This window comes from Cytobacillus sp. FSL W7-1323 (assembly GCF_038595015.1).
Classification (GTDB): domain Bacteria; phylum Bacillota; class Bacilli; order Bacillales; family Cytobacillaceae; genus Cytobacillus; species Cytobacillus kochii.
The window spans coordinates 922742-980412 of sequence record NZ_CP151998.1; the positions used below are offsets into that span (position 1 = coordinate 922742).

General features: G+C 36.8%; 64 protein-coding genes and 2 pseudogenes (1 of these 66 cut by a window edge). 51 read left to right on the forward strand and 15 right to left on the reverse strand.

What is annotated here, in order from left to right; translation table 11 throughout:
• The 7 genes in view from MKX67_RS04785 to MKX67_RS04815 are tightly spaced (at most 26 nt apart) and all read left to right on the forward strand, a layout consistent with a single transcriptional unit that may run on beyond the window.
• A protein-coding gene (locus MKX67_RS04785; RefSeq protein WP_307317299.1) for a hypothetical protein crosses the window boundary here: on the forward strand, positions 1 to 1021 show its 3' portion. It extends 248 nt beyond the left edge of the window; 1021 of the gene's 1269 nt are visible here — the last part of the coding sequence; its start codon lies beyond the left edge, outside the window; its stop codon occupies positions 1019 to 1021.
• 22 nt (positions 1022 to 1043) lie between these two features.
• Positions 1044 to 2648 carry an ABC transporter substrate-binding protein gene (locus tag MKX67_RS04790; RefSeq protein ID WP_307317297.1) on the forward strand — a complete coding sequence of 535 codons (1605 nt, stop codon included), beginning with the start codon at positions 1044 to 1046 and terminating at the stop codon, positions 2646 to 2648.
• A gap of 22 nt (positions 2649 to 2670) precedes the next feature.
• Entirely contained in the window at positions 2671 to 3639 is a 969-nt protein-coding gene (locus MKX67_RS04795) for an ABC transporter permease (RefSeq protein WP_342488942.1), read from the forward strand.
• A 6-nt stretch (positions 3640 to 3645) separates the two neighbouring features.
• Positions 3646 to 4539 carry an ABC transporter permease gene (locus MKX67_RS04800; RefSeq protein ID WP_322909930.1) on the forward strand — a complete coding sequence of 298 codons (894 nt, stop codon included), beginning with the start codon at positions 3646 to 3648 and terminating at the stop codon, positions 4537 to 4539.
• Positions 4540 to 4565: 26 nt separating this feature from the next.
• Positions 4566 to 5600: an ABC transporter ATP-binding protein gene (locus MKX67_RS04805; RefSeq protein WP_095370409.1), complete on the forward strand. Its 1035-nt coding sequence runs from the start codon at positions 4566 to 4568 to the stop codon at positions 5598 to 5600.
• Positions 5590 to 6423, forward strand: a complete 834-nt coding sequence (locus tag MKX67_RS04810) for an ATP-binding cassette domain-containing protein (RefSeq protein ID WP_095370408.1) — start codon at positions 5590 to 5592, stop codon at positions 6421 to 6423. Before MKX67_RS04805 ends, MKX67_RS04810 begins: the two co-directional genes overlap by 11 nt.
• A 16-nt stretch (positions 6424 to 6439) precedes the next feature.
• Positions 6440 to 7843, forward strand: coding sequence for an amidase (locus MKX67_RS04815; protein ID WP_342488946.1), 1404 nt, complete (start codon positions 6440 to 6442; stop codon positions 7841 to 7843).
• A 25-nt stretch (positions 7844 to 7868) separates the two neighbouring features.
• Here MKX67_RS04815 and MKX67_RS04820 read toward each other — a convergent pair whose 3' ends face one another.
• The gene (locus tag MKX67_RS04820) at positions 7869 to 8399 is read right to left on the reverse strand and encodes a topology modulation protein (RefSeq protein ID WP_095370406.1); all 531 of its coding nucleotides are present in this window, start codon (positions 8397 to 8399) and stop codon (positions 7869 to 7871) included.
• 100 nt (positions 8400 to 8499) lie between these two features.
• Between MKX67_RS04820 and MKX67_RS04825 the strand changes: the two genes are divergently transcribed.
• Positions 8500 to 8940: a cytidine deaminase gene (locus tag MKX67_RS04825; RefSeq protein ID WP_095370405.1), complete on the forward strand. Its 441-nt coding sequence runs from the start codon at positions 8500 to 8502 to the stop codon at positions 8938 to 8940.
• A 122-nt stretch (positions 8941 to 9062) separates the two neighbouring features.
• Here the strand turns inward: MKX67_RS04825 and MKX67_RS04830 are convergent, their stop codons facing one another.
• Positions 9063 to 9815, reverse strand: coding sequence for an SDR family NAD(P)-dependent oxidoreductase (locus MKX67_RS04830; RefSeq protein WP_095370404.1), 753 nt, complete (start codon positions 9813 to 9815; stop codon positions 9063 to 9065).
• Between the two features lie 160 nt (positions 9816 to 9975).
• Between MKX67_RS04830 and MKX67_RS04835 the strand changes: the two genes are divergently transcribed.
• The 4 genes from MKX67_RS04835 to MKX67_RS04850 all read left to right on the forward strand — a co-directional run bounded on the left by MKX67_RS04835 (position 9976) and on the right by MKX67_RS04850 (position 14439).
• Positions 9976 to 10557, forward strand: a complete 582-nt coding sequence (locus MKX67_RS04835) for a TetR-like C-terminal domain-containing protein (RefSeq protein ID WP_095370403.1) — start codon at positions 9976 to 9978, stop codon at positions 10555 to 10557.
• Positions 10558 to 11129: 572 nt separating this feature from the next.
• Complete coding sequence (locus MKX67_RS04840; protein ID WP_095370402.1) at positions 11130 to 12239, forward strand: muconate cycloisomerase family protein; 1110 nt, start codon at positions 11130 to 11132, stop codon at positions 12237 to 12239.
• Positions 12240 to 12305: 66 nt separating this feature from the next.
• Positions 12306 to 12635 carry a DUF3870 domain-containing protein gene (locus MKX67_RS04845; RefSeq protein ID WP_095370401.1) on the forward strand — a complete coding sequence of 110 codons (330 nt, stop codon included), beginning with the start codon at positions 12306 to 12308 and terminating at the stop codon, positions 12633 to 12635.
• Positions 12636 to 12789: 154 nt separating this feature from the next.
• Positions 12790 to 14439 carry an SLC13 family permease gene (locus tag MKX67_RS04850; protein WP_322909933.1) on the forward strand — a complete coding sequence of 550 codons (1650 nt, stop codon included), beginning with the start codon at positions 12790 to 12792 and terminating at the stop codon, positions 14437 to 14439.
• Between the two features lie 48 nt (positions 14440 to 14487).
• On the opposite strand, the gene MKX67_RS04855 is transcribed toward MKX67_RS04850, so the two are convergent.
• The 4 genes from MKX67_RS04855 to MKX67_RS04870 all read right to left on the reverse strand — a co-directional run bounded on the left by MKX67_RS04855 (position 14488) and on the right by MKX67_RS04870 (position 17442).
• The gene (locus tag MKX67_RS04855) at positions 14488 to 15126 is read right to left on the reverse strand and encodes an SdpI family protein (RefSeq protein WP_095370399.1); all 639 of its coding nucleotides are present in this window, start codon (positions 15124 to 15126) and stop codon (positions 14488 to 14490) included.
• Positions 15107 to 15391: an autorepressor SdpR family transcription factor gene (locus tag MKX67_RS04860; protein WP_095370398.1), complete on the reverse strand. Its 285-nt coding sequence runs from the start codon at positions 15389 to 15391 to the stop codon at positions 15107 to 15109. Before MKX67_RS04860 ends, MKX67_RS04855 begins: the two co-directional genes overlap by 20 nt.
• A gap of 389 nt (positions 15392 to 15780) precedes the next feature.
• A complete protein-coding gene (locus MKX67_RS04865) occupies positions 15781 to 16881 on the reverse strand; it encodes a CopD family protein (protein WP_095370397.1) in 1101 nt (366 codons plus the stop codon).
• Positions 16882 to 16884: 3 nt separating this feature from the next.
• Positions 16885 to 17442, reverse strand: coding sequence for a copper resistance protein CopC (locus MKX67_RS04870; RefSeq protein WP_095370396.1), 558 nt, complete (start codon positions 17440 to 17442; stop codon positions 16885 to 16887).
• A gap of 412 nt (positions 17443 to 17854) precedes the next feature.
• Here MKX67_RS04870 and MKX67_RS04875 point away from each other — a divergent pair, with 412 nt between their 5' ends.
• From MKX67_RS04875 to MKX67_RS04905, 7 genes are all read left to right on the forward strand, one after another.
• Positions 17855 to 18271: an NUDIX hydrolase gene (locus MKX67_RS04875; protein ID WP_095370395.1), complete on the forward strand. Its 417-nt coding sequence runs from the start codon at positions 17855 to 17857 to the stop codon at positions 18269 to 18271.
• 54 nt (positions 18272 to 18325) lie between these two features.
• The gene (locus tag MKX67_RS04880; RefSeq protein ID WP_157733777.1) at positions 18326 to 18784 is read left to right on the forward strand and encodes a DUF3888 domain-containing protein; all 459 of its coding nucleotides are present in this window, start codon (positions 18326 to 18328) and stop codon (positions 18782 to 18784) included.
• A 24-nt stretch (positions 18785 to 18808) separates the two neighbouring features.
• Entirely contained in the window at positions 18809 to 19159 is a 351-nt protein-coding gene (locus tag MKX67_RS04885; protein WP_095370393.1) for a hypothetical protein, read from the forward strand.
• A 226-nt stretch (positions 19160 to 19385) separates the two neighbouring features.
• Entirely contained in the window at positions 19386 to 20663 is a 1278-nt protein-coding gene (locus MKX67_RS04890; RefSeq protein WP_095370392.1) for a histidine--tRNA ligase, read from the forward strand.
• A gap of 354 nt (positions 20664 to 21017) precedes the next feature.
• On the forward strand, positions 21018 to 21878 hold the full coding sequence (locus MKX67_RS04895) for an Rgg/GadR/MutR family transcriptional regulator (protein WP_180317001.1): 861 nt from the start codon (positions 21018 to 21020) through the stop codon (positions 21876 to 21878).
• 209 nt (positions 21879 to 22087) lie between these two features.
• On the forward strand, positions 22088 to 22297 hold the full coding sequence (locus MKX67_RS04900; protein WP_095370390.1) for a hypothetical protein: 210 nt from the start codon (positions 22088 to 22090) through the stop codon (positions 22295 to 22297).
• A gap of 586 nt (positions 22298 to 22883) precedes the next feature.
• Positions 22884 to 23264, forward strand: coding sequence for an SLAP domain-containing protein (locus MKX67_RS04905; protein ID WP_095370388.1), 381 nt, complete (start codon positions 22884 to 22886; stop codon positions 23262 to 23264).
• 40 nt (positions 23265 to 23304) lie between these two features.
• Here MKX67_RS04905 and MKX67_RS04910 read toward each other — a convergent pair whose 3' ends face one another.
• Together MKX67_RS04910 and MKX67_RS04915 are read right to left on the reverse strand one after the other, a co-directional pair.
• A complete protein-coding gene (locus tag MKX67_RS04910) occupies positions 23305 to 24624 on the reverse strand; it encodes an alkaline phosphatase (RefSeq protein ID WP_095370387.1) in 1320 nt (439 codons plus the stop codon).
• A 300-nt stretch (positions 24625 to 24924) separates the two neighbouring features.
• Entirely contained in the window at positions 24925 to 25767 is an 843-nt protein-coding gene (locus MKX67_RS04915) for a hypothetical protein (protein ID WP_095370386.1), read from the reverse strand.
• A gap of 138 nt (positions 25768 to 25905) precedes the next feature.
• Between MKX67_RS04915 and MKX67_RS04920 the strand changes: the two genes are divergently transcribed.
• From MKX67_RS04920 to MKX67_RS04930, 3 genes are all read left to right on the forward strand, one after another.
• Positions 25906 to 26331, forward strand: a complete 426-nt coding sequence (locus MKX67_RS04920) for a VOC family protein (RefSeq protein ID WP_095370385.1) — start codon at positions 25906 to 25908, stop codon at positions 26329 to 26331.
• Entirely contained in the window at positions 26324 to 26803 is a 480-nt protein-coding gene (locus tag MKX67_RS04925; protein WP_095373525.1) for a GNAT family N-acetyltransferase, read from the forward strand. Before MKX67_RS04920 ends, MKX67_RS04925 begins: the two co-directional genes overlap by 8 nt.
• A gap of 104 nt (positions 26804 to 26907) precedes the next feature.
• A complete protein-coding gene (locus MKX67_RS04930; RefSeq protein WP_322909935.1) occupies positions 26908 to 27522 on the forward strand; it encodes a DedA family protein in 615 nt (204 codons plus the stop codon).
• 25 nt (positions 27523 to 27547) lie between these two features.
• Here the strand turns inward: MKX67_RS04930 and MKX67_RS04935 are convergent, their stop codons facing one another.
• A complete protein-coding gene (locus tag MKX67_RS04935; protein ID WP_322909936.1) occupies positions 27548 to 27937 on the reverse strand; it encodes a hypothetical protein in 390 nt (129 codons plus the stop codon).
• Positions 27938 to 28153: 216 nt separating this feature from the next.
• On the opposite strand from MKX67_RS04935, the gene MKX67_RS04940 reads away from it, so the two are divergent.
• From MKX67_RS04940 to MKX67_RS04995, 12 genes are all read left to right on the forward strand, one after another.
• Entirely contained in the window at positions 28154 to 28936 is a 783-nt protein-coding gene (locus MKX67_RS04940; RefSeq protein WP_307317243.1) for an ABC transporter ATP-binding protein, read from the forward strand.
• Positions 28936 to 30573: a hypothetical protein gene (locus tag MKX67_RS04945; RefSeq protein ID WP_307317241.1), complete on the forward strand. Its 1638-nt coding sequence runs from the start codon at positions 28936 to 28938 to the stop codon at positions 30571 to 30573. Before MKX67_RS04940 ends, MKX67_RS04945 begins: the two co-directional genes overlap by 1 nt.
• Before the next feature lie 142 nt (positions 30574 to 30715).
• The gene (locus MKX67_RS04950) at positions 30716 to 31093 is read left to right on the forward strand and encodes a GntR family transcriptional regulator (RefSeq protein WP_322909937.1); all 378 of its coding nucleotides are present in this window, start codon (positions 30716 to 30718) and stop codon (positions 31091 to 31093) included.
• On the forward strand, positions 31093 to 31962 hold the full coding sequence (locus MKX67_RS04955; RefSeq protein ID WP_307317239.1) for an ABC transporter ATP-binding protein: 870 nt from the start codon (positions 31093 to 31095) through the stop codon (positions 31960 to 31962). Before MKX67_RS04950 ends, MKX67_RS04955 begins: the two co-directional genes overlap by 1 nt.
• Entirely contained in the window at positions 31955 to 32560 is a 606-nt protein-coding gene (locus MKX67_RS04960) for an ABC-2 transporter permease (RefSeq protein ID WP_095370378.1), read from the forward strand. The genes MKX67_RS04955 and MKX67_RS04960 overlap by 8 nt, the downstream gene beginning before the upstream one ends.
• A gap of 22 nt (positions 32561 to 32582) precedes the next feature.
• Entirely contained in the window at positions 32583 to 33404 is an 822-nt protein-coding gene (locus MKX67_RS04965; RefSeq protein ID WP_322909938.1) for a spore photoproduct lyase family protein, read from the forward strand.
• A 47-nt stretch (positions 33405 to 33451) separates the two neighbouring features.
• On the forward strand, positions 33452 to 34042 hold the full coding sequence (locus tag MKX67_RS04970) for an ankyrin repeat domain-containing protein (protein ID WP_307317235.1): 591 nt from the start codon (positions 33452 to 33454) through the stop codon (positions 34040 to 34042).
• Positions 34043 to 34792: 750 nt separating this feature from the next.
• On the forward strand, positions 34793 to 35440 hold the full coding sequence (locus tag MKX67_RS04975; protein WP_342488961.1) for a cupin domain-containing protein: 648 nt from the start codon (positions 34793 to 34795) through the stop codon (positions 35438 to 35440).
• A 144-nt stretch (positions 35441 to 35584) separates the two neighbouring features.
• The gene (locus tag MKX67_RS04980; protein WP_341050076.1) at positions 35585 to 36757 is read left to right on the forward strand and encodes a collagen-like protein; all 1173 of its coding nucleotides are present in this window, start codon (positions 35585 to 35587) and stop codon (positions 36755 to 36757) included.
• 389 nt (positions 36758 to 37146) lie between these two features.
• Positions 37147 to 37353: a hypothetical protein gene (locus MKX67_RS04985; protein WP_342488962.1), complete on the forward strand. Its 207-nt coding sequence runs from the start codon at positions 37147 to 37149 to the stop codon at positions 37351 to 37353.
• Positions 37354 to 37361: 8 nt separating this feature from the next.
• Positions 37362 to 38615 (forward strand): acyl-CoA thioesterase/bile acid-CoA:amino acid N-acyltransferase family protein, encoded by a 1254-nt coding sequence (locus tag MKX67_RS04990; RefSeq protein ID WP_342488964.1) that lies wholly within the window; start codon positions 37362 to 37364, stop codon positions 38613 to 38615.
• Between the two features lie 150 nt (positions 38616 to 38765).
• A complete protein-coding gene (locus MKX67_RS04995; RefSeq protein WP_328199642.1) occupies positions 38766 to 39176 on the forward strand; it encodes a hypothetical protein in 411 nt (136 codons plus the stop codon).
• 102 nt (positions 39177 to 39278) lie between these two features.
• On the opposite strand, the gene MKX67_RS05000 is transcribed toward MKX67_RS04995, so the two are convergent.
• Positions 39279 to 40094 carry an STAS domain-containing protein gene (locus tag MKX67_RS05000; RefSeq protein ID WP_095370372.1) on the reverse strand — a complete coding sequence of 272 codons (816 nt, stop codon included), beginning with the start codon at positions 40092 to 40094 and terminating at the stop codon, positions 39279 to 39281.
• 170 nt (positions 40095 to 40264) lie between these two features.
• Between MKX67_RS05000 and MKX67_RS05005 the strand changes: the two genes are divergently transcribed.
• Entirely contained in the window at positions 40265 to 40585 is a 321-nt protein-coding gene (locus MKX67_RS05005) for a hypothetical protein (RefSeq protein WP_342488968.1), read from the forward strand.
• Positions 40572 to 40766, forward strand: a pseudogene (locus MKX67_RS05010) (O-methyltransferase); the annotation flags it as partial. The gene MKX67_RS05005 and the pseudogene MKX67_RS05010, both read left to right, overlap by 14 nt.
• Positions 40767 to 41430: 664 nt before the next feature.
• On the opposite strand, the gene MKX67_RS05015 reads toward MKX67_RS05010, so the two are convergent.
• Both MKX67_RS05015 and MKX67_RS05020 read right to left on the reverse strand, forming a co-directional pair.
• Positions 41431 to 42315, reverse strand: coding sequence for an AraC family transcriptional regulator (locus MKX67_RS05015; protein WP_095370367.1), 885 nt, complete (start codon positions 42313 to 42315; stop codon positions 41431 to 41433).
• A gap of 690 nt (positions 42316 to 43005) precedes the next feature.
• Entirely contained in the window at positions 43006 to 43569 is a 564-nt protein-coding gene (locus tag MKX67_RS05020; RefSeq protein ID WP_342488970.1) for a DNA-3-methyladenine glycosylase I, read from the reverse strand.
• A 251-nt stretch (positions 43570 to 43820) separates the two neighbouring features.
• Between MKX67_RS05020 and MKX67_RS05025 the strand changes: the two genes are divergently transcribed.
• Positions 43821 to 44201, forward strand: a complete 381-nt coding sequence (locus tag MKX67_RS05025) for a hypothetical protein (protein WP_095370369.1) — start codon at positions 43821 to 43823, stop codon at positions 44199 to 44201.
• Positions 44202 to 44263: 62 nt separating this feature from the next.
• Here MKX67_RS05025 and MKX67_RS05030 read toward each other — a convergent pair.
• Positions 44264 to 44695 (reverse strand): annotated as a pseudogene (locus MKX67_RS05030) (class I SAM-dependent methyltransferase); the annotation flags it as partial.
• A 49-nt stretch (positions 44696 to 44744) separates the two neighbouring features.
• On the opposite strand from MKX67_RS05030, the gene MKX67_RS05035 reads away from it, so the two are divergent.
• The 9 genes from MKX67_RS05035 to MKX67_RS05075 all read left to right on the forward strand — a co-directional run bounded on the left by MKX67_RS05035 (position 44745) and on the right by MKX67_RS05075 (position 49563).
• Positions 44745 to 45080: a M15 family metallopeptidase gene (locus tag MKX67_RS05035; protein WP_342488971.1), complete on the forward strand. Its 336-nt coding sequence runs from the start codon at positions 44745 to 44747 to the stop codon at positions 45078 to 45080.
• Positions 45081 to 45154: 74 nt separating this feature from the next.
• On the forward strand, positions 45155 to 45412 hold the full coding sequence (locus tag MKX67_RS05040) for a metal-sensitive transcriptional regulator (RefSeq protein ID WP_342488972.1): 258 nt from the start codon (positions 45155 to 45157) through the stop codon (positions 45410 to 45412).
• Positions 45413 to 45490: 78 nt separating this feature from the next.
• Positions 45491 to 45718, forward strand: a complete 228-nt coding sequence (locus MKX67_RS05045) for a sulfurtransferase TusA family protein (RefSeq protein ID WP_095370363.1) — start codon at positions 45491 to 45493, stop codon at positions 45716 to 45718.
• Positions 45719 to 45731: 13 nt separating this feature from the next.
• Positions 45732 to 46211: a DsrE/DsrF/DrsH-like family protein gene (locus tag MKX67_RS05050; protein WP_095370362.1), complete on the forward strand. Its 480-nt coding sequence runs from the start codon at positions 45732 to 45734 to the stop codon at positions 46209 to 46211.
• 18 nt (positions 46212 to 46229) lie between these two features.
• Positions 46230 to 46586 (forward strand): rhodanese-like domain-containing protein, encoded by a 357-nt coding sequence (locus MKX67_RS05055; protein WP_095370361.1) that lies wholly within the window; start codon positions 46230 to 46232, stop codon positions 46584 to 46586.
• Between the two features lie 15 nt (positions 46587 to 46601).
• Entirely contained in the window at positions 46602 to 46898 is a 297-nt protein-coding gene (locus MKX67_RS05060) for a rhodanese-like domain-containing protein (RefSeq protein WP_328199645.1), read from the forward strand.
• Between the two features lie 52 nt (positions 46899 to 46950).
• Positions 46951 to 47520 carry a sulfurtransferase TusA family protein gene (locus MKX67_RS05065; RefSeq protein ID WP_095370359.1) on the forward strand — a complete coding sequence of 190 codons (570 nt, stop codon included), beginning with the start codon at positions 46951 to 46953 and terminating at the stop codon, positions 47518 to 47520.
• Positions 47521 to 47590: 70 nt separating this feature from the next.
• The gene (locus MKX67_RS05070; protein ID WP_095370358.1) at positions 47591 to 48718 is read left to right on the forward strand and encodes an MBL fold metallo-hydrolase; all 1128 of its coding nucleotides are present in this window, start codon (positions 47591 to 47593) and stop codon (positions 48716 to 48718) included.
• Positions 48719 to 48786: 68 nt separating this feature from the next.
• Positions 48787 to 49563 (forward strand): sulfite exporter TauE/SafE family protein, encoded by a 777-nt coding sequence (locus tag MKX67_RS05075; protein WP_095370357.1) that lies wholly within the window; start codon positions 48787 to 48789, stop codon positions 49561 to 49563.
• Positions 49564 to 49991: 428 nt separating this feature from the next.
• On the opposite strand, the gene MKX67_RS05080 is transcribed toward MKX67_RS05075, so the two are convergent.
• Positions 49992 to 50879: a carbohydrate kinase gene (locus MKX67_RS05080; protein ID WP_157733776.1), complete on the reverse strand. Its 888-nt coding sequence runs from the start codon at positions 50877 to 50879 to the stop codon at positions 49992 to 49994.
• A 309-nt stretch (positions 50880 to 51188) separates the two neighbouring features.
• On the opposite strand from MKX67_RS05080, the gene MKX67_RS05085 reads away from it, so the two are divergent.
• The 5 genes from MKX67_RS05085 to MKX67_RS05105 all read left to right on the forward strand — a co-directional run bounded on the left by MKX67_RS05085 (position 51189) and on the right by MKX67_RS05105 (position 56221).
• Positions 51189 to 52283 (forward strand): iron-containing alcohol dehydrogenase family protein, encoded by a 1095-nt coding sequence (locus tag MKX67_RS05085; RefSeq protein ID WP_328199646.1) that lies wholly within the window; start codon positions 51189 to 51191, stop codon positions 52281 to 52283.
• A gap of 29 nt (positions 52284 to 52312) precedes the next feature.
• Positions 52313 to 53302 (forward strand): ABC transporter substrate-binding protein, encoded by a 990-nt coding sequence (locus MKX67_RS05090; RefSeq protein WP_095370354.1) that lies wholly within the window; start codon positions 52313 to 52315, stop codon positions 53300 to 53302.
• Positions 53303 to 53413: 111 nt separating this feature from the next.
• Positions 53414 to 54211: an ABC transporter permease gene (locus tag MKX67_RS05095; RefSeq protein WP_328199647.1), complete on the forward strand. Its 798-nt coding sequence runs from the start codon at positions 53414 to 53416 to the stop codon at positions 54209 to 54211.
• A gap of 1 nt (position 54212) precedes the next feature.
• Positions 54213 to 54989 carry an ABC transporter ATP-binding protein gene (locus MKX67_RS05100; protein WP_095370352.1) on the forward strand — a complete coding sequence of 259 codons (777 nt, stop codon included), beginning with the start codon at positions 54213 to 54215 and terminating at the stop codon, positions 54987 to 54989.
• 35 nt (positions 54990 to 55024) lie between these two features.
• On the forward strand, positions 55025 to 56221 hold the full coding sequence (locus MKX67_RS05105; RefSeq protein WP_095370351.1) for a PLP-dependent aminotransferase family protein: 1197 nt from the start codon (positions 55025 to 55027) through the stop codon (positions 56219 to 56221).
• Positions 56222 to 56283: 62 nt separating this feature from the next.
• Here the strand turns inward: MKX67_RS05105 and MKX67_RS05110 are convergent, their stop codons facing one another.
• A complete protein-coding gene (locus MKX67_RS05110) occupies positions 56284 to 57303 on the reverse strand; it encodes a beta-carotene 15,15'-monooxygenase (RefSeq protein ID WP_342488973.1) in 1020 nt (339 codons plus the stop codon).
• Between the last annotated feature and the right edge of the window lie 368 nt (positions 57304 to 57671).

Consider the following 57671-nt stretch of genomic DNA (forward strand, 5'->3'; position numbering starts at 1 on the left):
TTACCGATTACTTTTACAGGTATATGAGCAGTATAACCGATTTCCAGTCATTAGCTACGATATTGTAGATCAAGACTATTTAATAGAAGTATATGAGGAAAATAATCTGACTCTTATTCCTTATTTTTTACATTCTCACAAGGATGGTTTTTTAGATAGTAACGCTTTAGTCCGTTATCATTTAAAGTTATTAAAGAATCAACAAGTTGAAGTGATTGCAACGACAATGAACGCGGTTTATGAGCAGCTAAAGTCGCAGGACGTTCCCGTTTTCTTAATAAAACATACGAAATCCACAATCCGCGATATGTTAGTTAAGGCGATATTAAAGGAGCAAGACATAAAGAAAAAGGAGCTTCAGCTGACGGTATTACGTTTTGAAATTAAGGCGATAGGGGTCCATGATAAGCAGGCTGTAAAGGAAATGATTACTGAAATTATTATTTTCGGACAGAACTATTTATTGAGTACAAGTAATGTAGAGAATATGGTCGTTAGTTTGTTTTCAACAAGAGGTGTGTTTGAAAAGGTAAGTAAGGAGCGAACAGATTTTACATTTATTGAAGCTATGAATCGCAAGAAGCAATTGCTAGTTCACTTAGGGATTGGTATAGGCGATACAGCAGAAAGTGCTAATTTTAATGCACAGAAGGCACTTGAACACGCAAGTTCGAATGAGCGTGGAAGTTGTTATCTTATTGATGAGGATAAGAGAATTTATGGCCCGTTAGGAACAAAGGAATCAGTTAGTTATCCATTATTGTTCAGTAACCGAAAGAATATTACCTTAACACTAAGAAGATTATATGCATGGTTATTCTTGGTGAGAAAGACAAAGGTAACAACGCGAGATATTAGTATGGGCATGAATACGAGTGAGAGACATGCTTCGAGAATACTAAAAAGCTTATGTGATCAAGAGGTAGCAGAAATAACGGGAAAGGAGTCCATGAATCAAAAAGGAAGACCACGCCATATTTACTTCATTCATTTAGATAAATTAAAGGAAGCGGCGAATTAGAGGTGAGGAGGCTTAAACGGTAATGAAGAAGATGTACCACTATTTTATCCTACTATTATTTGTCACAACGTTAGCAGCTTGTACCACTATGCCTAGTGCAGCAAACAATGGAAAAACATATGGGAATGAATTAATCATTGGTATGGAATCAGAAGCGGATGTGTTAGACCCCCACCGGGCAGGGGGGTGGGTAACGATGAGGATTAACTATCAAATGTTTGAACCATTAATCGGGGAAGATTTGAGCAAATCTTCTGGTGAAGCATCTGTACCAGAGCTCATTCCAGTGTTAGCGAAGAGTTGGCAAGTATCTGAGGACGGAAAGATGTATACTTTCCACTTAAGAGAGGGTGTCAAGTTTCATGATGGGACACCATTTAATGCAGAGGCTGTGGATTTTAATATAAAAAGATTAACGGATGAGAATTTTGAATATTTCGATAAAATCGGGTCGAGTCGTACATTTAGAACATGGAAGTTTTTTGATAGAAGTGAAGTGGTGGATGAATATACCCTCAATATTCATTTGAGCTCACCTTTTTCTGAGTTTCCAAGAATGCTAGCTCAGATTAATTCATTACAAATTGTTAGTCCAGAATCGATCATTACAGGGGGCAATGATAGCGTCGGGGAAAATCCCGTTGGAACGGGACCATTTAAATTTAATAATCGTAATCGTGGAGAGAATATAACGCTAGTAAAAAATAAAGACTATTGGGGCGAAAAAGCGAAGTTAGACACAGTTATTTTTAGACCAATGTCTGATCCAGCTAGTAGAGTATTAGCCTTGCAAAATGATGAAGTGGATATCATTGCTGTACCACCGCCTGATGGGATTGAAAATTTAGAAGAAAAAGGATTCGATATTTTATCGGGCACACCGCCACATGTATGGTACTTAACATTTAACTTTGATAACGAATATATGCAAGATCAAAGGGTTAGACAAGCGATTAATTATGCAATTGACCGAGAGGGAATTGCCAATCAGTTGTTAAAAGGAACGGTTTCTCCTGCCTATACCATACAATCTCCAGGGTCGGTGAACTTTGATCCGAGTCGTAAATGGTATGAGTATGACCCAGAAAAGGCAAAGGATTTATTAGCCGAAGCGGGTCTAGAAGATGGGTTTAACATGATATTACAAACTTCTGTAGATGGTTCGGGGCAATTAATGCCTGTTGATATTGCTGAATGGATTCAAAGAGATTTGAAAAAGGTAGGTATTGACGTCACATTGGATACGCAGGAATGGATTACTTATTTCTCAGGATATAGTGATGGCATGGATTCTTCTATTGCTATGAATCAAATGTCTGCTGGTAGAACATCGCCATTCTTTTTATCAATGGTCGCTCATTCGGACTTTGTTGCTCCCGGTGGCTTCAATTCAGGTAAGTATGCAAGTGCAGAAACAGATGAATTGTTAGACCGTGCGTCTACAGCAACAGACGATGTCGAGGCATTAGAAATATGGAGACAAACAGAAGAAAAGATTATGACAGATGCGGCTTTCGCACCAATTGTTCATGATACGGCACCTTATGTAGTGAATAAGCGAGTGAAAGGCTTTGTGGTTCCATCAGAAGAATGGTATACGCTCGCACCTGTTTGGATTGATCAATAAAAAGTGCTGGGAGGAGAAGTAAATGACAAGGTTCTTATTCAAACGAATATTATCAACAATTCCTGTACTTTTAGGAGTAACCATCTTTGTCTTTTTATTAATTCAATTAATTCCTGGTGATCCTGCAAAGTCGATTTTAGGAGGAGATGCGACAACTGAAGCGGTTGAGGCATTGCGAGTGGAAATGGGATTGAATGAATCGATGATTGTGCAATATACGAGCTGGATGGGGGATCTGTTACAGGGAGATTTAGGTTATTCACATACACTTCATACACCGATTACAGAAGAGCTTCTCCCACGATTTTTGAACAGTATGATTCTCACTGTTGCCAGTCTCTTCATATGTGTGGTTCTTGGAGTAATCTTAGGACTCATTAGTGCATTAAGAAAGGGCAGTATTTTTGATAAAGCAAGCATGGGTGTAGCTTTAATTGGTGCGAGCATGCCGGTGTTTTGGATTGCGCTTATGCTTATGTGGCTTTTCTCTTTAGAAATGGGATTATTCCCTGTAAGTGGCATGTACAATATGAGAGGTCCTGGAGGATTACCAGATTTACTACATCATTTACTATTACCAGCTTTCGCAACAGCAACAGTTTCATTAGCGGTGATTGCTAGACTGACTAGAAGTACAATTATTGATACGTTGCAAAAGGATTATGTGAAGTACTTTCAGTCATTCGGATTATCAAATTCGAAGATAAATATTGTACATGTATTAAGAAACTCCTTGCCTCCAATCATTAATATTTCTGGTATGCAAGTGGGTTACCTAATGGGCGGCGCCCTATTTAGCGAAGTTGTTTTTAATTGGCCTGGCATTGGGCAAGCGTTATATGTTGCTGTGACATCAAATGATTATCCAACGATACAAGCAGGAATATTATTGATTTCCATTACATTTGTCATCGTTAATCTCATTGTTGATCTCTTAAATGTATGGCTTAGTCCAAAGTTACAGGATTCAATTAAATCTAATGCGGGGTGAAGATATATGAAGGGATGGAAGATAGCCTATAAGGCTTTTTTAACAGATAAAGTAGCAACAGTTGGTGCATTGATTATAATTATTTCTTTCTTAGTCGCATTATTCGCTCCATGGCTCGCACCTTATCACCCGAATGAAGTGGCTGATGGTAGCATAAGGCTCATGCCACCAGGTACAGATGGTCATCTATTAGGAACAGATCAACAAGGAAGAGATATTTTAAGCCGAATTATCTTTGGGACACAAACATCACTCATATCAGCAGTTGTCCCTGTCGTAATTGCGGCAATGATAAGTATTGGATTAGGAATTATTGCAGGATTTTATCAAGGAATTGTTGGCAATATCATTATGCGTTTAATGGATATTTTCTTCGCATTTCCTGCCGTGTTGTTAGCAATCGCTATTGCTGCGATTTTAGGACCGGGTTTACTTAATGTAATTATTGCGATGATCATTGTCAGAATTCCTTATATGACTCGTGTTGTATATACTGATACCCTTCAAGAAAGTCAGAAGGAATACATTGAAGCAGCGAAGGCTTTTGGTGTGAGCCGTACGGAAATTATGTTTAAACAAATCTTACCGAATGTCCTGCCATCACTAATTGTCTATAGTACAACACTTGCTGGGGTAACGATTGTGACAGTAGCTGGTCTGAGCTTTATCGGGCTTGGTGTTCAGCCACCTGAAGCTGACTGGGGCAGAATGGCTAGTGACGGTAGTGATTTACTAATGCTAGGACATCCCTTTGTTACTTTCTTTCCAGGAATTGCGATTTTAATTCTGTCGTTTGCCTTTAGCATGATTGGTGATGGATTGAGAAACGCACTCGATCCATATGAAAGGTCGAAGGTGAAAAAGGAAAATGTGACCGCTAAAAAACCAATGGTCGCTTGATAATAAATGAAGGATGTGGTGGTGAAATGATTCAGGCGGTAGGACAGAAGCAAGCGTTTCTAGATGTAAGCCATTTAACGACGAAGATTCATACATCAGACGGTTCAATGACAGTACTTGATGATATTAATCTATCGATTGATAATGGTGAAATCATGGCAATAGTAGGAGAGTCAGGGTCGGGGAAATCGATGACTATCCATTCCATCTTACAAATGATAACGAAGAATTTACTAGATAGCTATGAAGGTGAAATTCAAGTGGAAGGGAAAAGTATTTTGGACATTGGGCAGAAGGAGATGCAGAAGATTAGAGGAAAAAAAATCTCACTCGTTGCTCAGAATGCAATGACTTCTCTAGATCCTTCTTATCGTGTAGGTAAACAGATTATCGAAATTATTTTAGATAAAACAAATTTATCTAAGAGGGAGGCGATAGAAAAAGCCATATATTTATTAGAGGAGATGGGGATTGATGAAGCCAAAAGAGTGTTTCAATCATTTCCACATCAATTGAGTGGAGGACTGAGACAAAGGGTAGTTATTGCCATGTCTCTCGCCTGTGATCCAGATCTTATTATTGCAGACGAACCGACTTCTGCTTTGGATCCCACTGTACAATTGCAAGTACTTGAGCTATTCCAAAAGATTAATCGTGAGTTAGGGACAGCTATTCTTATCATTACACATGATTTCGGCGTAGTTGCTAGAATAGCAGAAAGTGTGGCTGTGATGTATGCTGGACAAATTGTTGAGCAAGGGAAGACGAGTGAGGTGATTTACAATCCACAACATCCTTATACAAATAGTCTGCTCAACTGTATACCCGATTTAGATTGGATTTTCCAAGATAATGTGGGAAAGAAACCGTTATTTCAAATTAAAGGGGAGCCACCCAATTTAATGAATATAAGTAGTGGTTGTCGATTTGCAAGTCGCTGTCATATGGCTAAAGATATTTGCCATGCTAAACAACCAGACCTTAAAAGAGTGCATTCACTTGATTTGAACCACGCCGTTCGTTGTCTATTAACTGAAAGGAGAGAATCCTATGCAAAGTGAGTCCTTATTAGATGTAAGTGGTCTAACAAAGGTATATGGTAACAAAGGTTCATTGTTCGTACCGCGAAAGGAAATACTAGCTGTTAATAAGGTAAGCTTTTCTATTAATAGAGGAGAGACGTTTGGTTTAATTGGTGAGTCTGGTTCCGGGAAAACAACGATTGGTCGGATGGTGATGCGATTAATTGATGCAACGGCTGGCGACATTCAATATAAAGGTAAGTCCATTCTGTCGATGAAGAAGGGAGAGATGGATAAGTTAAGAAACGAGATGCAAATCATATTTCAAGACTCTGGTTCGGCATTCAACCCAAGAAAAACGATTGGGGAGCAAATTCTTCATCCTTTGAATAAATTCTATCCTGGTAATGAAGCTCAGATTCAGTATAAAAAGGTGATTGAAATGCTTGATGTAGTTGGATTGCGTTCAGACTTTTACCACCGATATCCACATGAATTATCTGGTGGTCAAAGGCAGCGAGCAGGTATTGCAAGGGCATTGATCGTGAAACCGAAATTTCTTGTCCTAGATGAACCTGTATCAGCTTTAGATGTTTCAGTTAAAGCTCAGATTATGAATCTCTTAATAGAGCTACAGAAAGAATTTCAATTAACCTACCTTTTTATAGCCCATAATTTAGATTTAGTTGCTTACTTCTGTGATCGTGTAGCTGTCCTTTCAAAGGGGAAAATGATAGAAACGGCACCTACAATCGATTTGTTTAGAAAGCCTCAACATGAAGTGACACAAAAACTATTAAGTTCCATTCTAACATTAGATGGGGATTTAGGAGATTACTATCGCAAGCAATCTGTCATATAAAATGGAGGGGTTTTACATGGAAAATGTGTTTTTCAAAGATATTGAGTCCGTTGCACAGATGTTAAAGGTTCAGGAAGTATCGCCTATAGATTTAACGAAAAAGTTACTTGAACGGATTCAATCAATTAATCCTGTATTAAATGCATATATCACTTTGATGAGTAAAGATGCATTAGAGCAGGCTACGGTACTTGAAAAAGAATTAAAAGAAGGGATTATTAGGGGTCCACTCCATGGCATACCAATTGCCTTAAAAGATATATTTGAAACGAAGGGGAGCGTGACTACTTCTGGTTCTAGAATCTTTGAAAACTTCATTTCCCAAAAGGATGCCGAAATCGTAAAGCTACTAAAAAAAGCAGGGGCAATTATAATAGGGAAGGCAAATCTTCATGAATTCGCGATGGGGGCGACAACAGAAAATCCTCATTATGGTCCTTCAAGAAACCCATGGAATATATTGAAAATTCCTGGTGGATCGAGTGGTGGATCTGCTGTAGCCGTTGCAGCGGGGATGGCATTTGCTGCTATTGGTACGGATACAGGAGGTTCCATTCGCTTACCGTCTGCTTTATGTGGTGTTGTTGGTTTAAAACCAACATATGATTTAATTAGTACCGATGGATGTACGCCTTTAAGTAAGAGTCTGGACCATATTGGGCCAATGACAAGAACGGTTGCTGATAGTCGTATACTCCTTCAAGTCATGGCAGATGCCAAAAAGTTAGAACGAGTCGATCTTAGTATCCGACTGAAGGATTTAAAAGGTGTAAAAGTAGCTATTTGCAAAGATTATTTCTTTGAAGGAATGGATGAAGAAATAGCCATTCATATTCATCAGGCATTAGCTAAGCTTGAAAATCTCGGAGCAGAAATAATTGAAGTAGATATTGTTGGTATACAGGAGGCGCTACAAGCACAAAAAATAATTTTCAAAGCAGAAGCCTATGCTTTTCATGAATCTATGTTTATGGATAAATCACACCTCTATGGAGAGGATATACAGTTCCGCTTACAAGCTGGAAAAGATGTGTTAGCAAGTGAATACATTCAGGCCAAACAATATCAGCAAGCCTTCCAACAACATATCGAACATAAAATGCAAGCAGAACAAATTGATGTCTTCTTTTCACCAACGAATATAATACCGCCTTTTGATATTGGAAGTGTTGGTCCCGAAGAATCGGTGAATAATATTTTTCGATTAGGCAAGACACCACTAGGGAATTTGTTAGGGCTACCTATATTGTCGGTTCCTTGTGGTTTTACATCAGAAAGACTACCTATTGGGTTCCAAATCATGGGAAGGATGTTTGAGGAAGGGAAAGTATTAGCCATCGGTGAAGTATACGAACAATCAGAGGGTTGGGTATCATATTTAGAGAGAAATGAAGTTTATCAAATAGAGAAAACGATGTAATTTGCAAAGGGAAACTCTAGAGGGGTTAAGGCTCTAGAGTTCTTCCTTTTGTTAAAAACGCTGCTATTTCCTTGCTACTTCTAAGTGTGATTATCTTCAAATTTGGCTTAGTATCTTTATATTTACGAAACCGCTCATGCATTTTTGTCTTTCTTCTATAATAAGTAGTCACGATAAACTTAAAGAATACCCAGTCAATTTTTTCATGACAGCCTTCAGTTATATCAGGTCTTGATCTTTTATGAAATTGGATACGGCGTTTAAAAATCCGGTAGAGACAGGTGGAGAGAGGGAGTTCTAAGTAGATGATTGTATCTGCTGCTGCTGTTCTAATGGGGAAGGTACTAGTGTAATTCCCCTCAATAATCCATTCAGGTTGTTTTATAATGCCTTGTTGAAGGTGTATGAATCTCTCTTCTGTTGATTCTTTCCAATTGGGGAGCCAGTATAAGGTATCTAAATGATGGACATCTATTTGTAGCTTCTTGCTAAGTTTTCGAGCAAAAGTGGACTTGCCAACACCTGCAGATACACCTATAACCATGATTTTTTTCATACAATATACTCACTCCTCTTCTACATAAGCTTATTTACGCTATTAGAGAGCTTCATTTTCCTTTAAAATGATAGTAACTGTCAAGTAGGAGGAAAATAGAATGATTGAAGAAGAAATGTACAATCGAGCCATCACATTTATTGAACAGCGCTATCCTAAAGGGTGGGGTGGAGCGGCTGTGATTCATACTGGTGATGAACGTTATCTCATTAGTGTCGCACCAGTCACGTTTAACGCTAGTACGGAGTTATGTATTGAAGTTGGTGCCATTTGTGAAGCACATAAATTCAATATTGATGTCACACATTGTTTATGTGTCGTCCGTGATAATGAGAATAGCCCCTTTAAAGTTCTTTCACCATGTGGTATTTGTCAAGAGCGTTTGCGCTATTGGGGACCGGAAGTGAGAGTCGGAGTAACGACAAAAGAAAAGCTACTTAAGTTTGTTCCTTTAGGTGAACTTCAACCTTTTCATTGGACAAATGCTTATCCAGCTGAAGAAATCGAGAGCTTTACTAGCAATGTAGAAAAGTTGCGTTGATTAAGGATTAATGTATAGATATAATCAAATAAAGACATTTGTGCAAGTAGTAATAAAACCACACCCTTCATAAAATCATTTTAAAAATTGATTTTGTGCTAGGTGTGGTTTATTATGGAAAATTATAGTGTCAAGCCACCATCAACCATCACTGTTGTCCCAGTCATGTAGCTTGATGCATCAGATGCTAAGAAGCTCACCACGTTCGCGATTTCTTGAGGTTCAGAATATCTACCCATGCGCATCACACTGATTTCAGCAGGGACATAACCAGTTGTTTTCATTTGCTCTTCCACTCCTTTAGTCAGCGGAGTGGCTACGCCACCGGGACAGATGGCATTTACACGGATTCCTTTTGATACATATTCGAGTGCAGCCCCTTTTGTTAAACCAACTACAGCATGTTTACTTGCAGAATAGGCTGCAGCACTATGCTCAGAGCGAACGCCTGCAGTAGAAGCGGTATTGATGATGTGTCCATGGCCTTGTTGTTCCATCACTTTTAAAACCGCTTTCATACCAAGGAATACTCCTTTAGTATTAATATTCATCACACGATCGAATTCGGATTCTTCGATATCAGTGAACATCGAGAATTTTTGTACAACTCCAGCATTATTGAAAAATACATCAATGGTGCCGAAAGTATCCACTGCTTTTTGGACATAATGATTAACATCATCCGCATTAGATACATCTGCTTTAATGAAAATGGCTTCCACGCCTTTTTCTTTTACTAGATCGAGTGTTTCATTGGCAATTGTTTCATTGAAGTCAACGATAACTAAGTTAAAACCGTCTTCTGCTAATTTAATCGCAGAAGCGCGTCCAATTCCTCCACCTGCACCTGTTATAACTGCTGTTTTCTTACTCATATAAACATCCCCTTTTGCGAATAAAATTGGTCGACAAGTTCAGTGTTAGACACCTTGTCTATTTAAATGATAAACTATTTGAGATGTTGTTAGGTACAAAGAAACCTTCTTTTCTAAGAAGATAGACATAAATAAAGTATGTGTTGAGGATGGTGGTTTCGTGATAAAAGACCCAAGGGTGTTGCAAACTTTTGATTTGTTGTGCAAAGGGTTTACAAATTTACTCCAATCAGATGCCCTCGAGCAAATCAATATTAAGAAGCTAACGGAAGCTTCGAAAATCAACCGCACGACCTTTTATTTACATTTTGCCGATTTACAAGCTTTTGTTACCTATTATGTTAATCGCCTTTTCCAACATTGGTCGGATATCGTAAATAGTGTTCCTTCTCTTCCAGAACATAAATCACTACAAGAGCCTTATCCAGGTTTAGTGCAATTATTAGAATATATTAAAAGTGAACAAGAGCTTTATCATTGCTTATTAGTTGAGCATCGTTTGCCATTATTTACAGTAGCTTTAAGAGAATGGATGATTAAATTTACTAACCAAGGTTTTGGTACGGTCACACAAACTCCTACCTTAAGCGAATCGGAGAGAAAAGTAAGGGAAGTTCATATTCTAAGCGGTACGATTGGGTCCATTGTATGGTGGCTAGAAGAGGGATTTCCGATATCATCGCAAAAACTTGCAGAAGAATTGACCTTAATAGCGGCGAAGGGACCTTTTTATTTAAAATAGAAAAAAGTACTTGAAAATTCAGAATTAGAGATTATAATAGTAACTAATCAAACTTAATGCCTATTCATTAGCTATTAGAGAATAACCTTCTTTAATAATAACTAATGAACGAATGGCTATCTTAAACTATAACTGTCAAATGTATGGTGACAGTTGTATTTGAGATAGCCTATTTATATTGGTATGGGTAAACGAGAGTAGTTAGTTTTGTGACAATAATCATGTAAGCGCTTTGAAAAGTTAATATGTAATCAATATATTAAATGAAAGCTTCAGAGTGGAAATACTCCATCATGAAGCATGTACGCATATCTCCAATTACTAGTTTTGAAAAGAGCATAGGAGATAAATGGAATCGTTAGAGATGCATGAATGATGTAACCAGATATGGATTTAATTTTAGGAACAATGATTTTAAAAAAGAACTTCTGTAAAGCAGCCTGTTTATTAACGATTAAAAATTCCCTTTTTTAATCTCCATTAGTAAACGCCCGTCCTTTGAAATATAGATGGTGTACTGCTATCCATTTATTTAGAAGGTTTTTTATGGATTGTCAAAGGGAGAGAACAGAATGAAGATTCGTTCAGTTAACAGTTTTATTTTAGATATTCCAACAATTCGACCACATCAGTTGGCGATGCACACAATTACTAAACAAGCGATAGTATTGGTTTGTATTCAAAACGAAGAAGGTCAAGAAGGTTGGGCAGAAGTAGCTACGATCGGCGGTGCATCTTATGGAGAAGGTACACCGGAAGCGATTAAGGTCAATATTGATACTTACATTACACCGCATTTGATTGGTAAAAATGCAAATGATTACGCGAAAATAATGACCGATTTAAATAAAGTGGTTAGAGGGAATTATTTCGCTAAATCTGTAGTCGAGTCAGCGTTAATTGATTTAGCTGCAAAAGAAAAACAATTACCAGCATATGAATTACTTGGAGGGAAAATCCATTCTTCTCTCCCACTTGCGTGGACATTGGCAAGTGGCGATACAGCTAAAGACATCGCAGAGGCGGAACGATTTTTAGAGGAAAAACGTCATAGAATTTTTAAATTAAAGATAGGGAAGGGCGATCCATATAAAAATGTGAACCATGTATTGGAGATTATTCGCTCCGTAGGTGATCGAGCAAGAGTAACGGTAGATATTAATCAGGCATGGGATGAAACAACTGCTGATTATTGTATTGCAGCACTTCAAGAAGGTGGTGTTTCAATGGTAGAGCAGCCATTACCCACTTGGAACTTAGAGGGAATGGCTAGATTAACAGAGAAATATGCTGTTCCAATTATGGCTGATGAAGCAGCTAATTCTATCCATGATGTTTTTCAGATTACTAAACTGCGTGCGGGGAATAGCATTGCCCTTAAACCGTGTAAGCATGGTGGATTATTAGAAACGAAGAAGGTAGCAGCTATTGCTGAAGGTGCTGGATTTGGCCTTTATGGTGGGACAATGATTGAATCAACATTAGGAACAGCTGTCTGTGCTTCGGTTTACTCTACAATAGGTGAATTTACATTTGGTACTGAATTGTTTGGTCCTTTATTATTTAAGGATCGTATAACAGTAGACAATTTGCGCTTCGAAAATTTTGAGTTAATTATTCCAGACGGTCCTGGATTTGGAATGGAAATAGATAAGGATAAAGTTGAATTTTACCAAAGATAAAAAAGTGGTTAGGGCAGAATATTCTGATAGAATATAATTAACTGTATGGTTAAAGGAGTGTTATAAATGGCGATGTCAACAGCTTTCTTAACTGCGTATGCGAAGGCTCCCCAAAATACGCCTATGTATGAAAATAATAAACAGATTGGAATCATGCTAGAGATAAATAAACAAAGTCATACAATCGTTAATGTCGATTCTACTTTTATGACAGGACTTGCCAAAGATTATTTGAAGAGAATGATTATTGGGACAGATTTTAGTATAGATATATCAGACTTGATTTTAGATATAGAGATGAACTGTATTATTCCTTCACAACAAGCTTTAATTGTAGCCTTAAAAGTCGCGCACCAGAAGTATCGTGATACGTTTCTAAAAAAACCTATTGAATAATTGCCCGTTTATTTACGATTTCAAGACTCTACTTGAAATAAAACTAGATAAACTATTCGGCCTTTTAAAAAGAGCACTTATTAACTGTGTTGCTTTTTGGAGGGCCATTTTTTTTACCCATAATGAAAGCGTTTTTTAAAAGGAGTTAGATAAAATGAGTAATCTATTTAAACAAGTGAATCAAACGCTTTGGCAATCGCATAAGCGTTCGAAGGATTTATTAACATTTGCTAGTTTACGTGAAGTGAAAGAGACAAGTGTGACATCAACCTCATCAATCGCTAAAGAGGAAAAGAATAATCGTAAAAACAATCCAGGTTCGTATAAAACTAGTCAGGTTATCGGATTACTATTAGGTCCTGTTCTATTCTTCATGATCTGGTTGATACTTCCATTAAATGGATTGAGTGATGAAGGAAAAGCAGTCCTGGCTATTACAGCCTGGGTGTCAACGTGGTGGATTTTGGAGGTCATGCCTTTAGGATTAACCTCCTTGTTACCGATTGTATTATTACCTTTATTAGGAGCAATATCTGGTAGTGAAGCAGCAAGTAGTTATGGCGATCCTAATATTTTCCTCTTTCTTGGCGGGTTTGCGATTGCGCTTGCGATTGAGAAATGGAATCTTCATGAAAGGATCGCGTTGTCAATCATTAGTCTTGTAGGAACAAGTACGTCAGGTTTAGTATATGGATTTATGTTCGCAACAGGTTTTCTTTCTATGTGGATTTCTAATGTGGCGACTGTAATGATGATGTTACCGATAGGAACAGCGATTGCTTTCAAAGTAGGAGAATTAATGAAAAAAGAGGGACAGTATACTTTTGCAGAAGAAAAGAAGTTCACTCAATCTATCATTTTCTCTATTGGCTTTGGTGGAATTATCGGAGGAAGCGCGACACTGATTGGAACGCCACCGAATCTGATATTGGCAGGATTAGTAACTGAAATGTTCGGTATAGAAATATCATTTGCTAAATGGTTTTTGTTTGCTTTTCCAATGATCCTCATTCTAGGTATTGCAACAGCTTTTTATTTAACTAAAATCGCCTACCCCATGAATGTTAAAAGCCTGCAATCAGGAAAACAATTCGTAATAGATGAGAAGGAAAATCTCGGAAAAATGAGTTTTGAGGAAAAGGCAGTAGGGTTAGTATTCACGTTAACGGCTTTTATGTGGTTAACAAGATCTTTCCTCTGGACGGATATCATTCCGGGCATAAGTGACACAATGATTGCGATTACCGGTGCCTTATTACTTTATTTAATCCCAGCATCTAAAAAGCACGGAGGAAGATTACTCGGTCAGGATTCTCTTAAGAAAATGCCTTGGGATGTCTTGCTTTTGGTCGGAGGAGGTTTAGCCATTGCGGCTGGATTCAGTCAAACGGATCTATCATCATGGGTTGGTAGTCAGCTATTATTGTTAGAAGGAACGCCATATATTGTCATTCTGGCTATATCGACCTTATTAGCAATTGGTATTACTCAGATTGCACCTAATACTGCTGTGACAACTATATTTGTACCTATTGCGGCTACGCTTGCGTTAGCAATTGATGCACATCCGTTACCATTAATGACAGCTGTTGCTTTAGGTGCTGGTTTTGCTTTTATGCTACCGATTGGTACACCATCTCAAGCAATTATATTTGGTACAGGGAAAGTAACGATTGTTGATATGTTAAGAAGAGGAACACTAGTTACCATTTTAGCCACTGTACTGATTATTTTATTTGTATACTTCCTATATCCAATGGTATTTGATCTGAACTTGTTCGAATATCCATCAGCTTTGAAATAAAATAAAACAAAGCCTTGCTCCTTATATAGGAGAAGGCTTTTGTTATACTTATATCCCTTTTTTATAGAGCACAAAAGAATAAACAGTTGGTATGATGACAATAATCACAACTAAAATAATCATGATCAGAATCTGAGCAAAGTTGATAAATCCAGTGAGTATCATACCAAGCCCACCAATAATCCACAAATAACCGGCTAATCGATGGGTTTTATTCCAATTTTCCTCACTTGTAAGTGTCCAAGGTAGCTTGATTCCTACCGTGAAATTTTGCTTACTTTTAGGCATATAATTTCCACAAATGATGAAAATGAGTCCTACCAGAATAGGGGCAATAGATTCAATACGGATGTCATAGCCGAGTGCTTTGAATAAGGTGATGGGTACGATGATAAGCGTCATAATTGGAATTAACCATATAATTAATTGTTTGAGTGCTTTAGCGGTATTTTCTTTCTTTGGGTCATTATTTATCATAAAAATAGTAAATAAGTGAATGGCGGCCATTAATAGGGGCAATCCCCACACAGCAATGGCCTTAGAGGTGAAATTATCAGCTTCACCTGCTGTATTCCAGTGGATGGCGATTTGATCAGGTAAATCAGGATATACAATCAAGCCAGGAATAATAGGAAGTAAACAAAGTAACGTCGTAATCACAAGTGTCCTATTCATTTTTCTTGTCATTTTCTTTCCCTCCAAATTGTGTAAACCACAGCATAATTTCTTCAAATACAGAAATATTTAATTCGTAATAAATGAAGTTCTTATACTTGCTTTCAAGTATAAGATCTGCCTTTTTTAGCTGTGATAAGTGATAAGAAATGGTTGCTCCTGTCATTTCAAAATGCTTCCCAATCTCACCGGCAGATAGCTTTTTATCTTTCAGCAAGACAAGAATCTCTCTACGCACAGGGTCTGAAAGAGCCTTAAATGTATCTGGAAACCCCACGATAACACCTCTTTAATCTATTTAGAAATATCTCTAAATAGATTATATAACATGATATGTAAAAAATCACTATCTGTTTCGAAAAATTTCTAAATAGGTTTGCGAGGGGCTCTAGGTTTAGGAATATTCATCCCCCATTATGAATGTATAGATCGTTTTGGAATGAATCATAATCGTTATATAAGTGATTGTAAAAAGGGGGCCATGTATCATTCAAATTGAAAGGGAAGTGTATTAAGGAGAATGACCTGAATAAGAAGAAGTAATAGGCTAAAAAATGAGGTCAAACATTGCTTTAATCATATGAAATTGAAAGAAGCGAAAAAAAATAACACGAAAAAATGTTAATGTTAAACCAACATTTTTTCGTGTTACAGATAGTTGCAATGTTAATTAACTGCGATGCTTTGTATCATTGCGAAGTAAGCCATTAATACAAATAAAACAGAAGCTAAAAAGGAAAGTGCAACATGTTGTTTCATTTTAAAGAGGACTAAGCTTCCACCAAGGCAGCTAAGGGCAAGAATGCCGAATATGATGCCCACTTCAGTGAAAATAAATGAAACTGAAATTCCTTCAAGTGTTCCTTGATAGAACAGATTTAATATCGGTGCATAGCCACTATGAGCAATTAGATTGTCAATGTTCATTGGGGGAGACTGCTCATTAAAAATACCTGTAAGGATAAAGATAATGGTTATGATAAGAAATTCTGCACGAACCCATGGCTTCGGGTTGAATGAAGACTCTCTTTTTAGGCGGTGTTTCATCCAAAACCCATTGATCAAAGCGAATACAGTTAAAGGCATAACAAAAAGTAGTTTTAGCAATAGGCCTTGACCATATGAAACCAATAAGGCATCTTTATAATCTGTTTCAGCAGTCGTCACATTCGTTAGAAGAATACCACTTAAAACAATTAGTAAAAAGCAGATAATGGCTGTTAGATGGAACCATTTTAGAAAAGGCAACCAACTAGTTGTTTGCCGTGAAAACCAGGATACGACGAGTAATACCCCTGCCCAAGTAGAAACGGCAATTAGATGAAGGGCATGAATTCCAATCCCATAAACTCCTTGTATACTGCCAGCATGGCTTGACCAGGCTACACCGATGGTAAGAAGGAAGAGAAGAATCATTTCTCCAATAATGGAAATCTTTCTTTTATCCTCACCAAAAAGGGTAATGTAAAATGCCAGAACGATACAAATGATGAATGTGAAAAGCCAAGCATTCCCTACGCGGAAACTGAGTAATATATTTTCAAAGGCAGAACCCAGCCCATCAAGTTTGGTGAGATGGGTAACTAATTGTATTAAGGGAATGAAAGATAATACGGCAATCCCCATTGTCGCCACTAATTGTATTGAGATGGATACATTTACAGGTGGCTTAGAATTTGCAGGCACCCATCGTAAAATAAAGGTGCCTGCAAGGAGAGCAAAACATAAATAGAGAAGTGCCTCACTCAAAATGGTTATAAAAAACATCGTTTATTTTTTCCTTTTTAATAAGATGATCGCAATAATCGCAACAATGGCAACAAGGATGATACCAATCAATAACCCGTTTGAGTTTGATTCCGTTTCATCCGCTGTTTCGTTGGATGGTGTTGTCTCGTCTTCTTCTACAGTTGGCTCCTCATTTTCTGTAGTTGGAGCAATTTCTGCTGTATCTTCTTCTACCTCTTCTTCAGGAACATTGACTTCAAAGCCGTAAGATTCTTGCATAATATGACCATCTACTCCGATGATTTCCCAGCTTACCGTATAATTACCGTTAGCGATTGGTTCAGAGAAAGTAGCGATTAACTCATCTTCCTTAACAGTGATGTCACTCGCCTCGACTACTTCGCCTTCACTATTTTCAATTTGCAAAGAAGCGTTATCTTCTATAACAGTGTCAAAATATAATTGAATCGTATCAATTGATTCCGTAACAGTCGCACCATCTTCAGGGTTTGAACCATTTAAATGAGTATGTGCAAAAGCGGTATTTGTGCTAATTAATAAACATGTCACTACGAACAGTAGCATAGATAATTTTTTCATATCATGACCTCCAAAACTTTTTTTCGTAATTAGCGTACTAAATTGGGAAAGGAGATACAACCTTTTACCTGTGTACGATTGGTGTCGTTTTTGTGAATTTCTAAAATACTGCTATGACAAAACAATCTCTTAAGTAGCGATAGGCGGCCCCTTTACTTAACAATTAAACACAATCAATTAAAAATGAGAACACCAATGTAGAAAAAATGTTAGATTCATGACATTAATGTGTAGAAAATATGGAATTTGTATGTAAATATCCTGTAACTAATTACCTTAGGTTGTACGTCGAATCCTTTTTATCTTTCCATAAATCCCTCATATATATTTCTTGCCAATTAAAATATTGTTCTTATCATTTTTTGTCGTTAAAATCTAAATGATGAAAATATTCACAAAAGGAGAAAGGTTAATGAATCGAGTAGATGTAGCTTATTCACTGATTGTCGATGAAAACGAAGAAAATATCTTGATGGTAAAGAATATTAAACATAATAATTGGTCCCCACCTGGTGGAGGGGTAGAGAAAGGAGAAACATTGTTAGAGGCAGCAATTAGAGAAACGAAGGAAGAAACAGGTTTGGATATTGAACTTGGTAATATTGTCTCAATTAATGAAGCTTTTATGGAACAGGAAAATTTTCATGCGATTTTCTTTACTTTTAAGGCGAAAGTCATTGGTGGAGAGATTGAAATAAATGATAGGGAGACGATAGAAGAGGTGAGATGGATGAGTATCGCAGAAGCGGAATCTTGGATGCCTTATCATCAAAAGGGTATTCGATATTTATTAAAACAATCTGCACTTTATTATTTTGAGGGAAATTAGTTTCGTATAAAACGGTCTCCATTAGCAAAAAATGTTAAAAAGGAGATGTTTTTCATGAGGAAATTCGCCATTTTTCTGCTTATATATTTACTCGCTTGCCATGTAAGTCTGGAGGAGGTACATGCTGAAGAGTATAAACAACATGATGCCAAAGATAAGGAACAAGTGGTAGACCAGTTTGTATTAGCTATATTGAATGATGAGGTAAGGAATGCAGTAAATGATTATTATAAAAAGGATACTGTAATCCAATTTGACTGGCAAGCAAAAGACTATAACGTTGTTGAAATGAAGCAATGGAAGAAAGGTAATGAACTAGGACATTCTTTTCTGATTAGTTTAACGGTATTGCCATATGATAATAATAAGTCTAGTCAATTGGGTATTGATACAATTACTTTTGGCATTTCGCCTCAATCCTTAAACACACAGAAAAACAATAAGAGTTTAGCATCTACGGAAGTTGAGTTATTAGATTATAAACATAGAGAGGCTGTGTATAAGGGGAGTTAGTTCAATGGAAGAGAGGAGATTGGGTTGAAAGAGATATCTAGAGTGGTCGGGTTCATAGCGGGATTAATAAGTATGATAATTTGGGGAATGTTTACTTTTTTTAACCCTTATTCTTCTGACTTTGTAGGAATAGGTACAGCCTTATTAACCTTCTTCTTGTTGGCACTCCCTGCTTTGTTCATTATTATATTTATAAGGGTCTCGAATCAGTTCATCATGCTCATTGCTGTTATTTGGTCATTGCCCTGTTCACTTTACTTTGCATTAACCCCAGGATTCTTCGCTATAGCTGGTTTAGCTTGGTTATTATATTTAATAAGTTTGATTTTGATGACTCTTCATAAGAAAAAATATAATTCAGTCAATTCAATTTGATAAATGAAGGAATATATGATAGATTAATAAAAAAATTGAGGTGAAGAATGATGCCTATAAAAGATAATTGCTCATTTTCACAATTGCATCATCATATAATCTAGCTTTGCTATTTCGATCTTGAAAATCGTAAATAGGAAGGCTATTTTTCATTCAACCGTATTTGATTAAGTTCACACTTATATCAAGTGCGGTTTTTTTATTATATAAAAAAGGAGAATGTAGAATGAAGAAAATGCAAGAACAAAACGTAAAAGGGACGCAAGATTATTTACCGGAAATTGCAAAGGTGAGAAGAGACATTACTCGAACATTGGAGGAGGTATTCGTTCAATACGGATGTGAACCGCTAGAGACACCGATACTGAATTATTCAAAATTAATGGCTTCCAAATATAGCGGTGGAGATGAGATCCTTAAGGAAATGTACAATTTATCCGACAGAGGACAAAGAGAGCTGGCTCTGAGGTATGACTTAACCATTCCATTTGCTAAAGTGATAGCGATGAACCCTCAATTGAGGATGCCTTTTAAACGTTACGAAATTGGGAAGGTTTTTCGGGACGGTCCTATTAAAACGGGCAGACTTAGAGAGTTTACCCAATGTGATGTAGATGTAACTGGCATTGAAAGTCAGATGGCAGAAGCCGAATTAATGCTTATGGCCCTTGATGCGTTTGAGAGAATTGGTCTTCAGGTGGAGATTCAATATAATAATAGGAAATACCTAAGCGGAATGTTGGCACTCTTTGGAGTCGATAAAGGCCAACTCAATCAAGTGATATTGGTCATTGATAAGCTGAATAAGATTGGTGCCGATGGCGTGATGAAAGAACTTAATCATCTCAATCTCTCAGGAAATACATTAAGTAGTATTCAAAGGTTTTTAGAAGATGAGGAAAACTCAACGTTATCTTCTTTTGAATCTTATGAATCCACTCAAGTACAAGAAGGGGTCAAAGAAATCGCTGAACTAGAAAGTTTTTTGCAGGCCTTAGCTATAGAGGGACAATGTAATTTTAATCCTTTTTTAGCGAGAGGGTTAGAAATTTACACCGGCACAATTTATGAAATCTTTCTTGTGGATAAAACAATTACATCAAGTATTGGTAGTGGAGGAAGATACGATCAAGCGATTGGAGGTCTTATTGGCACAAATGAAACCATGCCAACAGTGGGAATATCCTTTGGTTTAGATGTCATTTCTACAGCATTCATAGCGAGAAATGTTCAGGATTTAAGCCCCTCTCCAGTTGATTATTATGTGATACCACTTAGTAAAAATATCGAGGCATTAACAGTTGCCAATGACTTAAGGAAAAAAGGATACAATGTATTGCTAGAAATGAGTAAAATGAAGCTTCGCAGAGCACTTGAACGTGCAAATAAAGAAAACATAAAAAAAGTCATTATTATTGGCGAAAATGAAGTGAAGAACAATAAGTACAACGTGAAAGATATGGGAACGGGGGAGGAGATAGAGGTAGTTTTTCTTTTTAAATGAAAATAGAAAAGTTTGCTGCAAATAGTTAATGGAAGGAAGTGTAATTATTATTATGTATATTTATACATTTGGTGTGAGGAAGGATAATATTTGAAATTATGTAGTATAATAGAGCCCTTGATTGTTAATAAAAGGGCTCTATTAGCATAATGTGTACTATAGATAATCATAAAACAGTAGCCAATGATTGTGTGCCAATGATTATTATGATTCCGAAACCGCTTAGAAACAAATTTTTAATGGATTTAGTCATTATTTACACCTCCTATATATGATATTCTTCCTAATAAATGATAGAATAAAATATGTAATAATGCCTGCTTTTTGTCATATATGAAAATCGGAGGGCTTAATATGAATAAATTAGGACATGTTTTTAGAACGATACGTCTTGCCAAAAACCTCTCATTGAAAGATATAGCTCAAGGAAATATTAGCATTTCGTTCTTATCTAAGTTTGAAAGAGATGAATCAGACATTTCCCTATCAAATTTTTATTCATTATTAAACAAAATAAATGTGACAATAGAAGAGTTTAGTTTCATAGCCAACGACTATAAATTACTCGACCAAGAAGTTTTATTAGATGATATCAAATCAGCATATGAGAGCAACAATATTATTCTTTTAGAAAAGTATAAAAAGAAAGAAATGGATTTATATATCGAGACAAATAGTCCTACATATAAGTTTAGTTATATTATGATTAGCGCAATTATACATACACTAGACCCGTCGAAGGATGTCTCTCAAGTAGATAGGGATTATATAAGTGAATATTTATTATCTATTGATACGTGGGGATATTTTGAGATTGTCCTGTTTGGAAACTCTATGAATTTATTGACTATGGATTCAATGGTTATTCTATCTAAGGAAATATTAAAAAAGACTAAAATGTATATGAATTTGAGAGTCAACAGACAAGAGGTTATTAGAATTTTACTCAATGCTGTGATTTTTTGTGTTGAAGGAAAAAGATATGCAGATTCTTTATTTTTTATTAAGACACTGGAAGATTTATTAAAAGATACAGATTTATTTTTTGAGAAAACAAAACTCTTATTCATTAGAGGATTGTATGAAATTAAGACAAATAAAATAGAACTGGGAACTAAAAATTGTAAAAAGGCAATTCAAATAATGTATGATTTAGGATCTGTTGAGATAGCTGCAAATCATGAAGAATACTTAGATAACTGCTTGTCTAGATAGTATTTTCAAATATGACATTGAAATCTTAACATTTAATACTATATATTAAAATAAAATTAATACAATAATAATAACAAGTAAGGTTAATTTTGGTTATTTGTCGTAATTAATAGCTATTTGTTTTATTTATCAATAAAGCCTGAATTTGAAATTGTTATTTATATTTAGTTTTAAGAAACTCAATTCAAATATAGAAAGATGGACTCGTTATGTCACAGAGATTGAATGAAAAGGAATTAGATGCCGTTATTGATATTCTTAAGGATGTTGTAAATGTTCATAAAACATTGTTTGATGATTTACGACCAATGCAAGAGGAGAACCCTAATCATCAGATGTTTTTGTTGCAGAAGGAAAAAGTGGAGTTTTATCAGACAATTATCCAGAAGTTAAATCAGCAACATAGAAAAGTGAATTGATGTTCGGTAGCTAGTCAAATGAATCTATCTTCATTGTAGAACCACACAAATCTTGTGTGGTTCCCTTTTTTTCCTTTACCCATGCCGTTTTGAATGTAATCATGACTGTTTTGGTGATTAAATCTATTTCCTCTTTAATTATGTAAATGACAATACTTTTCAACTTTGTTGTCCACGTGCTTTTATCAAGATTTTTAAAAAGGGATAAGGTTCTAGCCAGTTGGTTTGTGGCAAGTTGTAGCCAAGCGTTTTCGCTAATGTATCCCTTGTTAAGAGTTTTTCCACTGTACTTATTTAGAACCGGTTATATCAATGATACCTACAATCAAGATAAGGACTCCTTTAAGTAAAGTATATTGAACAGGGAGCTGCTTTTAATAGGTTAATTGAGTTCATGCCTGAGCACTTTTAAGGGTTATAGGGTTGTCTTTGTCCAATCCTAGTAAAAATATGATGATACTTCTTAGTGTCCTTACTATTCGAACCGTCCGTTAAAGCTTGTCCTTCTTAATTAAGGTAATTTTATTTCATTTTACTTCTATCAGTTAAATGTCTAATATTAAGTTAATAGGAAAGGGATGAAGCAATGCATTCATTAGTTTTTCAAGAAAAATGGGCCTCAACCTTATCAGAAAAGGACCGTAAAGAGATTGAGGGGATCTATAGTCAATCTGTTCCTCATCTACAAAAGGGAATGATTGGTTTTACCTCTATTTGGCAAGCAAAAAATCATCGAGAGGACTTATTGATATCGGTACTGATTCAAAATACAACGAAAGAAGCTTTTGTTTTAGAGCATACTGTTGTGTCTTATTTAGCTGAGGATGGAACCCAACTTGCTCAACATATTTTTACAACGAATCAAATACATGTTGAGCCAAATACGTCAATGCCATGGACGTTTATATTTCCGGGTGCAGGGGATGTACTAGAAAGAGGCGCAGGAAGGTTAGTTTTAGTAGATTAAAAAGCCATCTCCAACTGATTGGAGATGGCTTGTTTCATTTTTATTTTCCAGGCTTAAAGTTCATTTTCATCGCTTTTGCCATGTTTACTGGTAGGTCTGTATTTTCCATTGTGCCAGTAAACAGTTCTGATCCTGGGCCATAAGTATAAACGGGGATATCAATTCCTGTATGGCCGGTACTTGTCCAACCGACAGATGCTCTCTCTGAAATGATTTGATTGATAGATGAAGCTGGATTATCAGCATTTTTGATTGCATTGACTTCAGCTTTCGTTAAATCAATCGCTGCATATTCTTTTAGCACTTTCTTAGCGTTTGTCCGTTTCTTATTAAGTTTGGATGCCATATAGTCACCTGTAGCCGTCACATCTCGTAGCATTTCCACATTGGCACTACCATTTCCGTAACCGCCAACAGACATTCCGCCTGTATCATGATCTCCAGCAACAACAACAAGCGTATTGCCATCTTTCTTAGCGAAATCCATTGCTTCAATGACAGCTTCTTCAAATGCTTCGCTGTCTTTCATTGCCCATGCTGCATCATTCGCATGCCCTGCCCAGTCAATTTGACTTCCTTCCACCATTAAGAAGAAGCCGTTTTTATTCTTTTTCAATGTATCGATAGCCGTTTCTGTCATGTCTGCTAGACTAGGCTGTTGTGTGTCTTCGCGATCAAGCTCCGGTGCCATTCCTTCTTCGGCAAATAAACCAAGCACTTTATTCGTTTTCTTCACACGATCCAATTCTCTTTTATTTGTAACTAATTGGTAGCCCTCGTCTTTCGCTTCATCAATTAATTCGTCAGTAAAGTATTTTTGTCCTCCACCTAAGATGACATCCACATCATTGTCGAGTAATTGAGGGGCAATATCTGCTTCATCTGCACGAGAAGCGACATGTGAAGCAAAAGCTGCTGGAGTCGCATGGGTAATCGTTGAAGTGGCAACTAGCCCAGATGATTTCCCTTTCCTTTCTGTTTCTTCCAAAATTGTTTTTAGTTCTTTACCAGTCGGGTCGGTGCTTATCATACCATTATTGGTCTTTACGCCAGTTGCCATCGCCGTTCCGGCAGCTGCTGAATCTGTAATATTGGAGTTCGCTGAGTATGTACGTTGCATCGCGATGTTCATCGAGTCAAGAACGGTATCCTCACCTTTATACCAACGATAGTTTGTTGCATAGGCCGCGGAAAAACCGTCAGGAATAAGGAAAATGACATTTTGTGCTTTATCTTTCCCCTTTGGCTTTCCTTTCGCTTCTACTTCTTGCTCAGGTAGTACGGTAGAGATGCCCCCGACAGCAATGGTAGATACAAGTGCGAGTGACAATAGTTTCTTTTTCCAAGTCTTTTTCAACATGTTTCTTCCCCCCTAAAATGGTTTGTACAAGATAACTATAAGGTCGAATTTTTAACGGTTGATAAAGAGAGGGTGAAAAAAGAGTAAAGAAGAAAAAATGGGTAATTAGTGGCGGAAAGGAGTGATTTGGAAGGGTTTTTACGATTGAAAGGAAAGAATGCTTGCTGAATTTGTTGTGGCAATCGCACTTTTGTTCTAATTTATGTAAAAGTTGCGTGAAGGGGGTGTAAAGGACTTTTACACACATGAATAATTATCGCGATTAGTAGATGGGGGACCACTACAAATCGCGATTGTCTGTCAGGTCATATTTCTAAGCTGTTGTTCCATTATAGAAACAAATTCATCTTCTTTCCAAATGGTGAATGTTTCTTTTATATCATACTGTGTTAATAATGCGTTAACGATTTGATAGCCAAGGTAATAGCCTAAGCGGGTCTGCTTGAAGTTTTTCCCTCCATTAATAGAGAACCATTCTTTATAAATTGTATGACTATCGTTAATGGTCTTCATATCATAAAGAAACTGTTTCGCGATTAAACTTTCATTTTTTTGAGTGAAGTCAAGCCACTTTCTGTCTTCTTCAAAGGCGAAATGTTCGTCTAATCGTGCTTCTACTAATAGCGTGGAAAGGGTCGTTGCGATGCCTTCTTGTAAGAGCCATGTATAGGGATGAGTCCAATTGACAAGATGCCAGTCTTGCGAATAGATGTCATTATATAAATAATGCATGACATGTCCAAACTCATGGGCAATAATAATTTTAATATAGGTTTCGTTATAGGGGAGTTTTTCTAGACAAAAGGCTACATCAGGTTGATATTGCTGATACACAAAGGCATTGCTCCCATATAAGCCGACGAGCAAGCGGACTGTTTTAGTATATTTCACATTAAACATCGCTTCATATCGTTGAAGTATATTTGGTATGTGTTCAAGAAATAAGTCTCTCATCGGTAAAAGTTCTGGTAGCTTAGGTGGGTGTTTCTTCAATGCTGCTCGTTTTTTTGTTTCAATATGTAAACAATGATGGGCGAAATAAACTTCATAGTCTGCTTGAAATTGATGATAGTACTGTTCTAAGTATTCGGATGTTGGTTGATAATGGCTCACAAAATCTCCAACTGTATCAACGATTCTCAAATGATGCTGCCTCCTTATTAGTTTTAATGCTAATAAAGTGTTCGCTTCTCAACTGTTAGAATCCTTCCATTTTCATTAAGTGAAAAGGAAATCTAAGAGCAAAGGCGAATATTTTAGCAATAAGGAGCTGATAAAGAAATGAAGGAACGTCTAGTAAGAATAGGAACGACTTATCTACCTGTAATAGATGTGGAACAATCAGCAAAGTGGTATCAGAAACATCTGGGTGCAGCTGTTAATTATAGGGATCAACATAAAGCTATTCTAGATTTAGCGAATCAAAGTATCTTTTTAATAAAAGCAGAAGATGGAGAGCGTTCCCAATTTCTTGACATAGAAGGCAGAGAACATTTTTCTGTTACTTTTGAAGTGGACGGGTTAGCTGAGCTGGAAAGATTGCATACCCTTTTTATAGAGGAAGAAGTGTTGGTAGGAGCAATTGAAGATCGTGGTCATGCGGGCAAGAACTTTATTTTCTACGATTGTAATGGCAATCAATTTGATGTTTGGAGTGAGTTAAGTCCAGCGTTTAAACAATGGAGAACGGATGTTATCTATGATTGAGATGATAGACGAGGATAATAGAGAAAAAGTGAGTGATTTTTTCGCGAATCATTGGGGAACGACAGAGATGGTTCTCTCCTCTGGCGTCTATCATTGTGATGAGCTGGATGGCTATGTATATAAGAGTGCTAAAGGTGAGATTGTTGGCCTAGTGACTTATATTAGGCATAATGAAGATATATGTGAAGTCATTTCGTTAGACAGTGTATATGAAGGGCAGGGAATTGGTTCAAGTTTGATGTGTGTTATTGAAGAAAAGGCAAGAGAATTGGGGGCAAAGGCGGTTCAGCTCATCACAACCAACGATAATCTACATGCATTATCTTTTTATCAAAAACGCGGCTATGTATTAAAAGCAGTTTATCCAAACGCAGTAGAGAAAGCGCGAACTGTAAAACCTTCCATACCATTTGTGGCAAGTAATGGTATTCCTATTCGAGATGAATGGTTATTATATAAACTGCTTATATAGCACCCTATTTTAAGCAATATTTTATCAGATTGCTCCAACTCATTGGTTATTTCACCAAAGAAGGGGTATGGTAATAGAATCATAGAGTAGTAGGTGAAAGGCAGATGGAGAACTGGATTACAAGTGTGATAGAGCAGTTTGGTTATGTTGGGATTTTTTTGTTGATTATGTTGGAAAATATCTTTCCGCCCATTCCATCTGAAGTAATCTTAACTTTTGGTGGATTTATGACGACTACTACGAATTTAAGTGTAGCTGGCGTTGTCGTAGCATCGACCTTAGGGTCAGTAGGTGGCGCAGTGGTTCTTTATGGTGTTGGCTTGCTGATTGACATCAGAAAAGTGGAGCGAATCGTAGAACGTTGGGGTCATATTTTAAGATTAACCAAAAAAGATATTCATAAAGCAAACGGTTGGTTTTCAACATACGGAAAGTGGACCGTTTTCTTTTGTCGTTTTATCCCTTTAATTAGGAGTTTAATATCTTTACCGGCAGGGATGGCGCATATGAATTTTCTTGTTTTTCTTATTTTGACAACGGCTGGGACATTGATTTGGAATATCGTCCTCGTCCTTATTGGCGCTGCGGTAGGAGAATCATGGGAGTCCGTGGTCGGTTATATGGATATGTATTCCTATATTGTTTATGGCGCCATTGCTCTTGTGTTTATTGTTATAGTGATGATTTTTTTGAAAAAGAGAGTTTTTCATAAAAAGTAAGGTTGTTACGAGAGGGGGAACAACCTTACTCTTTATTAGTTGTTAAGGTGAAAGCCTCTATTTGTTCTCCCCACTTGACCGTTACATCAATCTTTTCATCCTTTAGTAAATGCAAGCTGTTGTCTAAACTACCACTATCTCTAAATACCCGCGGATTAGGTATATCTTCATTTTCATCGAAAGCTCTCGTTCCTCCACCAGCAAACTGACTTGTCTCGAAGCTAAAGCTATAATCTAAAACATTCTTTAACCCTTCTGGATTCCCCTTATATTTAATCGTAAGCTTATACTCTCCACGTTCGTCTGACAGTATGATATAACGAAGCTCTCCTTCCGAATGTTCACTTTCTCCCTTATATAAATAAGGCGAGTCATTGCAGGCAGACAGGATGGAAACTAATAACAAAAATGACAATTATTTTCTTAATTCCTCATACTTCGTTTCATTCTTACATTTATTGATATATATGATAAAAAGCAAGGGATATTTCCTGCCATTTTAGCTGAACGTTTTAGTAGGTTAAAAGTTCGATACAACTAATCTTCAACATTCACTCGTATAAACCTTTCGACATCAAACCAAATAAACCCATTTTTACGTTATAATGGTGAAAAGATAGGAGGGGGAAAGATGGAAGATATCATTCTTGATATTCAAAATTTATACAAAAGATACGGATCTAAGTTGGTGTTGAATGGTGTCTCACTACAGGTAAGACGTGGAGAAATTATTGGTTATATTGGACCGAATGGCGCGGGAAAGAGTACAACAGTGAAAATTCTTCTAGGGATTGAAGGAGATTTTAATGGAGAAGTAAAGATTTTTGGTCGTGATATTGCTGATGGAGACGTTAATTATAAAAGAAGGATTGGCTATGTGCCAGAGATGGCAGAAGTGTATGATAATTTAACGGCACAGGAGTATTTAACCTTTATAGGTGAGTTGTATGGTTTGCCGTTTGACTTTGCGGAATACAAAGCGAAGCGTTTAATGGAGCTTTTTGGGATTGGAGAGGTCTTTCGTTCTCGTATCTCATCCTATTCGAAAGGGATGCGCCAGAAACTATTAATTATCTCAAGCTTACTACATAACCCTGATGTGTTGTTTTTCGATGAACCTATTAATGGATTGGATGCTAATAGTGTAATGATATTCAAGGAAATTATGACGAGACTTGCCCAGCAAGGGAAGACAATCTTTTATTCTTCTCATATTATGGATGTCGTTGAGAAAATCAGTAGTCGAATTATTTTGCTCCATGATGGGAAAATCGCCGCAGACGGTACATTTGATGAGCTGAAAAGTCAGAATACAGAAGGCACGCTTGAGCAAATATTTAATCAACTTACAGGATTTAATCAACAAAAGGAAATCGGAGAACGATTTGTTTCAGTGGTAGAGGAGATGGCATAATGCAGGACATCCCAACACTTAAACTACTCGATCCTTTGAAAAAAGTCTTCGAGAAATTTGATATTGATTATGAAGTGATGAGAGCAATATTAAAGGTGAAGTTAACGATGGATGGTCGTCGCACACCGACAATGTTAGCTCAAAACTCGCAAAAGAAGGATAAGGGTAATCAATTTATTAAGTCATTATGGTTATATGTATTATTTGGGCTCTTTATGATCCCTTTGCTTTTTATTGGTGAGCATTATTTATTTCAAATGAGTATGTTTTTCGGTATGTTTACTTTTTTTATTATGACTTCGATGATTTCAGACTTTTCCAGTGTATTGTTAGATATTCGCGACCGCAATATTCTTTACCCTAAGCCTATTAATCGCAGAACGGTTAGTGCGGCGAAAATGATGCATATCATTATTTATTTAGGGTATTTATCTATTGCCCTTGTGACGATTCCATTAATTGTTGGTCTGATTAGACATGGCATTCTTTTCTTGCTGCTTGCTGTTATTAATCTTATTTTCATTAATTTATTTGTGGTTGTTCTTACTGCCTTATTTTATTTCTTAATCTTACAATTTTTCGATGGTGAGAAACTTAAAGATTTAATCAATTATGTACAAATTGGGTTGTCATTGATGATTATGGTTGGTTATCAGCTACTAGCACGATCATTTGAAATCATCAATTTAACCATCACAATTGAACCGCAGTGGTGGCAAGTATTTATCTTTCCTATGTGGTTCGCCGCCAATATGGATTTACTCTTAAACCAAAGCACAGAGGGATTTTATCTTCTGTTTGCCGCCTTAAGCATCATCGTTCCATGTACAGCGATCATCCTATATTTAAAATTCAATGATATGTTTGAACATAGCCTGCAGAAGCTGACTTATCAAGGGAAGTCAAAGGGGATGAAGAAGGCGAAATGGCGAAAATGGCTACTTCAACTTTTCTGTCGCACACAGGAGGAAAGAGCATTTTACCGTTTTGCTAGTGCGATGATGAAAAATGAAAGAGATTTTAAACTGAAAGCTTATCCGTCGTTAGGGTTTTCAATAGTAATCCCTTTTATCTTCATTTTCGGTGTATTAGGTGATAATGGGGAAGACCTAGCAAATAGTCATACCTATTTAACAATTTATTTTAGTTTACTTGTCATTCCGACGATTATGTTGCTAATGCCGTATTCCGTTAAGTATAAAGGGGCCTGGATTTACAGAACAGCTCCAATTATTGAGCTAAAGCCGATTTTTTCTGGAACGATTAAAGCCTTCTTAGTGAAACTGTTTTTACCACCGTTTTTACTCCTAAGTTTGGTTTTTACTTTTTTGTATGGTCTGAAGATTATTCCAGAATTAATCATTGTATTACTTAATGCCTTTACATTTGTTGTTATTTGTTTTGCGATTCTTAAAAAAGCCATTCCGTTTACAGAGTCTTTTGATCAATATACTCAAACAGGAAATGGAATCATCGCATTCTTCCTGATGTTCTTGGCTGGTGTATTCGCTATTTTGCATTATGTAAGTACGATATATCCTTATGGAACCTATATCTATTTAGGTTTAGCAGTTCTTTATTTAATGGTTAGCTGGAAAGTTGCCTTTAATATTGGTTGGGAAAAAGTAATTGAATAGTCATATTGTTGGAAGGAAAAGCGCTCTATTAAGTGGGAGATGCTTTTCTTTTTTTTGTATTTGTAAAAAGTATTGCATACCTTCATTTGTTTGTGTATATTGTATATAAAGTATATATACAATATGTTGGTGAGGGTTAATGATGCAAATAATCATTTCTAATCAATCGAAAGAACCGATTTATGAACAAATTTGTGGACAAGTGAAAACGCAAATACTGAAAGGCGAGCTTGGAGCAGGGCAGGCTTTGCCTTCTATGCGGCAGTTAGCGAAGGATCTTGGCATCAGTGTCATTACCACAAAGCGTGCTTATGAAGAGCTTGAAAAGAATGGCTTTATTTATTCTGTAGTTGGTAAAGGATCATTCATATCCGAACAAAATAATGAAATGATGAAAGAACGAAAAATGAAGGTAATTGAAGAACAATTACTGTCTGCCGTGGAAAATAGTAAGGAAATAGGCATTCCACTTACTGAATTAATCGAATTACTTTCATTTCTATACAGGGAGGAAAATTAATGGAGAATGTAATTGAGTTAAAAGGTGTCCATAAATCATTCGGGAGTTTTCAATTAACAGACATGAACCTAACTGTGAAAAAAGGGTTTATTACTGGGTTTATCGGGGGAAATGGGGTAGGGAAATCCACAACAATCAATTTGATGATGAATTTACTGCAACCGGACAAAGGCGACGTGAAGGTATTTGGACTTGAATATAAACAATTTGAAAAAGAAATCAAACAACGGATTGGCTTTGTTTTTGATGAGAATGTCTACTATGAACATATTACTCTTGCTCAATTACGCAAACTTCTACGCCCTGCTTATCGTAATTGGGATGATGCATTGTTTGATGAGTATGTAAGAAAATTTGAGCTGCCTTTAAAGAAAAAAATTAAGACATTCTCCAAAGGCATGTTAATGAAGACTTCTTTAACAGTTGCTTTGTCGCATCATGCTGAACTGATTATCATGGATGAACCGACATCTGGCTTAGACCCAGTTTTTCGGCGAGAATTATTAGATATTTTACAAGAAATTATGGAAGATGGGACGAAGACGATCTTTTTCTCTACTCATATTACTTCGGATTTAGATAGAATAGCAGATTATATTACTTTCATTCATAATGGTGAGCATATTTTCACAAAAGAAGCTTTTCGCATTGAAGAAGATTACGCTATTGTTAAGGGTAGCATCGAGTTATTAGATCGCGATACGGAAAAAGAGTTCATTGGCATTCGCAAATCCTCATCGGGTTTTGAAGGATTAACAGCGAACAAAAGAAGAGTACATGACGTATTTGGTGATTTAGTCGTCACTGAAAAGCCAACAATTGAAGATTTAATGTTTTATACGAAAAAGGGGGAAGAGAGGCATGTTTAACTTGTTAAAAAAAGATTTTATCTTACAAAGGAACACGATGATTTTTTTGCTACCAATTTTTATTTTATTCTTAACCCAAAATTCTTCAAGCATATGGAATGCGCTCATTTTCAGTATTGCCTTGGCGATGAATGCATTTGCCATTGATGAAAAACCGGAGATTAACAAAATGCTCAATGCATTACCTTATACAAGAAAAGAAATCGTAAGCTCAAAATATTTTGGTACACTTATATACACCGCATTAGTCGTTCTGGTAGTATTTGTTTGGAATATTTCAATTCATGCGACGTTTACAAGCTGGAAAGAGGCATTACTTATTTTTGGTCTTGTAATGTTGGCTATTTCTTTCCTATTTCCGTTTTCTTATCAATTTAAGAGTCAATATTTATTAATTGGTACACTGGGATTATTTGGGGTAACTATGGTAGTAGCGAGGGTTTTCGACTTGAATATGGCTGGGACTTTAATGTCTACTTTTGAGTATATGGTTTCATTAAATGGTAGTGAAATACTGCTCCTCGCTGTATTAGTGAGTTTCGTTTATTTGATTTCTTGGGCGGTCTCATTGACTATTTATAGTCGTAAAGTATTCTAACTCATAATGGGGTGTTGGGAAGATGACAAAAGAGTATCTTTATAAACAACCGAAGACGATTCTCAATAAAGGAACTGGCTATCTTTCAGGATACACACATACTCTGAATCCTTATACGGGCTGTACATTTGCCTGTGAATATTGTTATGTAAGACAAATGCCTGTTTCCCTTTTTCGAAAAGGAGAATGGGGTGAGTGGGTCGATGTAAAAAAGGAAGCTGCTCTGTTGTTAAACAAAGAATTGAACAGGGAAAAGAAGAAAGGAACCGTCACAATCTTCATGTCTTCGAGTACAGATCCTTATCAACCGGTGGAGTATAAGGAAGAAGTCACAAGGTCACTTTTAGAGGTATTTGTTAGCAACCCAGCAGATTTTCTCCTTATTCAAACACGAAGCCCGCTTGTTACAAGGGATATTGATTTACTAAAGAAATTAGGAAACAGGGTTCGAGTCAGTATGACGATTGAGACCGATGATGAGGAAATACGTAAGCAGTTTGCAAACGAAGCCCCGCCTATTCAGGCGAGAATGAATGCCTTAAAAAAACTAGCAGATGCCAATATCCCCACACAAGTAGCAGTTGCCCCCATACTGCCTAGCAGTGAGGAATTTCCCACAAAATTAAAAGAATATGTTGATCGTGTATGTATCGATGATTATTTTTTGGGTGATGGCAGTGGTGGAAAACGGACAAGTCGTTTAGGGATTGAAAAGAAGTATCACGCATTAGGATTGGAAAAATGGTATCAACCGTCTGTTATCACTTGCGTAGAGAAAAGATTTAAAAAAGTTTTCCCACCAGAACAAATCTATATCAGTCAAGCAGGATTTGCCCCCTCATAACTATAAACATATATAGAGGTACACTTTAAAGATGGAGGTTAGTTATTGTGAGTTTACAATTAATAAAGGCAGCTAGAGATGGAGACAAAGATCATTTATTAACATTGTTAAATATCGGGGCGAATATAAATGCACTAGATGACGAGGGGAATACAGCCGTTATGGCTGCGACCCAACAAAATCAAGTGGAAATTGTGCAAGTGTTAATAGCGCATGGTGCAGATATCAATATTCGAAATAAACGATTAGATAATGTGCTTTTATACGCAGGTGCTGAAGGACTCCTTGAAATTGTTCAATTAGCTATCCAAGCAGGGGCCGATACAACAATCACTAATCGCTACGGTGGCATTGCCATTATTCCGGCATGTGAACGGGGACATATTGAAGTTGTAAAGGAACTGCTCACACATTCTGATACGGATGTGAATCATATCAATAATTTGCACTGGACAGCATTACTCGAGGCCATCATTTTAAGTGATGGTGGGAAAACACATCAAGAAATTGTTCAATTACTTATTGATCATGGAGCAGATATTACGATTACAGACAAAGATGGGGTAACACCTTTGCAACATGCGAGGGATAGAGGGTATCGAGAGATGATTGAGATAATGGAAAAGGTAAAAAAGTAAGTTAGTTAATTACTCTCTTAAAATTGTAGATATACAATTAAACGATAAGCTGACTCCTCAAAAGGTGTCAGTTTTATTTATTTTTCCTTCGATTAGAAAGTACAAATAGTAATTAGACATGTTTTCTAGTAATGATATTTCTAAAGTCAAGGGGAATCATGATGAGGCGATCTTGGTCTTAGCTAATAGACAACCTTTTCAAAGAAGTCATCTGCATTTTTTGACCTCATCAATGGTTACTTTCACATGTGCAACCATCAATTATTCCCGAGTTAAGCTCTTTTTCATGATGGATAGAGGAAGAAACCACTGGGGTTTTTATTCATTAGGTCTTTAGAAAAGGCAGATGATTATTTTGCTCGATTATTGAGCCATCATTTTCTAATATAGAGAAGATATACAATGATAGATAGGAAGAGTTGATTATCCATAGGCATCATCGTCCTTACCCTCTTTTCAAAGGTGATGAACAGACATATCCTTAATCCGGTTTTTGTTAGGGTATAGTTTTAGCTAACTGCCCCGCACGCTGTATTGACGACTGATAACGGAAAGTGGGATGTATTAAATGATCATGCTCCTTATAATAACCAATCTTTTTCACTGTCGTATGAGAAACTTCAAATTCCTAATGATACTTGGTTCTAAAGAATTTTCATGGAATCAAATCACAGAATAAAAAGTATTCACCTCTTACAGCCCAGCCCATATACTAAAGCGAATGAGATTTAAGGAAGGCGAGTGAGTGGTATGGCTGTTTTATATATAGATTATCAATCACCTAATAACCAATATATGTATGACTTACGAAATAACCAACTTTTCAAAAGGGATAACCATAACTATATTAATGCTTTAGGGAGGGATCAGCTAAACACGCTTGGGAATGTGTCAATGTTAGATATTTTTCTTAGTAAAGAGAAATATGTAGAACCTCATATTCATCAAAATGCTTCAGAACTGGTCTATTGTGTGAGAGGTTCTGCGGTCGTTTCTTTTATTAATCCCTTTACGAGTGAGTTGAAAAATATACCAATTCAACCAGGGCAAGTAGCAAATGTCCCTCAAGGTTTTTGGCATTATGAGGTAGCGACCGAGGATAACACGCAATTATTAGCTATTTTTGATGCTCCTTATCCACAAGCTATATATGGCTCAGATATTTTGCGATTAACTCCAAGTAAAGTGATGTCTGCTAACTATTGTCTTGATCAGAATAAATGGGAAGAAGCGATTTCACCTATTACTAACACAGTAATCATTGGCCCATCGGCGGATTGTCAACGACAAACAACCCAACATCATAATCCCCATCAACACTATTACCAACCTAATTCCCAAACTCAACATACTCAACAAAAACAATTTCACCCTATTCAGTATCAACCATATGATTGAAGCTTTTAGAATTAGCTGCCTGCAGAGGCAGCTCTTTTATTTTGAATTGATATGACAAAGTATTAGCCTATAGGCAAGAATACAATCAAAAGGAAGTTGTACAAATAACATAATTATATAGATTAAAAAAAGGGAGGTTTCATCGTGTTAGTTAGTAGAGAGAAAAAGAAATATTGTCGTAAATGTAATAAAAGATATTACTCCCATTGTGATAACTGTAATATATGTTGTCCTGGTACAATCATTATCGGTATGACTGGTGTAACGGGTCCAACCGGTCCAGTTGGAATTGGAGTTACCGGTATGACTGGTGTAACGGGTCCAGCCGGTCCAGTTGGAGTTGGAGTTACCGGTTTAACTGGTCCAACAGGCCCCACTGGTCCGGCAGGAATAGGAGTAACCGGTCCAACTGGACCATCAGGAGGACCTCCAGGACCAACAGGAGTCACAGGTCCCACTGGTCCATTCGGTGGTCCTACCGGTCCTACTGGGCCCACCGGTCCAGCAGGAGGACCTCCGGGACCAACAGGAGCAACCGGCCCGATTGGTCCCACAGGACAAACGGGTCCAACAGGTCCGACAGGAATAGGAATTACAGGCCCCACAGGACCATCAGGCGGCCCTGCTGGTCCAACAGGAGTTACAGGTCCCACCGGCCCAGCGGGAGGTCCCACCGGTCCGACGGGTGCAACCGGTCCAGCGGGAGGCCCACCAGGTCCGACAGGAGCAACAGGTCCCATAGGTCCAACGGGCCCCACTGGTCCAACAGGAATAGGCATACAAGGTCCGACGGGTGCAACTGGTCCAAGTGGTGGAGGTGGTGGAAATTTCCTTCAAACATTAACAATGGGTAGCATCAATGCAGAATTACCATTTAACGCAGGTGGAGGGAACTTTCAGGCAGTCGGTGCATTAGTATTTAATCAAACAGAGCAAACGGTATCAGAACTTTCCTGCTACATTGTTCAAGATGGGAACGTAACAGGCGATTTTCAAATGGCTATCTTAAGTCCTGTGGGTAATAATAATGCAACCGTAATAGCGGTCACACCTCTTGTTACTACAATTACACCAGGAGTATTCAACTTACCACTCGTTTCACCAGTCACATTACTAGCAGAAGAACAATACTATTTAGCTGTATATAATCAAGTAAATGGATGTAATATTGGTGCTGAAACGGCAGGTTATGCGAGTACACAAGATGCACCATCAATTAATTTCAGAGCACAAAATTTGCAGGGGTTTTTTATTGGTCAAAACATTAATACAAGTGATGTAAGTCTGCAACTATCGCCATGGGTTGCAGCTCAATAAGAAATGATGAATGGAACAATTATATGCTATGAATTCAAAGAACAAAGCTAAGATAGTCTTTGTTCTTTTCTTAATTACCATCTCACTTAAGGGTTGCAGCTCAACTTGGATATTTCCCTATAGAACTCTTTTTCTTAATAATAGAATAACCCCCACTATATAAGGCAAGCAATCCCTTATACTTCACACGGCATCGATACCAATTTAGCACTCAAAAGTTAGAATTATTACATTATTTTCCATTATTAATTTAATAGAAGTAAAAAAACTATGGTTTATTTGTAAAAAAAATACAAAAAAGTAAATTGTGATATATAATATAGTTATCTGAAAAACCTTCTAAAGAGAGAATGACAAAGGAAAGAAATACAAATGGAGGTGTATTGTTAATGGAGAATATTATACCCATTGCGATTATATTCCTTGTATTTGGTATTAGTTTATATATGGTATATTGGGGAATTTCGCAGCTTTATCGGTTGTTTTTTCAACCAAAAGTACAAGATCAGCAGAAATTGCTGACGGAGATAGCAGAGCTAAAAGAAATGGTCCGTTCAATTGAAAGAGAATTGAAGCAACAAAATATCGAAAAGTAGGTTAAGAGATGACTATTATTCATGAAAAAAACAATCGCTGGATTTCACTGATTGCTGAGCCACTTCATTTAAGCTTCTATCCCTTACAAAGTGGCAACCGGTATAAAGTAGAGCTTATTAGGCATTCAGTAACGAAGAATCAGCTCATTAAAAGAGTTTCTTATGCTCAATTTATTGCAGATGAACATGGGAAAATTGACTTAGCAACCGCAAAGCCATATGAAGGCACTTATACTGAAACGGACGCAATGGGTCTTTTTTGGTCGATGCAAATAGAAGAACAAATAGAAAATAAAAGCGAGCCGTACATAAGATTAAATCCTCATGAATATGAAATTGCTCTTTATAGAGATAATATTTGTTTAGATAAGAAAATAATAGTGAAGAAATGGTATAAAGATGAAAAAGTGGATAGTATTCCAATTAATGGTGATGGCTTGATTGGGAGATATTATTATCATCGGGATTATAAAGTAAGACCTTCCCTTATAGTCGTTTCAGGTTCTGAAGGGGGGACAAACGATTTTGCAGCGAGTGCATTAACTGCATATGGCTTTAACACATTGGCTTTAGCTTATTTTGGTGAAGAAGGATTAAATGATAGATTGGTAGAGGTCCCTCTAGAACTCATTGAAAATGCAATTATTTGGTTGACCAATAGAAGGGATGCTCATCCGAACTGGATAGGAATCCATGGAACATCAAGGGGTGGTGAGCTAGCTTTGTGGTCGGCTGTCTTGTTTGATGAAATCACAGCAGCTGTCTCTCTTAATGGTTCAGCCGTTTCTTTTGCAGGCATTGTGCCATGGTCTGAAGAAAGAACGTTACCGCCTGCTTGGAATTTTCGCGGACAAGCCTTACCCTATGCCTCTAAAGAAAACCCTGTAGAGGTAGCATCTTACTGTAGGGCACGATGGATGAAAGGAGGGAATCCATTATCGTACTGGTACGATTGTTTGTATGAACTCAATAAAGCCATTATCCCTATTGAAGAAACCAAAAAGGAATTCTTATTGATATCTGGAAAAGAAGACGCTAATTTTCGTTCTTCTGTTTTTCATGATGTATGTACACATGAACATATTCAAAAACATTTTTATGAAGCCGCAGGCCATGAAATTGGAATACCGTATTTACCGATTGTAGCCAATGGCTTTACCGGTGGTACAAAAGCACAAACAGCAAAAGCGAGCGTGCATTCATGGGAAGAAACAATCGATTTTCTTAGGAGAAGTTTCGCGAAAAAACTGGGAGATAAATGATCAATATGTTTGTCGGTTTGAGTTGGATTAGCTAGTGCCTAATGGGTTGGAATCCTTATGTATTTATTGTATTAGCAATATTATTTATTGAAATTCGATAAATATATTACTAATATACAGTTATATATTTACAGAAAAGGAGTGCAATTCTTGCAGAACTTTTTCCGCATAAATGTCATTAGCATCTGTTTAGCTCTTATATTTTATCTTCCAATAACACTTATGGCAAACGTTTATCGATTTGCACGGTTATCAGGTTTTGAAACTAGAACAGTGAATATCATTATTATAAGTGCTATTTTGATCGGCTTTATTGCTATCACAGTATGGCTTATTTTTCTTATTCTTCAATGGTTTGAAAAGAGAAAGATTCATTATTGGTCGCTTCTCTTATGGCTTCCTTATTTAGTTGTTTTCTCTTATGTAAACAGCGTCTTGTTTCCTATTACCTATCCTGGAGACAGCCCTAATCCCTCTACAGGATTATTTATTCTTGCAGGCTTTTTTGTCTATCCAATATACATATTTTCTCTTAATTCTGTTGCTTGGATGAGGGACTAGAGTTAATCAATTGTTTTTGGGGAGTGAAATAATGTGTCAGAGATTTTTATACACATTTATAAAAGAAGGAGGTGGCCAAAGCTGGCCCCTTCTTTTTCTCATTTATTGGATTTCCTTTACAGCGAGGTGGAGACTAGAGTAGGTTTTTACTTTAAAACTAACGCCAAGTGAAACCATTGTCTGAGCGATTTCTGGGCGAATACCCGAGATTTTCGCTGAAATGCCGACTAATTGAAGTGCTTCAATTACATCGAATAATTGCTTGGCGACCATCGTGTCAATAATGGGTACGCCTGATAAATCAAAGATGATATGCTCTAATTCAAGATTAGAAGCAGACGTTATTGAGACATGCATCAGTTTTTGTGCACGATTTGTATCCATAATACCAATCAAAGGGATGACCCCGAGTTTTTCTGTAATTCTTACAATGGGAATTGAAAGTTCTTCGGCTGCAGTTTCTGCACTAAGGATTCGCTGATTAAACTGTTTCGAGTAAGACATACTCAGCCAATAAACAGCACGATCTACTACAGCATCAAATTTTGAAATGATATCGTAAAATACATCAATACTTAGAGCGAAATCATTGGCCGTTTTCTTGATGATTTCACCGATCAGTGATCGATAGTATCTTACTTCCTCAATTGCAGTTTCAAGATTCAAGTTAAGATTTGCCCATAAATTAACCGTTTCTTTTCCCCATTCTTGTAAGGTTTCAAACGTGTGCTCTTCGGATGTTGAGATAGATTGAGCATAAATATTTATTAACTTTTCTCGCCAAAGTTTGATATCCACTTGTGTTTTCTTTGTATAGGATTGATTAGCTGCTATATATCGCTTTTCTGCTAATAAAGGTTTTTGAGTAATGATTCTTTCAGTTATTTGCTGTAAATGTTCTTCTATTTGTATTGTCAATAGTCACAGCCTCCAATTTATGTCACTTTTAATGGTAGCATGTGTGAGAGGGATGACTCAAGAAAAAGGCAAGTGAACATTCACTAGCTACTAACAGTCACCCATATAATCTAGATTGACTTAATTGTATACGTTTGTATACAATTATAATGTACGAAGGAGGTGAGATAATGAAAGATAAACAAAGTGAATTCGAGGATCATCCTAGAGGTGAGCGAAGGGGCAAAAGAAACCGCTCGCATAAAGAGGGGGCTAAAACATTTCGTAGAGGACGAGCGCTCACTTTTTTAGAGAGCTTAAGGCTCAAGGAATCGATTTTGAAGAAACAATTAACATCACCAGAATTGCAGACCATTAACCCTATATTAGTGGGAGAGTTGAGAGCAATAGATATGATTATTGAAGAATACATCCATCATTTTCATTTGAACGAATTAGCGAGAGAGTCAGAACTGAATACGGATAAGGGGGATGAGCATGAAACAAATTAATCGATATATTGATAAGGTGTTTTATCAATACGATGAGCTCCTAGAGGAGGTACTTCAATCAATTAATGAAAATGGAATGAGAGCCATTTCTGTCTCTCCTTCTACAGGGAAGCTTTTAACATTGCTCGTATCAACATCAGGAGCAAAGAATGTTCTAGAAATTGGTGCGCTCGGTGGATACATTAACTCCTTCTTTGTTGCTTCATAAATGGCAAGCTGTGTTTCAAAAGAGCGCCATCCATCCCATACGTTAACCCCGATTCCTTCCGGTAGAAAAGTAACTACTTTCAAAAGTTGAGTAGCAACCTCACTTCTCACATAGCATTCGTTATGAGTACCGTTTAGTCCTATTTTGTAGTAGTACGGTTCAATTTTAATTCTTTCCGATAAACGAGAGAGCGGCACCATTCGTTCGGTCATTCTTTGTTCACCTCTTTTCACGTCATTTTCTATATTTAATTTAGTAGCTTCTCGTCTCTGTTATTCTTAAAAGTCATCTTTAAGCATCTCAAAGATTCATGTCCTAATTTACCAAAAGTAAATTAGGACATACACACTTTGCTTGACAATTCCCTACTTATTTTTGGGGTGTGATCTGGTTGACTTTCCACTCAGTTGTATTTGTTTTTCCTATTTCCTTTTTCAAAATTTTCCATCTCATCCTGCTGATTTTCATTCTGGATGTTTTATCATTTATTTATTCGTTACTTATCGCCATTACCCTTTCTAGTCATTTCATTTTCTTTCCTCATTGGCTCCAACATTTACTGAAACATTAACCAGAGATTTTTCACATGTGCCAGCTTCATCTTTCTGATACTATGTGATCGTTTTTCTTGAATATATTACACAGAACTGTTCTGTGTCACTGGTATCCAAATAGCTGTTTTCACTTGATCAGCAGATAAGTCTTTAGTTTGGATAGAGACAATTTCAGGTCCTTCAAGTTGTTGGTAGTTAGTTGAAGGAAACCATTCTGCGTATATTCTTCCCCAAGCTTCTTGCAATGTCTTTGGAAATGGGCCGATTGTTTCAAAAATTGCCCATTCCATAGCTGGCACTTCAAGTGCTGAATATCCTTCCACTTTATTTGAGATAGAAGCAACACCAATATAATGATCGAGCTCTCCTTTTTCTTCCATTCTTCCTTCAGAAAAATTGGTTGAGGCTTGGATGATGCCATTTGGTTCAACATTTGATAATGTTAATAGCTGTTGAATCTTTTTCTCATCTAGTTGATGCCACATTTCTTTAATTGCTGGATTTACACCCTTAAATACAATTGGTACTCTTTTTTGTAATCCGATAATCCAAAAAGCCTCTTTTTTTACGATATGATAATCCATTTCTACTCCTCCCTGTATGATTAATTGGAAGGTCATCTTAGGAAAAACTTTTAAAACATGTTGATTATGTCTTACCATTCTTGGAGTAACTCCATGAAATGAATAAAATGCTCTAGAAAAGGCATCAGCGGAACGATATCCATATTTTACAGCGATATCTATTACTTTCAGATTCACATGATCTTGTATATCTATTGCTGCTAATGTTAAACGTCTTTTTCTTATATACTCAGATAAGGGCATACCAGCTAAGAAAGAAAAAGTTCTTTTAAAATGATAAAGTGAACACCCAGCTACCCTAGCCATCTCTTTTTCATTCATTTGTTCAGTTAAATTTTTTTCGATGTAAGCTAGAGCATCATTTAACCCTTTCATTTGATTCATTATCTGACCTCCCATAAATATAGAATAGCAACAGATACTAAGTAAGAGTCCGACAATTCTTGCACTAATATTATCGGGAAGAAGTTATCCTCCAAGTTTTGGCGATTGGGGATTTGTCCTAGCTAAGCGGAAGCCCATCTCACTTGAAGATGTCGATATTTCTGTTGAGACAAAGTTTTTACGAATGAGATATTAGAAGGACTCACTGCATTCGGAAAAGATATCGATGAGAAAATGATAGATAGTAAAGGCATGCCTATTGAGCCGGAAGTGAATACCTTGATCCATCCAACCTTAATCGAGAAATATGAACGTGCTTGGAAGAGCTATTAAAATAGAATATCTTACACTCACTCTTAAGTAGTTTTGTCCTTTCTCTACCTTTTTTTCATATGAAAGACGTTTTATTACATCTTAGTTTCCTCGTTGCTTGAATGAATACGGAATTTATATTCTTATATATCTGTTGTTATTCGTTCAAGCAAACTTGTTTACGATTATTCTTTGCTACTATCAAGAAGATGGATTTTCTAATTACATGCCTAATTTTGAACTCCTATTCCTGATTAATTCAGTAGCAATAATAAATATAGAATGAGCTGATTGGTTTAAATTTTCGTTAAGATTACCACTTAAATAGCTTTACTTTTATTGTTATAAATGAGAAAAGGAATGACAGTCGCCATCCCTTTATTTTCCTACTGGTTCGTAGCATATACAATTAGTCACATGATCATTAACCATTCCCACAGCCTGCATAAAACTATATATGGTTACAGGACCTACAAATTTAAATCCCTTCTTTTTTAAATCTTTACTTATCTGGCTAGATAATTCCGTTTGAGCAGGGACTTGATCTTCGGATTTCCACTCATTCTGATAAGATATATGATCTACATAGCTCCAAATGTACGCTGCAAAGCTGCCGTATGTTTTTTGAACTTCCAATAAAACGCGAGCATTATTTCTAACTGATTGTAGTTTGGCTAAATGCTTAATCACACCGTGGTTCTCTTTAATGGCTAATAGGTCGGCGTCTGTTAAACTTGCACAATATTCAATATCAAAATTATGGAACGCCTCATGGTAGTTAGCTCTTTTAGATAGAACAATCTGCCAAGATAGACCTGCCTGAGCACCTTCCAATGAAAGCATTTCAAACAAATAGCGATCATCTTTACTAGGAATACCCCATTCCTTATCATGATAAGTCTGCATTAATTGATTGCTATTTGACCAAGAACATCTATACATATATATGCCTCACTTTTTTTCTTTGACTATAACATTGTTTAATGGTCATTGCATGTATAAGAAAGACAAGATTATTTTACTAAAATATAATTCCAACTTTATACCCTCAATCAAAAGAGGCGTAAGGTTAGGGAGCTCATCCTAATCGATAAAGCAAGCATGATAACATACGATTCGGCATATTTACCATAAAATACTGATAGGATAAACAGGAAATTATTTTACAATTCGAACAGAAAAGAGGAATGGCGATGAGTAAAGTAAAAGCTTCTCTATGTGCATTATTAGTTATTTGTCTTATCCCTATTACTGCTACGGCTAGTAGTGGATGGGATTATTTAGGTGAACAGAGTTTATCAAGTAACGGAGCAGAAAGTGAAATTTATGCTTCTACTGGTGGCGACTATATGATTTGCCGTGATAACTATGTTGGTCCAAAAGGAAAAGTGAAAGTAGAGTTATGGGAGTACGATCCCGAAAGCTATAATGATTATGTCGGCTATCGCAATATTGCAAGGGGAGAATGCGGGATTTTCCGTAGTATCGGTAAATTTGTTGACGGAGGAAATGAAGCAGAATTTTTCGCTAAATCTCGTACCAGTAGTAATATTCATTTAATTTTTTACGATTAATAAGCAAAAAAGTGCGCGCCGGCTTACGAGGTAAGAAGCTGGTGAGCACTTTTATCTATGGGTTATCTTTTCACCCTTGAAATGGTTAAACCATCTCCTATTGGAATTAAAGTAGACTCTAGTTGAGGATGACTAGCGACTATTTGATTAAATCTCTTCATATTTTCTGTATAACGTTTAGGTTCACTACTTTCATCCGCTACACTTCCATTTGCAAGTACATTATCACAGACGATTAATGCACCATCCTTTGCAAGCTTAATACAAGCAATTAAATAATTTTCATAGTTTTCTTTATCGGCATCAATAAAGAAGAAATCAAATTGTCTCCGTTCCTCTTCAAGTACTGCTAAACTTGTAAGAGCTGGACCTACGATATAAGATACTTGCTCATTAAACCCCGCTTTAGCTAAATTGCCTGAAGCTAGTTCGGCATAGCTTTCTTCTATTTCTAAAGATGTTAGTTCTCCCGACTTCCCAAATCCTCGTGCTATGCTAAAGGGGTTTCAAGGTGTTTCTTTAGAAAGGGAACTAGCAAAATATGTGGCTAAGCCTACAAAAGATGTTGATCACCCTTCTCCGCATTTAAGTGGTGGAGCAGTTGACCTTACCTTATTTGATGGCAATGGGCTCTTACCAATGGGAAGTGAATTTGATGAATTTCATGAAAGGTCGCAGTTAGATTATTTTGAGGAAAAAAAACCATTGACCTCGCTCGAAAATATTTACCTAGCCAATAGAAAACTATTAAAAAGAACGATGTTGAATGCTGGTTTCATCTCGAATATAGATGAGTGGTGGCATTATGAATATGGAACAAAAAGCTGGGCAAATAAGGTTGGAGTAAAACAATATTTTAGAGGGATATTAGAAATTTAATATTTTCTTTTTACTTCCATTTGACATTATACCTATAGGGGTATATGATGGTTGTTGTAAGGAGGGAGGCATTAATGAAATATAATCGACAAATGATCAACCGTGTAAAACGAATGGAAGGACAATTACGCGGTATCGTAAAAATGATGGAAGATAATAAAGATTGTCGGGAAATTGTAACACAACTCTCAGCTGTTCGTTCTGCAGCAGATCGGACGATTGGTTTAATCGTCAGCAATAATTTAGTTGAATGCGTACTAAAAGGGACTGAAGGATCAAGTAATGAAGAAATGGTAAAAGAGGCTGTATCGATGTTAGTAAAAAGTAGATAGAGTTCTCTTGACAATATATTTTTTTATCTTTTATTATACCTATAGGGGTATATGTATATCGAAAAGGAGGAAATAATAATGAATGCAAACAAAGTATTAGATGCCAAAGGGCTCGCGTGTCCAATGCCGATTGTGAAAACGAAAAAGGCAATGAATGACATGCAAAGTGGTGAGGTTTTAGAAATTCACGCAACAGATAAAGGAGCAAAAAGTGATCTAACAGCATGGGCTAAATCTGGTGGCCATGAATTAGTCGATCATACTGAAGAAAATAATGTTTTTAAATTCTGGATTAAAAAAGGGTAAGAAGGAGGCTATTATGGTAGAAAAGAAAAAAACAACTATTATCTTATTTAGTGGGGACTATGATAAAGCTATGGCGGCTTACATTATTGCTAATGGTGCAGCAGCTTACGATCATGAAGTAACAATTTTTCACACTTTTTGGGGACTAAATGCTTTAAGAAAAGAAGAGTTAGTACCAGTAAAAAAAGGTTTTATGGAAAAGATGTTTGCAAAAATGATGCCTAGAGGTGCCGATAACATGGGGCTATCTAATATGCACTTTGCAGGTATGGGCCCAAAATTAATTAAAAATGTGATGAAAAAACATAATGCAGTCCCTCTCCCTAATTTAATTGAAATGGCACAAGAACAAGATATCAAACTGGTTGCTTGTACAATGACAATGGATTTGTTGGGGTTACAACAGGAGGAACTATTAGACGGTATTGAGTATGCAGGTGTAGCTGCTTATTTAGCAGATGCTGAAGATGGGAATGTGAATTTATTTATCTAATCAATAGGGGGATATGAAATGGAAATGATCAATTATGTCCTTTTATTCTTTATTACTGCCTTTTTTCTTACACGTTTTATATCAGTGAAAGGAATAAAGCAGATTTCAACTGCCGATTTACGAATGGTGCTAAAAGATAAGGAAAAACAGTTTGTTGATGTTCGAACTCATTCAGAGTTTAAAGGTAGGTCTATTCCTTCTTTCCAAAACATTCCGTTGCAGCAATTGAAGGATCAAGCAGAGAATTTAAACAAAGACAAAGAAGTAGTAGTCATTTGTCAAAGTGGTTTGAGGAGTATGCAAGCAGCGAAACAATTGAAGAAACTAGGGTATACAAAAATCACAAATATAAAAGGCGGGATGAATGCCTGGTAAGAGAGGAGTTTTATTATGATTCAAGTATCACCAGAAAGTGTCAAAGACCTCTTGCAAAACAACTATGATGTGAGCATTGTGGATGTAAGAGAAGTGGAAGAAGTAGAACAAGGAAAAATTCCATCAGCCATTCATATACCATTACGATTATTAGAGTTCAGAATGCATGAATTAGATAAATCAAAAGATTATATAATGGTTTGTCGTTCAGGGGCAAGAAGTGGGCAAGCAACAGCTTTATTAGAACAACATGGTTATCGTGTGAAGAACATGTCAGGTGGAATGCTCGCATGGGATGGCAAGGTAGTATAATTTTTTTTACATTTAAATATACCCATATAGGTATATAAGGAGGGCCAAAGAGATGAATGAAGTGAAAGCAAATCAAACAGTCGACGCAAAAGGGTTAGCTTGTCCGATGCCAATTGTCCGGACAAAAAAGGCCATGAAGGAATTAGAGGCAGGGCAAGTAATGGAAATTCTAGCAACTGACAAAGGGTCTAAAGCTGACCTCAAAGCTTGGTCTGAAAGTACAGGACATCAATATCTAGGTACTGTAGAGGAAGGGGAAGTACTAAAGCATTATGTTCGTAAGGCTTCTGATTATGAGGAACAACCAGAACGGCACCATCCACATGTCATTAAGAATGATGAGCTGAAAGAGAAAATCGCTAACGGGGAGTCTATACAGATTCTAGATGTTCGAGAAGAAGCGGAGTATGCTTTTGGTCACATACCTGGTGCGTTATCTGTACCTTTTGGACGTTTGCAGCAAGAACTAAATAAACTTAATCAAGATGAGCCTATTTATGTTATTTGTCGTACCGGTAACCGAAGTGATATGGCAGCACAACTTTTAGAAAGTAAGGAATTTAAAGCAGTCAATGTTGTGCCAGGTATGAATAGTTGGAATGGGAAAGTGGAAGGAATTTAAAAATAATAAATGAAAATATGGTTGTAGCACAAAAAATTTTGAAATAATAAATACCATTGGGGGTATAATGATGTCTTTTAATAAAATGAAAGCAAGTGAATTAACAACGATGGTAGTAAATAAAGAGCCATTATTTATTCTAGATGTTCGTAATGAAGCTGATTTTCAAGATTGGAAGGTAGAAGGTCATGATTTTAACTATTTGAATATACCTTACTTTGACCTATTAGACGGTGTAGAAGGAATCATTGAGCAGCTGCCTAAAGATCAAGCTATCTTAGTTGTATGTGCGAAAGAAGGCTCTTCTATCATGGTGGCGGAGATGCTATCAGATGAAGGGTTGGAGGTCAGTTATTTAGAAGGTGGAATGAAAGCGTGGAGTGAGCATTTAGAGCCTGTTAAAGTAGGGGAATTGAGTACAGGAGGAGAAATGTATCAATTCGTCCGTATGGGTAAAGGCTGTCTATCTTATATGGTCATTTCAGATGGTGAAGCAGCAATTATCGATGCTACGAGAATGATAGATGTATATCTTGATTTTGCCAAAGAAAAAAAGGTAAAAATTACGCATGTTTTTGATACGCATTTACATGCAGACCATATTTCTGGCGGACGTGACATCGCAGCAAAGATGGACGCTGTTTATTGGTTACCACCTAAAGATGCAGGGGAAGTAACATTCAATTATGCCAAACTAGAAGATGGTAGTGAAGTAAAAATTGGGGAAACATCTATCAATATTCATGCCCTTTATTCACCGGGACATACCATTGGCTCGACTTCATTTGTCGTAGATGAACGGTATTTATTAACAGGCGATATATTGTTTATTGATTCTATCGGTAGACCCGATTTAGCTGGGCTTGCAGATGACTGGGTTGGAGATTTACGTGAGAGTTTATATAAGCGATATAAACAACTATCAAGTGAACTCATCGTTTTACCTGCCCATTTTATGATGATTGATGAATTGAATGATGATGGCAGTGTTGCCAAAAAATTAGGTGTTCTTTTTAAACAGAACCATGGGTTAAATATTGAGGACGAAAGTGAATTTAGAAAGATTGTCACTGAAAATCTCCCACCGCAACCCAATGCGTATCAAGAAATACGTCAAACAAATATGGGGAAAATCACTCCAGATAATGATAAACAAAGAGAGATGGAGATTGGACCCAATCGCTGTGCGGTGAGATAAAGAAATATTCATATAGAGGGACCGGAGATTGGTCCCTTTTTTAGGTCAGCTTTAAGGAGATGAGCATAATGGATTTAGCATTTATTGTGACGATATTTTTAATTGGTTTTATTGGCTCTTACTTATCAGGATTACTTGGTATCGGTGGTTCTATCATTAAATATCCGATGCTATTATATATTCCACCATTACTAGGTGTCGCGACTTTTACTGCGCATGAAGTGTCAGGTATTAGTGCTGTCCAGGTTTTCTTCGCTACGATTGGCGGGGTTTGGGCATATCGTAAAGGTGGATATTTGAATAAAACATTAATCATTTATATGGGGGCTAGTATTTTAATAGGTAGTTTTATAGGCGGTTATGGATCGAAGCTCATGTCAGAAGGTGGCATTAATCTCGTATACGGTATACTAGCTTTAATTGCTGCAGTCATGATGTTTATACCTAAAAAGGGATTAGATGATATCCCATTTGATCAAGTGACTTTTAATAAATGGTTAGCGGCAGCTCTTGCGCTTGTCGTCGGTGTGGCAGCAGGGATTGTTGGGGCTGCAGGTGCCTTTTTATTAGTCCCGATTATGTTAACCGTATTAAGAATCCCAACAAAAATGACGATTGCTTCTTCTCTTGCTATTACCTTAATATCATCCATTGGTGCAACTGTTGGAAAAGTCACTACTGGGCAAGTTGACTATTATCCGGCAATCATCATGGTTATTGCTAGTTTAATTGCTTCACCTTTAGGTGCAATGGCAGGTAAAAAAATGAATACGAAAGTGCTGCAAATGATTCTCGCATTATTAATACTAGCTACAGCTGTGAAAATATGGGTAGATATATTTTGAAAGGTAGTAATGAGCCGATGAATCACTGCTTTCAGAATGATACGAAATTGAGTAGGGAATCGCCGCATTTGAAGCAAAAGTAGAAGCTGAGCGCGGCGCAATTTGAGTAGATAACGAACTAATACTTCATCCATTATTAAACATGTCATTTCATACCATGGAAGCCTCCCATATATAATCATCCCGAAAGTTTCTAAAGGTAAAGGTTCATGAACCGTTTGAAAGGATACTTTTTCCGAGCTAGAACCTTCAACGGGAGCTAAAAGATTTTGGATTTATATAAAGGGAAGGTTGTTGCATTTGTAAATGTTGGGATGAAGTGAAAATAGTCGCTATCCTAAACCATCATCCCAAGTTCAATATAAATGAAGAGGCATTACCCACTCTGCCTCAGCTTATGATTGTCTTTGCTTTAAATGGTAGACTATTTAATAAGCACCGAAAATAGAAACAGCATGTGCTCCTTCTGTATTTGCTCGAAGGAGTACATGTTTCCATTCCAGCTCGTTTGATGGAATCCCGTGATAATAAATATCGTGCAAAATACTTGATAAGAAGGCATCTCCTGCTCCAGTTGTGTCAACAACATCTACGGTAGGTGCTTCAACGGTTATACTCTTCTCTTTATGAAGTAATGTTGCACCTAAACGACCCCTAGTAATCAGTATCCACTGATTAGACCATGAAGAAAGCTGTTGTAATGCTGTTCTATAATCTTTGGCTTTACAAAGAAATAGCAGCTCTTCCTCCGTCATTTTAATTAGATCTGCCTCTTTTAAAAAGGAATTGATTGTCTTTCTACAATCTGATTCATTCTTCCATCTCTTTAAACGGATATTTGCATCCATGACGATGAAATGCTGATATTTCTTTGCTAATTCAAGTGCTTTCAAGCTTGTCTTCTTTGCGATGTCATGAAAAAGCGTCCCGGAACCAAAATAGGAGATATGCGTTTTTTGATAGATGCTTTCATTCAACTCGTCTGCTTCTAACCATATATGAGGGGTGTCATTTTCGTAAGATTGAAATTCACGCTCTCCATCCTCTTGCACAATTGATACTATACATAACTTTTTATTAACTGAAGTAATGGTACCAGACATATTGATACCTTCATCTTCTAATTGCTGTTTGGCATATTGACTATGCTCATCAGTACCTATTTTTGTCATATAAAAGGTAGGAACACTTTTCCTAGCTAGACGGATGGCTACATTAGCGGTTGCTCCTCCTACTTTCATGAATGATTGGCTATTAGGTGAAATAATGCGATCCATGATTACTTCACCGAAAGAAATCACACCTTTACTTTTCACAAACAGGTCTCCCATCGTTTTTGATAAGGCTGATTATACTATAACTTTGTATTTATCTCTGCCTTCCAAGCTGCTAAAAGTCCTCCTCTTTTTCCACAAACCATTCGTTTTTATTTTCAAAAAGTTATCTTTATAAGAACTTAGAAAAATCACTTTATTTATATTAATTAAAAACTGACTGGTACAACAAATTTTATCAGGGTAGAATCACAATTTTTCATTGACAGCTTAGGTGGAAAGTCGTATATTGATTAAATAAAATTAATAAATATTCATATCTATGCAATTGGATAGAAAGGGTTCTTTCTAATGAAAATAACAGTAGGTACACCGGAGTATATAAGAGAGCCAAACGCACTTATGAAAATTGGCAGTAATGTAAAGAAATTTGGAGAAAAAGTCGTCCTTATTGGTGGGATAAAGAGTCGTGAAATAGTGGAAAGTCATATAAGAGACAGTTTCAATAATGAGGGAATGACACTGGATGCTTCCATTTGGTACGGTGGAGAATCTTCTAGAGAAAATGTTGAGAGATTAATAGAAGAACTCAGTACAATCGATTATGATGTCATCCTTGTATGTGGTGGAGGGAAAGCGATTGATACTGTTAAGGCAGTAGCCGCACACGTAAATAAACCTCTTGTTGCAATCCCGACGATTGCAGCGACATGCGCAGCAACGACTCCTATTTGGATTACATATAGTGAACAAGGTGAATTTCTTGCCATCAGTCGAGATGCGAAGGTGCCAGAAATGGTTGTTGTTGACTCAACAGTTATTTTGCACTCGCCTGTCCGATATCTGATTGCTGGAATTGGTGATACGTTAGCTAAGTGGTTCGAAACGAAGACTTCAGTTAAAAAAGCAACACCAAATGCAAGGAATCAAACAGCGATTGCTATTGCTAATCAGTTATACAAAACGATGTTAGCAATCGGTGAGCAATCAGTTGCATCTATGAAAAATAAGGAATTGTCAACTGAGCTTGAAGATATGATTGATGCGATTCTGTTAATTAGTGGAAGTGTAAGTGGGTACGGCGGTGATGATTGTCGAACTGCAGGTGCGCATGCCATTTACTCTGGGTTGACGATATTCCCAGAAATACATGAAACGTATCATGGTGAAATTGTTGCTTTTGGTATTTTATCGATGCTAGCAATGGAAAATGAAGAAGAAAGCGAAATCAAAGAGTTAATTGCTTACTATCAAAAAGTGAATCTACCATATACACTACAGCAAATGAATGTGCCTGAATTGTCTGAATCACAGTGGCAGGAACTTGGAGACGTTTCAGTGACTATTGAAGATATGGAGAATATGCCATTTGCGGTGACACCAGATATGGTTATCACAGCTGTCAAGCAAGCAGATGAATACGGAAAAGACATGTTAAAAAAATAAATAGAATGGTTAATGGAGGAAAATAAGTCATGAAAAAATGGTTTTTAGCAATTACAATGATGGTCCTTGCTGTAACATTAGCTGCTTGCGGCGGATCTGGTGAATCTGAAGAGGGTTCTGGCGAAAACAAAGAACCATTAAAAGTTACTTTACCAACATGGACAGGTTATGGACCGCTATTTTTAGCAAAAGAAAAAGGCTATTTTGAAGAGAATGGAATAGATGTTGAACTTTCAATTGTTGAAGGTCTTGGAGAAAGAAAACAAGCCCTAGCAAGCGGACAAATCGATGGAATGGCAACTGCACTTGATGTGCAAGTATCATTAGCTGCATCAGATATTCCTTTAAATGTGGTATGGTTATTGGATGATTCTTACGGTGGAGACGGTATTTTAGTCAAAGATGATATTAAAGAAATCAGTGACTTAAAAGGCAAGCAAGTTGCTTTTGAAGTCGGGTCTACAAGTCATATGTTAGCTTTAACAGCACTAAAAGATGGAGGCTTAACTGAAAAAGATGTTGAAGTTGTACCAATGTCTGCTGGGGATGCAGGAGCAGCATTTGCAGCTGGTAAAGTAGACGCAGCAGTTACATGGGAGCCTTGGTTATCTAACGGTTCTGAAGCGAACGGTAAAGTATTACTAACAACGAAAGATCTTCCTGGTATTATTGTTGATACAGTTAGTTTCACGGAAAAAGTCATTGAAGAGCGTCCTGAAGATGTACAAGCATTTGTAACAGCCATGGGTCAAGCAATGGACTACTGGAAAGAAAACGAAGATGAAGCGAATGAAATCATGGCAAAAGGCTTAAAAATTGATGTAGAAGAATTTGTTGCAACGGCAGAAGGATTAAAGTTCTTGGATAATGAGGCGAATAAGGAATTATTTGGTACAGAAGACGCTAAAGGCGGCATTTACCAATCGACTGAAAACGCGGCAAAGTTCTATAAAGAACAAGAGATTATTACAGCTGAACCAGCAGCAGAAGATATTATTAACCCCACTTTTATCAAGTAATGATATGAATCATTTGGAGCCTAACCGCAAGCAGTCAGCGGTTAGGCTCAGGTTATTTTTATCTCTGGTAATTGGTTGAAGAAGGAAAAATTAGAAAATGGGTGAGAAAAAATGTTAGGAAAATTATTAACCCCGAATAAAGAAATTCCAAAGTCCCTTTATTCATCAGTGGGCATTATCACTTTTCTTATTGTATTAGGAATATGGGCAGGGATTACTTATACTGGGCTCGTTAACCCGTTGTTTTTACCAACACCTACGGCGGTATTAACTACAGGCATAGATTTATTTACCAATGGAAATCTTCTTTCAGATATAGGCATTAGTTTTTCAAGAGTATTAGTCGGTTTCTTAGTGGCAGCCTTAATTGGTGTACCACTTGGGATATTAATGGGTTCTCTAAAAATTATGCAAGGCGCATTTGAGCCACTCATTGGTTTTATTCGTTATATGCCAGCTTCAGCGTTTATTCCATTATTAATTTTATGGATTGGTCTTGGAGAAACGCAAAAAATGAGTGTTATCTTTCTCGGAACTTTCTTTCAATTAACGCTAATGATCATGGATGTAACAAAGAATGTGCATAATGATTTAATTGATGTTTCTTATACATTAGGTGCTTCTAAGTTACAAGTATTTACGAGAGTAATACTCCCGGCAACCATGCCTGGGATTGTTGATACATTAAGAATTACATTTGGATGGGCGTGGACTTATTTAGTTGTGGCAGAGATTGTTGGTGCTTCCAGTGGAATCGGCTATATGATTATGCAGGCATCAAGATTCCTACAACCTGATAAAATTATTGTTGGTATTTTGATTATTGGTTTATTAGGATTATTGACTGACCTCATCTTTAAATGGATTTACCGTAAATCTTTTTCATGGATGAGAAAGGAAGGATTGTAATATGACTACACCGAAGCTTGAAATTAAAGATGTGGATAAAATATTTAGAACAAAAAGCGGCGACACAACCGCACTACAAAAAACATCCTTTACCATTGATGATGGTGAATTTGTCACGATTCTTGGTCCCTCCGGTTGTGGTAAATCAACGGTATTAAGAATTGTTGCTGGTTTAGAAGAAGCGACAACTGGTGAGGTATTATTAGATGGCCAACCTATCGATGGGCCTGGCCCAGATAGGGGCATGGTATTCCAATCGTATACTCTATATCCTTGGTTGACGGTGAAAGAAAATATTTCTTTTGGCTTAAAATTAAAGGGAGCAAAACAAAAGGAAAGAGATGATCTCGCTCGCCATTATCTTCAATTAATTGGATTAGAGGGATTTGAGAATCATTATCCTGTTCAACTTTCTGGAGGGATGAAACAGCGTGTGGCCATCGCTCGTGCGTTAGCAAATGACCCGAAGGTATTATTGATGGATGAACCGTTTGGTGCACTTGATGCGCAAACAAGAAATATTATGCAAGAGGTTTTATTAAAGGCATGGGAAAAGTCGAAGAAAACGATTCTCTTTATTACGCATGATGTCGATGAATCAATTTTTCTAGCTGATTCGGTTTATGTAATGACAGCTAGACCAGGAAGGCTGAAGAAAAAGGTGCCGATTGATATTGCTAGACCAAGAGACTTTAGTGTGAAAGCGACAAATCAATTCGCACAATACAAAGAAGAACTGTTATCATTAATACGAGAAGAAAGCTTAAAATCTATTTAATTTTATAAATGAAAACAGAAAGGTGCTTGGTACAATTGAAGAGAGAAGCCTATTTCCCTGAGGTCGTTAAGCAGGCCCTCAGCAATATACCTCCAGGGTCATGGATGTCGGCAGTACCGGAAGGATGTATTCGCCTGAACTCGGGTTATCCGGCTGCTAACCTTGTTCCGTCAACTGAATTAAAGGAAGCTACAGACCGATTATTGACAGAAGAACAAGATTTGCCGCTTCACTATATTGGTAGTCCAAGAATTGATCAATTAAAAACACAATTGATTGAGCGTATGAACGAACGAAAGATGGAAGTGCAAGAGGATGAAGTACTTGTGACTTCAGGTGCTTGTCAGGCCATCGATCTTATTGCTCGTATTTTATTAGATGAAAATGCCTTCATTATCGTCGAGTCACCGACTTATATGGAGGCATTGGAAATCTTCCAAAATTACACGAAAAACATCATCACAATCCCTATTGATGCAGATGGTTTGGACACGAAACAATTGGAAGGTATATTAATCGAACGGACGAAGAAGGAAGAACCTCTTCCAAAGCTTCTCTATACAATTCCAACCTTCCAGAATCCAACAGGCACGACGTTATCTTTCGCTAGGCGGGAGAAATTAATCAAACTAGCAAAAGAGTATGATTTTCTCATTCTTGAAGATGATGCTTACGGGGAGCTTGCGTTTGGAGAGAGTCCAACAACATTAAAATCATTAGATGAAGAGGATCGTGTGTTTTATGTCGGCTCGCTATCGAAAATAGTCGCTCCAGGCATGCGTATTGGCTGGATCGCTGCACATAGTGAGTGGATAGAAGCGCTTTTCTGGTTCAAGAAGGATTTAGAGCATCCCTTTGCCCAGTCGGTAATGTCTGCTTATCTAGAAAAAGTGAATTTAGCCCATCGTTCTGTTTTACTAACAGAAAAATATGAAGAAAAAGCAGTCATTTTATACGAAGCATTGATTCATTTCATGCCTGAGGGTGTGAAATGGTACCGCCCAGAAGGTGGCTACTTTATGTGGATTGAAGTGCCTGGGGTCGATACAACGGCTATGCTTGCGAAAGCGAAAAAAGCAGGCGTAGCATACGTACCTGGCCAATACTTCTTCTTACACCAAGATGAAGGCAAAAGCTTCTTACGTTTATCATTTAGCTATGCGAGTAAAGAGGAAATTAAAAAGGGAATCGAAATTTTAAGTCATGTAGTGGCAGAAGAGATCAATAAATAAGCTAGGAGCGTGCACAATCCTGAGGTGCACGCTCTTTTTAGGTTTGAAGGTGGGAAGATGATTTATAAAGTGAGCCACTCTTTCAACTGTAAAGGAGAATCAGAGCGAATCGCTACTTTTTTATAGGCTTTCTTAAATCCCATAAAATAAGTTACATGAACAGGTTCCTTTAGTTCTAGAATGATATCTGGGTACACTTTTTCTAAATCTCTAGTCATAAATTCAACGGTATCCTTTGATAATTTCCCTTGAAGTACTGATTTTTCCTCCATCAGTGTTTTAATATTTTCAATTGGAATAACCACTCGTTTCACTAATCCGAGTGATAGGTATAGAGTACCGTTTTGATAATAAATAGGGTTTAATTTCATTGCTTGTATGTCACCAATGAAAAAAATAACAGCATACACATTGCTGATAAATAGGATCATTGATAAAACGATAGAATATTGATGGATTAACCAATGAATCGCGATAGTTTCAATGAGGATGGCATGGATAAGCATTATCTGAAAAGCAATATAACTGGAGTTTTTATAAAGTGTTATTCCCTCTCGCGGTGTTTTTTTCCAACTAGCAAAAGCATAATAGAACATCAAACATTCCGAACAAACAATACGAATAATCTGATACTTCTTTGTGTAGTGATCAACAGCATTTGAATATGAGAACACAGTAGGTAATGAGCTTTGTTTTACTTCCTTAATAATTTTTGGCATATACTTTATAAAGGTTACAATAAGTAAAAGTTCTAAAGAAATAAATATACCCTCGATTAAAATAACGCCCCATACAAAAGAGGAATATGGCGCCAGCAATTCCGCTGGTATAATCAATCTTGCCAAAAGGCAGCCACTCGCACAAAGTAACAATGCAGATTTTAAAGAAAACTTCCCTTTATATAACATGAAAAATAATGGCAACATGATCATGAAGTCAATCAATGAACCTAAAACAACGTCTTGCGCATTTGCCGGTAGAATCAATGCATTAACTGAGGTCTGATATAGAAGGGTATTGAAAAAGAGAACCGCCATTAATAAAAAAAGCCATAGATACTTCCCTTTGCTTATGGTTTTCATGTCTTATCACTCCCATTTAGTTAAATTATACCATATGAACAGAGAGGGCTTCCAAATAAAAAATGAAGTAAACTGATAGTAATACCCCACATGAGCAGGATAATTGAAGTACTGATTTGAAGGGAAAGTACAAAAGAAAACAGAGCCGTAAAATAAAGGACTAATCCTTTTGTCATTTAAAGTGTTTAATCAGAAGTCTTTAAGTTTCGCGTTTTCGGACGGGGAAGAACTTCTATAAAAGAAGTTCATATTGATTCTACTTTTTAAACATTTATTTACAATATATGAGCAACAAGTAACCATCGAATAAATTCCCCCTGTAGGATAATAATTAATTATTTTAGCAATCCCCATCAAAAAAACCTCAA

Coding starts and splice junctions, on each gene's coding strand:
- MKX67_RS04790 (WP_307317297.1), top strand. CDS start 1,044: ATGAAGAAGATGTACCACTATTTTATCCTACTATTATTTGTCACAACG.
- MKX67_RS04795 (WP_342488942.1), top strand. CDS start 2,671: ATGACAAGGTTCTTATTCAAACGAATATTATCAACAATTCCTGTACTT.
- MKX67_RS04800 (WP_322909930.1), top strand. CDS start 3,646: ATGAAGGGATGGAAGATAGCCTATAAGGCTTTTTTAACAGATAAAGTA.
- MKX67_RS04805 (WP_095370409.1), top strand. CDS start 4,566: ATGATTCAGGCGGTAGGACAGAAGCAAGCGTTTCTAGATGTAAGCCAT.
- MKX67_RS04810 (WP_095370408.1), top strand. CDS start 5,590: ATGCAAAGTGAGTCCTTATTAGATGTAAGTGGTCTAACAAAGGTATAT.
- MKX67_RS04815 (WP_342488946.1), top strand. CDS start 6,440: ATGGAAAATGTGTTTTTCAAAGATATTGAGTCCGTTGCACAGATGTTA.
- MKX67_RS04820 (WP_095370406.1), bottom strand. CDS start 8,399: ATGAAAAAAATCATGGTTATAGGTGTATCTGCAGGTGTTGGCAAGTCC.
- MKX67_RS04825 (WP_095370405.1), top strand. CDS start 8,500: ATGATTGAAGAAGAAATGTACAATCGAGCCATCACATTTATTGAACAG.
- MKX67_RS04830 (WP_095370404.1), bottom strand. CDS start 9,815: ATGAGTAAGAAAACAGCAGTTATAACAGGTGCAGGTGGAGGAATTGGA.
- MKX67_RS04840 (WP_095370402.1), top strand. CDS start 11,130: ATGAAGATTCGTTCAGTTAACAGTTTTATTTTAGATATTCCAACAATT.
- MKX67_RS04845 (WP_095370401.1), top strand. CDS start 12,306: ATGGCGATGTCAACAGCTTTCTTAACTGCGTATGCGAAGGCTCCCCAA.
- MKX67_RS04850 (WP_322909933.1), top strand. CDS start 12,790: ATGAGTAATCTATTTAAACAAGTGAATCAAACGCTTTGGCAATCGCAT.
- MKX67_RS04855 (WP_095370399.1), bottom strand. CDS start 15,126: ATGACAAGAAAAATGAATAGGACACTTGTGATTACGACGTTACTTTGT.
- MKX67_RS04865 (WP_095370397.1), bottom strand. CDS start 16,881: ATGTTTTTTATAACCATTTTGAGTGAGGCACTTCTCTATTTATGTTTT.
- MKX67_RS04870 (WP_095370396.1), bottom strand. CDS start 17,442: ATGAAAAAATTATCTATGCTACTGTTCGTAGTGACATGTTTATTAATT.
- MKX67_RS04875 (WP_095370395.1), top strand. CDS start 17,855: ATGAATCGAGTAGATGTAGCTTATTCACTGATTGTCGATGAAAACGAA.
- MKX67_RS04880 (WP_157733777.1), top strand. CDS start 18,326: ATGAGGAAATTCGCCATTTTTCTGCTTATATATTTACTCGCTTGCCAT.
- MKX67_RS04890 (WP_095370392.1), top strand. CDS start 19,386: ATGAAGAAAATGCAAGAACAAAACGTAAAAGGGACGCAAGATTATTTA.
- MKX67_RS04895 (WP_180317001.1), top strand. CDS start 21,018: ATGAATAAATTAGGACATGTTTTTAGAACGATACGTCTTGCCAAAAAC.
- MKX67_RS04900 (WP_095370390.1), top strand. CDS start 22,088: ATGTCACAGAGATTGAATGAAAAGGAATTAGATGCCGTTATTGATATT.
- MKX67_RS04905 (WP_095370388.1), top strand. CDS start 22,884: ATGCATTCATTAGTTTTTCAAGAAAAATGGGCCTCAACCTTATCAGAA.
- MKX67_RS04910 (WP_095370387.1), bottom strand. CDS start 24,624: ATGTTGAAAAAGACTTGGAAAAAGAAACTATTGTCACTCGCACTTGTA.
- MKX67_RS04920 (WP_095370385.1), top strand. CDS start 25,906: ATGAAGGAACGTCTAGTAAGAATAGGAACGACTTATCTACCTGTAATA.
- MKX67_RS04925 (WP_095373525.1), top strand. CDS start 26,324: ATGATTGAGATGATAGACGAGGATAATAGAGAAAAAGTGAGTGATTTT.
- MKX67_RS04930 (WP_322909935.1), top strand. CDS start 26,908: ATGGAGAACTGGATTACAAGTGTGATAGAGCAGTTTGGTTATGTTGGG.
- MKX67_RS04940 (WP_307317243.1), top strand. CDS start 28,154: ATGGAAGATATCATTCTTGATATTCAAAATTTATACAAAAGATACGGA.
- MKX67_RS04945 (WP_307317241.1), top strand. CDS start 28,936: ATGCAGGACATCCCAACACTTAAACTACTCGATCCTTTGAAAAAAGTC.
- MKX67_RS04950 (WP_322909937.1), top strand. CDS start 30,716: ATGCAAATAATCATTTCTAATCAATCGAAAGAACCGATTTATGAACAA.
- MKX67_RS04955 (WP_307317239.1), top strand. CDS start 31,093: ATGGAGAATGTAATTGAGTTAAAAGGTGTCCATAAATCATTCGGGAGT.
- MKX67_RS04960 (WP_095370378.1), top strand. CDS start 31,955: ATGTTTAACTTGTTAAAAAAAGATTTTATCTTACAAAGGAACACGATG.
- MKX67_RS04965 (WP_322909938.1), top strand. CDS start 32,583: ATGACAAAAGAGTATCTTTATAAACAACCGAAGACGATTCTCAATAAA.
- MKX67_RS04975 (WP_342488961.1), top strand. CDS start 34,793: ATGGCTGTTTTATATATAGATTATCAATCACCTAATAACCAATATATG.
- MKX67_RS04985 (WP_342488962.1), top strand. CDS start 37,147: ATGGAGAATATTATACCCATTGCGATTATATTCCTTGTATTTGGTATT.
- MKX67_RS04990 (WP_342488964.1), top strand. CDS start 37,362: ATGACTATTATTCATGAAAAAAACAATCGCTGGATTTCACTGATTGCT.
- MKX67_RS05005 (WP_342488968.1), top strand. CDS start 40,265: ATGAAAGATAAACAAAGTGAATTCGAGGATCATCCTAGAGGTGAGCGA.
- MKX67_RS05015 (WP_095370367.1), bottom strand. CDS start 42,315: ATGAATCAAATGAAAGGGTTAAATGATGCTCTAGCTTACATCGAAAAA.
- MKX67_RS05020 (WP_342488970.1), bottom strand. CDS start 43,569: ATGTATAGATGTTCTTGGTCAAATAGCAATCAATTAATGCAGACTTAT.
- MKX67_RS05025 (WP_095370369.1), top strand. CDS start 43,821: ATGAGTAAAGTAAAAGCTTCTCTATGTGCATTATTAGTTATTTGTCTT.
- MKX67_RS05040 (WP_342488972.1), top strand. CDS start 45,155: ATGAAATATAATCGACAAATGATCAACCGTGTAAAACGAATGGAAGGA.
- MKX67_RS05045 (WP_095370363.1), top strand. CDS start 45,491: ATGAATGCAAACAAAGTATTAGATGCCAAAGGGCTCGCGTGTCCAATG.
- MKX67_RS05050 (WP_095370362.1), top strand. CDS start 45,732: ATGGTAGAAAAGAAAAAAACAACTATTATCTTATTTAGTGGGGACTAT.
- MKX67_RS05055 (WP_095370361.1), top strand. CDS start 46,230: ATGGAAATGATCAATTATGTCCTTTTATTCTTTATTACTGCCTTTTTT.
- MKX67_RS05060 (WP_328199645.1), top strand. CDS start 46,602: ATGATTCAAGTATCACCAGAAAGTGTCAAAGACCTCTTGCAAAACAAC.
- MKX67_RS05065 (WP_095370359.1), top strand. CDS start 46,951: ATGAATGAAGTGAAAGCAAATCAAACAGTCGACGCAAAAGGGTTAGCT.
- MKX67_RS05070 (WP_095370358.1), top strand. CDS start 47,591: ATGTCTTTTAATAAAATGAAAGCAAGTGAATTAACAACGATGGTAGTA.
- MKX67_RS05075 (WP_095370357.1), top strand. CDS start 48,787: ATGGATTTAGCATTTATTGTGACGATATTTTTAATTGGTTTTATTGGC.
- MKX67_RS05085 (WP_328199646.1), top strand. CDS start 51,189: ATGAAAATAACAGTAGGTACACCGGAGTATATAAGAGAGCCAAACGCA.
- MKX67_RS05090 (WP_095370354.1), top strand. CDS start 52,313: ATGAAAAAATGGTTTTTAGCAATTACAATGATGGTCCTTGCTGTAACA.
- MKX67_RS05095 (WP_328199647.1), top strand. CDS start 53,414: ATGTTAGGAAAATTATTAACCCCGAATAAAGAAATTCCAAAGTCCCTT.
- MKX67_RS05100 (WP_095370352.1), top strand. CDS start 54,213: ATGACTACACCGAAGCTTGAAATTAAAGATGTGGATAAAATATTTAGA.
- MKX67_RS05110 (WP_342488973.1), bottom strand. CDS start 57,303: ATGAAAACCATAAGCAAAGGGAAGTATCTATGGCTTTTTTTATTAATG.